Raw genomic sequence first — 57,671 nt, 5'->3', positions numbered from 1 at the left:
CGACGGGCGAGCTGCTGCACGGACGGCTCGCCGCCCTGGTGGACGAGTACGAGCTGCTGCACGAGGTGCGGGGGCGCGGGCTGATGATCGGCATCGAGTTCGGCCGGCCGTCCTCGCTCGGCCTGCGCAGCCGCTGGACGATGCTCCAGGCGGCCCGCAAGGGCCTCTTCGCGCAGATGGTCGTGGTGCCCCTGCTCCAGAAGCACCGGATCCTCACGCAGGTCTCCGGGGACCACCTGGAAGTGATCAAACTGATTCCGCCGCTGGTCCTGGACGAGCAGGACGTCGACCGGTTCGTCGGCGCCTTCCGCGAGGTCATGGACGAGGCGCACGGCGGGTCCGGTCTGATGTGGGACTTCGGCAGGACGCTGGTGAAGCAGGCCGTCGCGGCGCGCTGACCGCCTGCCCCCCGGTCCCGGTCGCCGGTCCCCCGGCCGGCTGATCAGACCAGCAACCGGTCCCGGAGCCGGTCGAGGGTCTCGGGCGTCAGTCCGAGGCCCTCCGCCAGATAGCGGTCCACCCCGCCCCAGACCTCGTCGATGGTGTCGAAGGCGGCGATCAGGTATTCGGCGCGGGCGTCGAAGAGCGGCGCGAGCAGCTCCATCACCTCGGGCGAGCGGGCCTCGGCCGACGCGGAGCTGCGGCGCACCCGGTAGCGGCGGTGCGGGGCGTTGGACTCCAGGTAGTCCGCCACGATCGCCTCGCGCTCGACGCCGACCGCGAGCAGGGTGACGGCGACGGAGAGGCCCGCCCGGTCCTTGCCGGCCGCGCAGTGCAGGAGTGCGGGGACGCTGTCCTCGGCGATGGCGCGGACGACGCGGCCGTGCTCGGTCGTGCGGTCGCGGATGATCCGGCGGTAGGAGAGCGACATCCGGGCCGCCGCCTTGCCGTCGCCCAGGATCGAGCGGAGCTGGTCGAGGTCGCCGTCGCGGACCAGTCGCCAGAACTCCCGGCCGTCCGCGGGGTCCGAGAGCGGGATGTTGACGTTCCGCACGCCGGGCAGTTCGACGTCCGGGCCCTCCAGGGCGTGGTCGGCGCCGTTGCGGAAGTCGAAGATGGTGTGGAGACCGAGCGAGGTGAGAAACTCTGCATCGGTTTCGGTGGCATGTGCCAGATGTCCGCTTCGGAAGAGTCGTCCCGTACCGACCGTTCGTCCATCAGAAGTCGGCAATCCGCCCACATCGCGGAAATTGCGCACCCCGGTCAGCTCCGGCTCCTGTATCTGCTGGGTCAAGGGAACTCCTCCGCCTCTCGCGTGTCCTCTGTCCGAATTGAGCTACTTGGCGCCAACTTGCCATAACCGGAGGCGAGATCGGGCACGTCCCCGTGAGCCAGATCATACGGTGACCGTGAGTGCCTGATCGCCGAAGCCGAATGGCCCGGTGGGGGCGGCTGTTGGCGGAGCGGAATGGACGGAGGGTGACCGGAATTCCGGCGGTCCCTCATGCCTGTGAATCCGTCAGGGAATTCGCGGCTTGTTCGGTGTGCCCGCAAGGGATTACCTTCGCGATCGATCCGGGTGGATCGCCGAATCCTGCCGCCGCCCGGAAACCGCAACCAAACCATTTCGCGCGGCAGGAGCGGGGGAACCAGGTAAGCCGCTGTTTCGGAGATCTTTTCTCCGGTACGGCTCGGGGTGAAGCCGTTCATGTCCCGTACATGTACGGCCGGACATCTCCAGTCCGAACCCGACAGCTCACCTCGTAGGCGCCGGAGAGGAATGCGCCATGCCTGCAAAGGGTAAGCACCGCCGTCCCAAGTCCCTTTCCATTTCCCGCGGATTCGCGGTCGCAGGCACCGGCGGCGCGGCCCTCGCCCTGCCGCTGATGGGTGCCGCCGGCGCCAACGCGGCCGGCGCCCCGGCCGTCGCACCCGCGGTGGCCCCGCAGGCCCCCGCCGCCCTCCAGGCCGCACCCGCCGCTCCCGCGGCCGCCGTGCAGGCCGCGCCGACCGTCTACACGGTCGTCCCGGGCGACTGCCTCTCCGAGATCGCCGCGGAGCGCAACCTCTCCGGCGGCTGGCAGCGGCTGTACGCCGAGAACCGCGAGGCGGTCGGCGCCAACCCGTCGCTGATCCACCCCGGCCTGAAGCTGACCCTCGGCGGCCGCGGCGAGGCCGCCGCTCCGGCCGACGCCGTCCCCGCCCCGCGCACCGCCCCCGAGGCCGCGCCGAAGGCGGCCCCGAAGGCGGCCCCGAAGGCGGCCCCGAAGGCGCCGAAGCCTGCCGGGCGACCCGCCGCCCCGCAGGCGCGGCAGGATTCTGCCCCCGAGGCGCCCGCCGCCCCCGCCGGGGCTCCCGCCGCGCAGCCCGCCGCCGGCGGATTCGTGGCCCCGGTCGGCGGTGGCATCTCCACCCAGTACAAGGTCGCGGGCGCCATGTGGTCTTCCGGCTACCACACCGGCGTCGACTTCATCGCCGCCATGGGCACCAGCGTCAAGGCCGTCGGCGCGGGAACCGTCGTCTCCGCCGGCTGGAGCGGCGCCTACGGCAACGAGGTCGTCATCCGTCACGCGGACGGCAAGTACTCCCAGTACGCCCACCTCTCCCAGCTCTCCGTCTCCTCCGGCCAGAGCGTCACCGCCGGCCAGAGCATCGGCCTCTCCGGCTCCACGGGCAACTCGACCGGCCCTCACCTGCACTTCGAGATCCGCACGAGCCCGTCCTACGGCTCGGACATGGACCCGATCGCCTACCTCCGCTCGAAGGGCGCCAGCCTCTGACGGCACCCGCCGACGGAGCACCGACACGCGTGGGGCCGGGACCCGAGGGGGGCCCCGGCCTCACGTGTACCCGTTCCTTATGCCCGGCGTGGTAGAGATCACGGCCCGTCAACCCCTCATTACGTTGGCGTAGGTTGCGTGCGGGAGTGAAGGATGGGTTCTCGTGGCAGCGACGACGACGAAACTCAAGACCATCGGCTCGTACGCGGCGATCGGGGACAGCTTCACTGAGGGCGTGGGGGACCCGGGGCCTGGGGATTCCTTTCTCGGCTGGGCGGACCGGCTCGCCGTGCTCCTGGCCGATCAGCGCGACGAGTACGACTTCCGGTACGCGAACCTCGCGGTGCGCGGGAAGCTCCTCGACCAGATCGTGGCGGACCAGGTGCCGAGGGCCAAGGCCCTCGCCCCGGACCTGGTCACCTTCTGCGCGGGCGGCAACGACATCATCCGGCCCGGCAGCGACCCGGACGGCGTGGCGGAGCGGTTCGAGGCGGCCGTGGCCGACCTCACCGGAGCCGTCGGCCGCGTCATGATCACCACGGGCTTCGACACCCGGGGGGTGCCCGTCCTCAAGCACCTCCGCGGCAAGGTCGCAACGTACAGCGCGCACGTGCGCGCCATCGCCGACCGCTACGACTGCCCGGTCCTCGACCTCTGGTCGCTGAAGTCCGTACAGGACCGGCGCGCCTGGGACGCGGACCGGCTGCACCTCTCGCCGGAGGGGCACACCCGTGTCGCACTGCGCGCCGCCCAGGTGCTCGGCCTGGAGGTGCCCGCCGACCCCGACCAGCCGTGGCCGCAGTTGCGCCCGCGCGGGTCGGTGGACGTGACCCGCGACAACATCCAGTGGGCCCGCGAGTACTTGGTGCCGTGGATCGGCCGCCGGCTGCGCGGCGAGTCCTCCGGCGATCACGTCGCGGCGAAGCGGCCGGACCTGCTGCCGCTGTAGCCACAGCACACGAGAGCACGGGGACAAGGACACGAGGGGCGGGAGCGGCAAGCGGAATCCTTCGGGGCCGGTGCGCGTTGGGATGGTCGTAGCCATGCGACCGCACCGACCCCACCCCTCCCAGGAGGCGCTTTGACCGGCTCCCGTCCCCTCCGTCCTCGGCTGCGCGCCCTGCGGCCCGAAGCCTTCGGCGCGGACCCGTCCGGCGCCCGGCTGGAGCGGATCCGCCGCTCGCCGAACTTCGCCGACGGCGTCTTCCAGAACCCGGTCGGGGCCCGGAGCAGGCCATCGGGGTCGATGGCGGAGTTCGCGAAGACCTACTTCCACCGCGAGCAGCGGATCCGGCGCAGCCCCGGGGCCGCGATCCCGGTGCACCCCACGACCCTCGCGGACCTGGCGAAGCCGCCGGTCAGCGGACTGCGCCTGACCTGGATGGGGCACTCCAGCGTGCTCGCGGAGATCGACGGGCACCGGGTGCTGTTCGACCCCGTGTGGGGCGATCGCTGCTCCCCCTTCCCCTTCGCCGGCCCCAAGCGGCTGCACCCGGTGCCGGTCCCGCTGGCCGCACTGGGCGAGGTCGACGTCGTGGTCATCTCGCACGACCACTACGACCACCTCGACCTGCCGACGATCAAGGCACTGGCCGGCACGGACACGGTCTTCGCCGTCCCGCTCGGAGTCGGCGCGCACCTCGAGCGGTGGGGCGTGCCGGCCGACCGGCTGCGCGAGCTCGACTGGAACGAGACCACCAAGATCGACGGACTGTCCCTCACGGCGACCCCCGCCCGGCACTTCTGCGGCCGCGGTCTGCGCAACCAGCAGCACACCCTGTGGGCCTCCTGGGTGGTCGCGGGCGACGAGCACCGGATCTACCACAGCGGGGACACCGGCTACTTCTCGGGCTTCGCGGAGATCGGCGCCGAGCACGGCCCCTTCGACGCCACGATGATCCAGATCGGGGCGTATTCGGAGTACTGGCCCGACATCCACATGACTCCCGAGGAGGGCATGCGCGCCCACCTCGACCTCCAGGGCGGCGCCGCGCACGGCACGATGCTGCCGATCCACTGGGGCACCTTCAACCTGGCGCCGCACCCGTGGGACGAGCCCGGCGAGGGCACCCTGGCCGCCGCAGAGGGGGCCGGAGCGGCCCTGGCACTCCCGATCCCGGGCCAGCCGTTCGAACCCGGAACCGAGGGCGCGCCCGCAGAACCGTGGTGGCGTCCGTTCGTGGCCGGGGCGGCTGCGGGCGGACCCGTCGACGGGCCCGCGGCGCTGCCCGCGCACGAGGCCGGCGGGGCAGCGGCGACCGCGGCCCGTGTGGCGTCGTCGGCAGTCGGCGGGCAGGAGGAGCCGGAGTCCGTCGGGTCGTAGCGGGCAGCGGGTACCGGCCGCCCCACTGCACGGGGGCGGCCGACGCCGTTCGGGCGCCGGGAGGGGGCGGCCCGGGGCGTGGGCGGCGCGGGGCGGGGGCGGCGCCGGGCGGCCCCAGCGGCCTGACCGGCGCATTCGGGCTGCTGTGCGAGCGCTCCGTCGGGAGCGGGAAGCAGCCCCGTGAAGTTCGCCAACTGGCATTCCGGGGCGGGACGGTGAGGTCTAGCGTGGGTATTCGGTGATCAACACCGGGCCCCGGGAACGCTGGGGGCCGGGCCCCACGTACCGAGGACGCCGATGTCCGGACTCCGCGCCGCCAGCCACGCCCCGTCGAGACACGCCGTCACCGGTCCCGCCCGGCAGATAAGCCCCCAGCTGGTACGAGCCGCCCTCCTGCCCACGCTCGCCGCCGCCCTCAGCGGCGCCGCCGCGGTGATCTTCACCCTTCAGCTCGGCGGCGGGGCCGGCGACCGCGACGCCCGGCTCTGGCCGGTGCTCACCGGCTGCGCCCTGCTCGTGGTCGGAGCGCTGGCCGCCGCCCTGCTCGGCGCGCAGCGCGCGGCCAAGGCCGTACGGGACCGGTGCGAGGCCCTGCGCCGCTCCAGCGTGCGCGGCCGCCAGGAGCTGCGGACGGCCGCCGAACGGCTGGAGCGGGGCGAGGCCCCGCCGCGGCCGGTCCGGGGCGGGCCGAACGCGCCGCTCACCGGCGGCGACCCGGCCGGCGTGGACGAGTTCTGGCTCCTCTCCCAGGAGCTGCGCGGCGCCCGCGAACAGGCCCACACCGCCCTCGTACGGCTCGCCGGACCGGCCACCCCTTCCGACAGCGAGCGCAAGGTCGAGGTCTTCGTCAACCTCGCGCGCCGGCTGCACTCCCTCGTCCACCGCGAGATCTCGCTGCTGGACGACCTGGAGGACACGGTCGAGGACCCGGACCTGCTCAAGGAGCTCTTCCACGTCGACCACCTCGCCACCCGGATCCGCCGCCACGCCGAGAACCTCGCGGTGCTGGGCGGTGCGGCGTCCCGCCGCCAGTGGACCCGGCCCATCGACCTGAGCGAGGTGCTGCGCTCCTCGGTCGCGGAGGTTGAGCAGTACACCCGGGTCAAGGTCGTGCCGCCGGCGGGCGGCACCGTACGCGGACACGCCGTGGCGGACGTCGTCCACCTGCTGGCCGAACTCGTCGAGAACGCCACGGTGTTCTCCCCTCCCGACACCGACGTGGTGCTGCGCGCCGAGCGGGTCACCGCCGGTATCGCGGTGGAGGTGGAGGACCGGGGGCTGGGCATGCCGCCCGAGGAACAGCACCGGATGAACGCCCTGCTCGGGGACCCCGACCAGGTCGGCGTCCGCAGCCTGCTCGCGGACGGGCGGATCGGCCTGTACGTCGTCTCGGCGCTGGCTCGCCGGCACGGGATCGCCGTCGAGCTCAAATCGAACATCTACGGCGGCGTCCTCGCGGTGCTGGTGCTGCCGCAGGAGCTGCTGGGCGCGGAGGCGGCCCAGGGCTCGCGGCTGACGCCGCCGCTGGAGCCGGCGCGGATGCCGATGCCGATGCCGATGCCGATGCCGCGTCGGGCGGGAGCCCCGCCCACGATCCCCGCCCCCCGCCCCGAGCCCCACGCGGGGCCGGCCGTGACGGGGGCGGACGCCTGGACCGTACCCGGCGGCTCGCCGCAGCCGGACTCCTGGCCCGCCCGGCCCACCGAGCCGCGGACGGCCCCCGCCCCGAGCCCCGATCCCGGGCCGCGGGCGGAGCCGCGCGCCGGGCACCCGACGGCCGGACGGCCCGTCCCCGCGCCGGGACCGTCGGGCGCCCCCGAGGCCGGTCCCGCCACGAGCGGGCCGCCGGCCGGCCCCGGTACCGGGCAGGATGCCCGTCCAGGAGCCGCGGCCGAGCCCAGGACCCGGCAGCAGCCCGAAACCCACCGGCAGGCCGGGCCGGGGCCCGCTTTCGAGGCCGGCCCGCAGGTGACTGCGCCTGCGCCCGGGCAGCCGGCCGGGCAGGGGCCGGCCGCCGAGGCGGCACCGTGGGCCGGACCGGGGGTCCTGCCCCGGACGGCGCCCGCGGCCGAGCCGTCGGCCACACCGGCGCCCGGCCGGCCGGGCGAGTCCGCGGCCGGGCAAGGGCTCGACCCTGCGGCGGACGCCTGGGGCCGGGACACGCGGCGGGGTGAGGGGGCGGGGGACGAGTGCGTCGGCGGCGAGAGGCCGGTGTTGCCGCGGCGTCGGGCCCAGCAGCACCTCGCGCCCCAGCTGCGCGAAGCGCCCGCACCTCGGCCTCCCGCCGACCCCGAGCAACCCGTACACGACCCCGGCCTCATGGCCGCCTTCCGGCGGGGCTTCGGCCTCGCACAGTCGGAGGACCAGGTATGACGAAGGAGCGCATCACCATGGGCGGCGAAGTGGCGACGAAGACCGGCGGCCGGCTCTCGGATCTCGACTGGCTGCTCAGCGGCCTGGTCCAACGGGTGCCGTACACCCGCAGTGCCGTATTGCTCACCGCCGACGGGCTCGTGAGCTGCGTACACGGCCTGGACCCCGACAGCGCCGACCACCTCGCGGCCCTCGCCTCCGGCCTCTACTCCCTCGGCCGCAGCGCCGGCGCCCGCTTCGGCGACGGCGCCGAGGTACGGCAGGTCGTCGTCGAGCTCGACACCGCGCTCGTCTTCGTGTCGGCCGCCGGATCCGGGACCTGCCTGGCCGTCCTCGCCGACCGGGACGCCGACGCCGGCGTGCTCGGCTACGAGATGGCGATGCTGGTCAAGAGCGTCCGGCCGTACCTCTCGGCCGCACCCCGGCGGCCCGCCGCGAACGTGGAGCGATGAGGGCCCGCGGCAGGGGGGCGCACGGGGAGTACGGGGCATACGGACAGGGGCGGGACACACCGTGGCTCGACGGCTCGGCAGGACGGGTTATGCGGCCGTACACCGCCAGCGGCGGCCGGACCAGACCGGGCGTCGCGCTCGACCTGCTGTCGCGGATGACCGCGACCGGGGTGCGCCCGCGCGTCCCGCTCGGCCCCGAGCACACCCTCGCGCTGCGGTTGTGCGCCGGCGCCGCCGCGGTCACCGTCGCCGAGCTGGCGGGGCAGCTGCGGCTCCCCGCCGCGGTGGTGAAGGTGCTGCTGTCCGATCTGATGGAGTACGGGGCCGTCATGGCGCAGGCGCCCCGGTTCCCGGGTGGAGGGTCGTTCGCCGCCGACGACCAGTCCCTCCTGCTGGCGGTGCTCGATGGCCTACGCCGACGACTGTGACGCCCCCGTCACCCTGAGGATGCTGGTCGCGGGGGGCTTCGGGCGGGCAAGACCACCTTCGGCGGCGCGGTGAGCGAGGTCGAGCCGCTGAGCCCTGAGGAACTGCTCAGCGACCTCGGCGCCGGCGCCGACCCGCTGCGTTGTCCGCAGGCGCGCTCGGGGCCGTGGTGATCGCGGACACTCGCCGCCTCGCGGACTGCTTCCCGGCCGTCGACTTCTTCGAGCGGCGCGGGATCGGCTTCATCGCCGCCGTCGACGAGTTCGGCGCATGCCACCGCTACACGCCCGACGAGGTCCGGGACGCGGTGGGCCTGGGGCCCGAGGTGCCCGTCGTACGGTGCGGCACGCGCCTGACCAGCTCCGTGACGGGTGACGCCGGCCGCCCTGGTCCATCACCTGCTGCGCCCTTCGCCAACGTCAACACCATCGTCATCGTCAACGGAGTCGGGGGAAACGTGATGCTCTCCTACGAATCGACCGGACACCTGCTGCTCACGCCCGTGGACCGGGAGGCGCCCGCGCGGGCCGTCCGGCTGCGCGAGCTGGGACTGGGGGAGCGGGCCGACACCGAGCTCGACGCCTTCGCGCGACGCGTGGCGGACGTACTCGGCGCGCCCCACGCGGGGGTGAACTTCGTCGGCGAGGAGCGCCAGGTCTTCGCCGGCCTCCACCGCGCCCCCGACGCCCCGGAGAGCGGCTACCCGGCCCGGGTCCTGGCCCGTGACCGCGGCTACTGCCCGCACGTGGTGGTGCGAAGGCGCCCGCTGGTGCTGGAGGACGTACGGGACTTCGCCCGGTTCGCCGGGGACGCGGTGGTGGACGAGAGCGGGGTCCGGTCCTACCTGGGGGCGCCGCTGACCGACCGGCGCGGGATCGTACTGGGCACGGTGTGCGCGGTGGACGTGGTCCGCGGCGGTGGGGCACGGAGGGACTCGCCACCGCGAAGGGGCTGGCGGCGGAGCTGGTGGCCCTGCTGCACGAGCGCGAGGACCGGCGCGCATGAGCACGCCTGTCGGTGGTGGGGGCTACGGTCGTCGGACGAGGATCCACCGGAGCAGGAGGCTGGAGAGGAGTCCCGGGGATGGCCACCACCGTGCAGGACGTCCGCCTGGTCGCACTGTCCCTCCCGGACAGCAGCGAAAAACCGGCATGGGGCATGCCGACCTTCCGGGTGGGCGGGAAGATCTTCGCCGCGCTCGCCGACGACGACACCTCGATCGGGGTGAAGTGTCCCAAGGAGGACAGGGCCGAGCTGATCGCGGCGGAACCGGAGAAGTTCTTCCTGCGCGCCGGCCACGATGACAACTACGCGTGGATCCGGGTCCGCCTCGCGGCGGTGCGGGACGAGGCCGAACTGCGCTCCATCCTGATCGACTCCTGGCTCCAGGCGGCCCCGAAACGCCTGGTTGCGGCCCACCCGGAGCTGGCCGGGGGCACCGGCTGACCTGACCGCGAACCGATGGCGGAAAGGCGCGCGCGACCACCCACGGAAATGCGGTATCGTTCTCATGCGCGTTCGGCCCGGGGAAACCCCAGGTCAGCGGGCATCGGGACGTGGCGCAGCTTGGTAGCGCACTTGACTGGGGGTCAAGGGGTCGCAGGTTCAAATCCTGTCGTCCCGACTCTGCTTTTTGCAGGTCGGAGGCCGTTCTCTCGTACATGGGAGAACGGCCTTTCGTGTGTCCGGGCCCACGAGGGGCGCAGCGAGGCCCGACCATGTTCGTGAATCGCCGACCGGCCGCCATGACGTGATCCGGGTGTTGCCCCCCGAGGACGCCCACGACACGGCGAACGTCTGCCGTTCCGCTGTGGCACGTCGCAGGCCCCTGAGTGTTGTGCCCGGTGTCGGGCCGTGATGTGGGGGTGTCGGGGATCCAGGAGCCGTGGAGGCCGGCGGCGACGCGGTGCGGGAGGTGGACGGTGGCGGTGCGGTCGGGGCCGGCGGCATCGAGGACGAGGAGTTGGGAGGCCGAGGCCGTTCTCGTCGGGGAAGGCGATGGCGTACTGGTAGCGGTTCTCGGCGCCGAGGTAGTCCTCGTTGAGGGTGGGGAACCCGACGGGGAGGTCGTCGATGATGTGTTCGTCGACGGTGGCGGCGGTGAGGTCGACTGTCCAGCGGCGGGTGCAGGAGCGGGCGGCGGGTTGAGCGCGGCGCTCGCGCCGGGGACCTCGGCGCTGTGGACGAGGGAGCCCTTGGCGTCGGCGACGTGGTAGGTCAGGACCGGCGGTACCGGTGAGGCAGCACCCTGAAAGAGGGAGCTGCCAGGGGCATGCTGGGGTGCCTCTCGAAGGTGACCGTCGGTCGTACCCGTCGGCCGGTGGTCTGCCGTCACTCGTGGCACTGTGGTTCCATGACCATCGAAGTTCGTCCCGCATCGGTCATCGAGGACGTGCGCACCCTGCTCGGCCCGAAGTCCCCCGGGGCCAACGTCTGCTGGTGCCTCAGCTACCGGATCCCGGCCAAGCTCAACAACCAACTGCGCGGCCCGGCGCGGGGCGAGTACGTCGCCGAGCTGTGCCGCAGCGGCATCCCTCCCGGAGTCATCGCCTACGACGGCGACGAGCCGGTCGGCTGGGCGGCCGTGGCCCCGCGCGCGGACACCTCCTTCGCGCGCAGTCGCACGATCCCGCACGTCGACGAGCTGCCGGTCTGGTCGCTGTGGTGCATCCGGGTACGCCCCGGCCACCGCAAGAAGGGCATCTCGCACGCCCTCATCGCCGGCGCGGTCGAGTTCGCCCGCGCCCAGGGCGCACCCGCGATCGAGGCCTACCCCCTCGACAACGGTACGGCCCGTGCCGACCTGACCATGGCGTACGCGGGTCTGCGGAAGAACTTCGAACGCGCCGGCTTCGTGCACGCCGCCGACACCGCCTCGGTGCTGGCCGGTCACCCCCGGGTCCTGATGCGCCTCGACCTGCGCTGAGCCCCACGCCTGCGGGCGCGCACGGGCGGCCCGGCAGCGACCGGCAGCGGCGGGGGGCGACCGGCGGCGGCGGGGGGCGACCGGCGGCGGGGGGCGCGGGCGCCGCCCCCCCGCCTGTACGCACTCCCTAGGGTCGCCGTGCCGGGGCCAGCACGGCGTGCGGGACCCGGTCGGCCGGGGCCTGGACCGCCGGACCCCGGGCGGGCTCCCACTCGCGGCGCGGCCGCGCCGTGGGGGCCGGCAGCCTCGACAGGTTGGCGCTGACCATCGCCGCCGTACGGACCACGGCCTCGCCCAGCGGGGCGATCTGCTTGCCGTCCAGCGCGGTCGCCGCCACCGCGGCCACCACCTGCCCCGCATCGGAGAGCACCGGCGCCGCCACGCACGACAGCGCGCTCACGCACTGCCCGTACTGGAAGGCCATGCCCTGCTCCCTGGCCCGCGCCGCCTCCCGCGACCACGCGGCCCGCGACCACCCCGCAGGCGCGCCCGCCTCGGGAGCGGACGCCGTCAGGACCAGCTCGGCCGCGCTCCCGGGAGGCAGCACGACCCCGGGATGCAGCGCGAGGACGTCGTCCACCTCGCTGCGCGTGCTCCCCACCACGATGGCGTGGCCCCCCTCGGGAACCGACAGGCTGACGGTCAACCTGCCGCTCGCCGAGGCGAGTTCGCGCAAGGGCCGCGCCGACGCGGCCCGCAGCGCCCGCGCCGGGTGCCACGCCTGCCCCAGCCGGAACGTCCTCGGGCCCAGCCGGTAGCGGCCCGAACAGCTCTGTACCGCGCCGAGCGCGACCAGTTGCCCGAGCAGCCGGTGCGCCGTGGCCTTGGGCAGTTCGGCGTCCGCCGCCAGCCTGGTCAGGCCGACCTCGTCGCCGTGCGCGAGCACCTCCATGAGTGCGAACGCGCCCTCCAGTACACCCCGCCCCTCAGTGCCGGATCTGGCCATGAGCGGTACCCCCTTCCGTACGGACGCCATCGGTCGGACGGTGTCCGTAACTCCCCGTTCGTCCCGGCCCATCAGCAAGAACGGTGGTACCGCCCTCCGCTTCCGCCGGTCCGTTGAACGGACCAGATCATTGCCCGCGCATCTCGATCGCGCCAGTGTGTTGTCACCCAGGGACGCACGGACCGGCCCCTCACAGGGCGCGGAACGTCCGTCCGCCAGGAGCGACAAAAGGAGGATCCGATGAGCGCGATCAAGACCAGCGCCAAGCAGTTCAAGTACGTCATGGGTGCCATGACGGCCGTCTTCTTCGGTTCTTGCTCTGCCAGCTGACGCAGATTCGGGGGGTGGGGGCGGCATGTCGCCCCCACCCCTTTTCTTCACGTTCTAGGGAGGCACGCGTGCTGGAGACCGGTGTCCGGCAGGTCCGGGTGGCGATGGCCATGGTGTTCGGCCGGAAGCTGAACGTACGGGCCGTGGAGCGGCTCGTCGCCGACGCCCTCGCCACGCTCGAGGAGTTCGGCTCACTCGGCGACGACGTCGACGAACTGGCCGACGGACCGTTCGCCGACCCGGACGAGCGCCGTGACCTGCAGAACCGCGCGCTCCAGCGGACCGTGCGCCGGCTCGCCAAGCGTTCGCCCTTCTACCGGGAGCGGCTCGCCGGCATCGACCTCGACGGACTGACCACGCAGACGCTCACCCGGATCCCGGTCACCCGCAAGGCCGACCTGATCGAGCGGCCCGCCGACTTCCTGTGCAGCACCCCCTACCTCGCGACCCAGACGACCGGCACCACCGGCCGACCCGTCCAGATGTGGCTCTCCCGCTACGAGATGGAGCTCTGGCCGGCGCTGATCGCGCTGTCCGTCGTGCTGCGCGGCGACATCCGCCCCGGCGACCGGATGCAGATCAACCTCAGCTCCCGGGCGACGGCAGCCGTGCAGGAGGACGTGGAGGTCTGTCGCCTTGTCAACGCCTCCTGCCACGTCGTCGGCCAGGTCCCGCCCGAGGAGTCCGTCGAGCACCTCCTCGGCGGCAACGGCACCCGCCCCACCCTGCTCACCGGCAACCCCAGTTACCTGGCCCGGATGCTCACCGCGGCGCGTCGCCGCGGCTACGGACCGGACGACTTCGGCCTCCGGTCGATCTACGCCGGCGGCGAGATCGTGTCGCCGGCCCTCGTACGAGCCCTGCGCGAGACCTTCGGCGCCGAGACCGTCGGCGACAACTTCGGCATGACCGAACTGCTGCCCGTCGGCGGCCGCACCTGCAGCCACCACCACCTCCACATCGACCCCAACATGGGGTACACCGAGGTGCTCGGCCTCGACACGGGCGAGCCCGTCGCCCCCGGACAGCTCGGGGAGCTGACCGTCACGCCGTACTACCCCTACCGGGAGTGCATGCCGGTCCTGCGGTACAACACCGGCGACGTCGTACGCACCCTGGAGGGCGAACCGGACTGCGAACTGGCCGCCGTGCCCGCCGTCTCGCAGATCCTCGGCAAGGCGGGCACGCTGCTGCGGACCGCCGACGCGGTCGTGACGCCGCGCGACGTCGTGGAGGCCCTGGACGGCACCCCGGGCATGCCGTGGCCGCTGCGCCACCGGGCGCAGGTCGGGCCCGACGGCCGCCTCCACGTGGAGGTCGCCTCGCGGACCGCGACCCCGGCCGAGGTGACCGGGCGGCTGCTGGCCCGGGGCATCGACGCGCGCGTCACCGTCCTGGCGCTGGACGACGAGGAGGCCGCGCGCCGCTTCCCCCTTCGCTGTGACCTGTTGGAGCACACCTTCACCCGGAGCCACGCATGACGGTCTTCTTCCAGCTCGCGGTCACCGCGGCCCTGGCCCTCGCGGTCGTCGTCGCCACCATCGCCTACTTCCGCGCCGTCCGTACGGCGAGGCCGCCCGTCGGCGTCTTCAACGGCCGGGACATCTTCATGATGATGGGCTTCGTGCTGGCGCTGCCGTACGTCTACCTCGCACTGCCGGGCGCCGTCCTCCCGGTCGTGCTCGCCCTGGTCTTCGCGGGCGGACTGTCCGTGGGCTACCAGCCCCTCATCGGCAACGGCCGGCTGCGCTGGGCGCTGATCACCGTGCTGATCGCGAGCGTCCTCGTCACGCACCTGGCCTTCGGCGAGACCGCGCCGCCGTACTGGGTGGCGAACAGCTGCGTCGTCGGCCTGGTCGTCGTCTCCGCCACGAACCTCAACGTCCAGGGCGGCATGCGGCTGAGGAACGTGGCGTGGTTCCTGCTCGCCCTCGCCGCCTACGACGCCTTCTTCGCCTGGGTCGTCCCGCTGACTCAGGAGCTCGCCGACGCCGTCCAGGGCTATCCGTACGCACCGGCCGCGGGCCTGCGCATCGGTGAGGACCTCGGCGCCGTCGTCGGCATGGGCGACCTGCTGGCCTACGCCCTCTTCACGACCACCGCCTACAAGGCGTACGGGAAGCCGGGGCTGCGGACCGGAATCACCCTGGTGGTGCTCTTCGGGGCCGTGGCGCCCGTGGCGGCCCTGCACCTGATCTCGGCGGCCACCGGCGACGCCCCCGGCATCATCCCCGCCCAGGTGTTCTTCGGCCCGGCCGCCTTCGTCGCCTACCAGGTCCTGCGCCGCCGGGGGCCGGAGCGCCGCATGGCCGACATCGTCTTCCGCCGCGACCGCGCGGACGCTCCCCGGCGGACCCCGGTACGCGCCGAGGCCCGGCCGGTGGCCTGAACGGGCACGACGACCGGGGGCCGGGACGCTACCCGCGCCAGATCTTCTCGTACGCCTCCTGGTACCCCCGGAGGTCCCAGGAGGCGGCCCCGCCGCTGTTGTCGGCCGTGACCACGTGGACGGGGGCGACGTAGCCGCTCGCGGGCCGGCCGGCGAAGGCACGGTTGAACTCGTCGACGATCTGCCAGCCCTGCTGCGAGAGCGGCTCGGGAACGGTGGCGGCCTGGTACTGCCCGCTGTTGATGCGCTGGAAGGCGGACGGATCGCCGTCGCCGGCACCGATGTTGGACGGCGGACCGCCGCCCGGCCTGCCGGCGGCGCGCAGGGCCGGGGCGGCGTCGGCGAAGTAGAGGTCGTTGATGGCGACCGAGTGGGTCCACTTCTTCCCGAAGCGGGACAGCAGGGAGGAGACCTCCTGCGGGGTGCGCCGGCTCGCGTCCGGGATCGGGATGTTCTCGTACGCCAGCAGTTCCACGCCGGGGCAGTCGGCGAGGCGCCGCTTGATCAGGTCGGCCTTCGTCCTGGCGAAGGGGATCGAGTCGTCGGTGAACAGGACGACGCCCGCCCCGCCGTCGGACCGGGCGATGACCCAGTCCGCACTGATCCTCGCCACGTCCTGCACCTTCGTGGTGATGTTGGTGAAGAGCGGCGGGTCCGTGCTCGGGCCGGGGGCGTCGACCGCGTGCCAGCCGATGAGCGGGATGTCCGCGGCACGGGCCCGGGCCACCTGCTGCGAGGTCAGGCGCGGGTCGAATCCGCCGATGACGATGCCCGACGGCCTGAGCGTGACGGCCTGGCTCAGCGCCGCCTGGATCCCGGCCGGGCTGCCCTCCCCGTCGATCACCCGGACCTGCCAGCCGATGGCCTTCGCGGCTTGCTGGAGACCCTGCGCGACTCCCGCGACGCCCGGGTTGGTCATGGTCTGCGCGACGTAGACGATGCTCTTGCCGGGGACCGCGGCGGGCCCGGTCGTGGGGCCGGTCCACCTGCTGTCGGTGCTCTCGGCCTTCCCGACGTCCGCCCGCGCCTCCTGGAGGACGGCCGGGCAGCCGGCCGCCGAAGGCCCGGTGGTGCCGGCCGTGCCGCCGCCGCATCCGGCGGCGGCCGCCGTGAGCAGGGCTGCGGCCGCGAGAAGGGTCATGCGGTTGGGGTACACGGTGCTCCTGACGCTCTGTGCGCTGCCGGGTGGTCTCAAGGGGCGTCCTGCCGGCCGTGCCGGGCGCGTGCGGGCCCTCCGGTCGCGGTGGCGCCGGCGCGCAGCCGGCGGCGGGCGGAGTAGCCGGCCAGGCCGACGGCGATGAGCAGGGTGGCGCCGTTGAACAGCGGGGTCGCCCAGAACTGCGCGCCGAGCTGCCCGATCCCGGCGAGTCCCACGGCGAGGACGGTCACGGCGACGAGGGTGCCCAGGGCGTTGGCACGGCCCGGTTTGATCGCGGTGGAACCGAGCAGGGCGCCGACGAACGCGGGCAGCAGGTAGTCCAGGCCGACGCTCGGGTTGCCGATCTGCTGCTGCGCCGCGAGGAGGACCCCGGCGAAACCGACGATCAGGCCCGACGCGGCGAAGGCGACGACGGAGTAGCGGTGGGTGGGAATGCCGAGCATCGCCGCGGCCCGGGGATTGGAGCCGATGACGTACAGGTACCGGCCGAGCGGCAGCCGTTCCAGCAGTACCCAGAGGACCGCGACGAGGGCGAGCACGTAGAAGGCGGGGAGGGGCAGGCCGAGGAACCTGGAGTCGTACAGGCCGGTGAAGGCGGCCGGGAGGCCTGCGGGACCGGGGACGATCCGGCTGCCGTCGGTGATCCAGCCGGTCGCCGCGTACATGATGCTGCCGGTGCCCAGCGTGGCGATGAGGGAGTCGATGCGCGCGAACTCGACGATGATGCCGTTGACGACGCCGGCCAGCGCCCCGCCGGCGACCACCGTGAGGCAGGCCGACTGCCAGGGCCAGTGCTCGTCGACGATGAGGTGCATCACCATGACGTGCGCCAGGCCCAGGCCGTAGCCGATGGACAGGTCGAACCGGCCGGCCGCGACGGGGACCGTCACGCCGAGCGCGAGAATGGCGGGGATCGACTGGTTGGACAGGATTGAGGAGACGTTGTCCATCGTCGGGAAGGTGTCCGGCAGGACGAGGGAGAAGACCAGGAAGAGCAGGAGCGTCAGGGTCAGCAGGCCGTAGGTGCCGACGAAGTGGGCGCGCCGGCGAATCACCGGCCCGTACCGTTTCCGGTGATCGCGGGCAGGGCCGAGGCGGCGCGCGTGAGCTCGGTGGCGTTCAGGGTCCCGCCCGCCAGCTCGGCCACCACGGCGCCGCGGCCGAAGACCAGCGCCCGGTGGCAGAGGTCGGCGACCTCCCCGAAGTCGGTGGAGACGAGCAGGACGGCGAGGCCCGCCGCCACGGCTTCGTCGAGGATGCGGTGGATCGCCGCCTTGGCGCCGACGTCCACGCTGGCGGTCGGCTCCTCCAGGATCAGCAGGCGCAGGTTCCCCCGCAGCCACCGGCCGACGACCACCTTCTGCTGATTGCCGCCGGAGAGGGTGGCGATGGGCACCTCGCCGTCCCGGGGGTGCACCGAGAACCGCTCGATCAGGGCGCGGGCTTCGGCGCGTTCGCGCCGCGGACCGGTCCAGCGCCAGTCGGGCACACCGGCGGCCCGCGGATTGGCGAGGAAGTTCTCCCGCACGGTCAGATCGGCGGCGCAGCCCTCCTCCTGGCGGTTGCCGGCGACGAAGCCGACGCCGAAGCGCAGGGCCTCGGCGACCGTGTGCGGACGGTACGGGCGGCCGTCCAGCAGTGCCCGGCCCCCGAGGAGCGGCAGCGCGCCGGCGAGGGCGCGGCCCAGGTGCGTGTGGCCGGCGCCGGTCAGGCCCACCATGCCGAGGATCTCGCCCTCGCGCAGGTCCAGGGCGACGGGCCCGGTGCGGGCGGTCGACACACCGTCGAGGCTCAGGACGGCGGGGCGCTCCGCGGCCGTGGAGCCGGAGGCGGCAACGGATGCGGCTGCGGGGCCGGGCGCGTGCTCGGGCCGGCGGCGGGCCGGTTCGTGGCCCACGATGTCCCGTACCAGGCGGGCGGGGGAGTACGGGGCGAGCGGCCCGTGGCTGACGAGGCGGCCGTCGCGCAGGACGGCGAAGGTGTCGGCGACCTCGTACACCTCGTCGAGCCGGTGGCTGACGTAGAGGATGCCGTGCCCCCGGTCGCGCAGGGAGTGCAGGACGCCGAAGAGCCGGGCGCAGTCGGCGGCGGGGAGGGTGGCGGTCGGCTCGTCGAGGACGAGGACCCGGGCGCTGCGCGCCAGCGCGCGGGCGATGGCGACCAGGGACCGCTCGGCGGGGGCGAGGTCGGCGATGCGCGCGTCGGCGTCCAGGTGCCCGGCGACGGTTCGCAGGGCCCCGTCGCAGCGCTCCCGGGTCCGCCGCCATGAGATCAGGCCGCGGTGCAGCGGGTAGCCGGCGCCCAGGGCGATGTTCTCGGCGACCGTCATCCACTCGACGAGACCGAGGTCCTGGTGGATGAAGGACATGTGGCGCGAGGCGGCCTCTGAGGGCAGCGGGTGGCCGGCCACGGTCACCTCGCCCGCGTCGGCGTGGTGCACCCCCGCGAGCACCTTGATCAGGGTGGACTTGCCGGCCCCGTTGGGTCCCAGGAGGGCGAGGACGCTGCCGCCGTGGATGTCGAGGCCGACCGAGTCCAGAGCGAGGGTGCCGCCGAACCGCTTGCTGAGACCGCGTATCCGGACGAGGGGTTCCCCGTCGGAGCGCGGGGGCGGGCTCGTCGAGGTGACGGGAGTGTCATGCACGGACTTCTCCGGGGCCGCCTGGGGGAGGTGATGCTGCGTTACGGAACACTCAGGATGCTACTTGGAGTTATCGCCGCATGCCGGACATTGCGGGTCATGCCGCGTTCAGGGCGCATTCGGCCCAGATGACCTTGCCCTGGGGGGTGTACCGGGCGCCCCAGGCCTGGGAGAGCTGCGCGACGAGGAACAGGCCGCGGCCGCCCTCGTCCGTCGTGGCGGCCCGCCGCAGGTGGGGGGCGGTGCTGCTGCCGTCGGAGACCTCGCAGATCAGGGTCCGGTCGTGGATCAGCCGCACCTGGATGGGCTCGCTGCCGTAGCGGACCGCGTTCGTGACCAGCTCGCTGAGCATCAGCTCGGCGGCGAAGGCGAGTTCGTCCAGCCCCCAGTCGGCGAGCCGCCGGGTGGCGGCTCCTCGGACGTCGGAGACGAGGGACGGGTCCGGGGCCAGGTCCCACGTGGCGATCCGGTCGGCGGGCACGGTACGGGTGCGGGCGACGAGCAGCGCGACGTCGTCGCCCGGATGCTCGGGCGCCACGGCCTCGATGACGGCCCGGCAGGTGTCCTGCGCCGTCCGGTCCGGGTGGGCCAGCGCGTGGCGCAGCTGGTCGAGCGCCACGTCGATGTCGCGGTGGCGGCCGCCCACGAGGCCGTCGGTGTAGAGGACCAGCGTGCTGTGCTCGGGGAGCCGGATCTCGGCCGTCTCGAAGGGCAGCCCGCCCAGGCCCAGGGGCGGTCCGGCGGGCAGGTCGGGGAAGGTGACGCTGCCGTCGGGGGCGACCAGGGCGGGCGGGGGGTGGCCGGCGCGGGCCATCGTGCACACCTGCGAGGTGGGGTCGTAGACGGCGTACAGGCAGGTGGCGCCGACGATGCCGTTGCTGCCGGTGGCGCTCGCGTCGTCCTCCTCGCGGTCCAGGCGCACCAGGAGGTTGTCCAGGTGCGTGAGCAGCTCGTCGGGGGCCAGTTCCAGCTCGGCGAAGTTGCGTGCCGCGATGCGCAGCCGGCCCATCGTGGCGGCGGCGTGCAGTCCGTGCCCGACGACATCGCCCACCAGCAGGGCGACGCGGGTGCCGGAGAGGGGGATGACGTCGAACCAGTCCCCGCCCACCCCGGACTCGGCGGGCAGGTAGTGGTGGGCGACCTCCACGGCGCCCTGCTCGGGGAGGCCGCGCGGGAGCAGGCTGCGCTGCAGGGCCAGGGCGAGGGTGTGCTCGCGGGTGTAGCGGCGGGCGTTGTCGATGCAGAGGGCGGCGCGGGCGGCCAGTTCCCGGGCCAGCCGGGTGTCGTCGTCCCCGAAAGGGGCCGGGTCCTGCGAGCGGTAGAAGGCGGCGATGCCGAGCAGTACGCCGCGGGCGAGCAGGGGGACGCAGATCATGGAGTGCACCTGGTGGGCCAGGATCCCCCGGGCGTGCTCGATGCCCGGCAGCATCCAGGCCGGAGTGGTGGCCTGGAGGTCGGTTTCCAGCACGGCCGGCTCGCCCTGCAGGCAGCGCATGTGGGGGGTGCCGGGGTCCAGCCGCACCTGGTGGCCGACGGGGTGGAACGGGCAGTCGTCGCGGATGCCGTGGACCACCGTGCGGTGCAGCTCGGCCTGCGGGTCGGCGGATTCCTCGCCGCGCAGCACGGCCCCGGCCAGGTCGACCGTGACGTAGTCGGCCAGGCGCGGCACGGCCGTCTCGGCGAGTTCCCGGGCGGTGCGGCTCACGTCCAGGGTGGTGCCGATCCGGGTGCTGGCCTCGGCCAGCAGTTCCAGGCGGCGGCGCGCGGCGACGGCGTACTTGCCCACCTCGGGCTCGCCCACCAGTACCAGGCCCCGGACGGCGCCGGAGGCCTCGGTCGCCTCGTCCCCGGCGGTGGTCTGGCCGGTGGCCGGGCCGGCCGGCGCGCTGCCCGGAGCGGAGGCCTCTGCGAGGTGCCAGGGCAGCGACTCGGCCCGTTCCGTGGCGGCCAGGGCCAGCGAGGCGAGGGCGGAGGCGGTCGGCTTCGAGGCGGCGAGGTGGTGCGCCGGCGGTGAGTCCCCGGTGAGGACCGCCTCGACGACGACGCCCTCCACCCCGGCCGTGCTCGTGACCGGGCTGCTCAGGAGGGTGACCCCGCGCCCGTGGGACAGGGACACCTCGACGGCGGCCCGCTGGGGGGAGCAGATGAGCTCGGTGGCCTTCGCCTTGAGGACCATCTGGTCCTGCCGGTCCAGCCCGCCGTCGGTGAGTTCGTCCAGTCCGATCAGCTGGCCGTCGTCGGCGGCCTCCCCGCCGCGGGCGCGGAGCCGGGCGTCGAGGTAGGTCCGCAGGAGGGCGCGCTCACGCGCCGAGCTCTGCTCCATGAGCCGCCGCTCGATGGACTCCGCCGCCCGGCGGACCAGGACGGGCAGGGCCGGGTCCTCGTAGCTGCGCGGGTACCCGAAGCACAGGACGCCGACGATGTGGCCGCTGAACTGGTCGCGGATCGGCGTCGCGGAGCAGGCGTTCGACTGGGACCGCTCGGCGAAGTGCTCGGCGCCGTACACCTGGCACAGCCGCCTCTCGGCGAGCGCGAGACCGATGCCGTTGGTGCCCGCGTAGCGCTCGGCGAAGACGAAGCCGGGCACGCTCTGGATCGGCGGCAGCCGGCCGGCCAGGGCGGGCTCCCCGAACCGGCGCTGCAGTACGGTCCCGTTCCCGTCGGCGAGGGAGACGTTCATCTGGCTGCCCGAGAACCTGGACTGGAGCTGGTCGAGGACCGGTTCGGCGGCCCGGACGAGCCGGCTGTCGGGGTCGAAGTCGTCCGTGTACGGGAGGTCCGTCTGCTCCGGTGAGAGCCCCAGCATCCGGCTGCGCATCCACGAGTTCAGGATGGGGCCGCGGACGCTGCCCTCGACCGACTCGCCCAGCAGGAACCGCTCACGGGAGCGTACGGGGCTGATCTGGCCTCCCGTGACCCCCATCTGCACCACTTCCCCTTGCCGTGCCGCCTGCCCGCACCGGGACGTTCGCACCGAGCGAGTGCTGTTGAGTATATTCCTCCCCTTTTGAATGAATATGGTCGAAAGATCCGTTCTTGCAGTGTTGCCCCTTCATCACAGGACCGCGACCGGATTGACCGGCGAACCCGTCCCGCCGGGCACTCGGAGCGGCGATACGACGATCATGAATTCGTGCCGCCGCGCCTCGGCGCAGGCCGCCGAGAGGGCCTCCAGGTCCAGGTTGTCCAGCAGCGGCACCCCCATGGCGGCGACCGCCAGCGCGTGGACGGGGGAGTGCACGCCCTCGACCGGCGAGGGGCGTACGTCGCTGTCCCCGTCGCCGCCGAGCAGGGCGATCGCGCGCTCGGCCAGCAGCGGCACGGCGTCCACGTGGAAGCCCGCGCAGGCCGCGCCGGCGTCCCAGGGACCGAGTTCCCGCCGCCGCCGGAAGCGGCCGGAGCGCAGCAGCACCGCGCAGCCCTCGTCGATCGACACCCCGAGCGCCCGCTCAGCGGCGAGCACGTCGCGCGCGCGGACCGCGTGGCCCGGCTCCAGCCAGTCCGTCCCGAGGACGGCCGGCAGGTCGAGGAGCACGCCTTTGGTGACGAGCGGGCCGAGGGCCTCCACCGAACCGAATCGGGCGCCCCCGGCGTCGACGGCCTCCCGCGCCGGACGGCCGCCGTAGAGCCGGCCCCGGTAGGCGACGTGGGACAGCGCGTCGAGGTGGCTCACGCCCTTGCCGTGGTAGTCGGCGGCGAGGAAGTCCTTGTACGTGGCGGGCTCCGCGGGCTCCACGTCGCCGAGGTCGGACATGTAGTGCAGGGCCGGTCTGCCGTTGTCCGGTCCGGCGCGGGTGTTCCACGGCAGGCCCAGCGGCACCGTCGTGCCGGACCGCACCAGGGCGGCGGCCCGCAGCACGTGATCCCCGGTGATCCGGTTCCAGGCGCCGCGGTCGGCCGGGGACCACCGGTCCCATGTGCTGACCGAGGCGAAGAGGGAGTCGAACTCCGCGCGCGACACCCCGGGCCCGCGGCCGACGGGGTCCGGCGGGGCGGCGCGGCCGTCCTCCGGACTGCTGCTCACCTGCTGCTCACCTGCTGCTCACCTGCTGCTCCTCCACTGCGCGTGCGGCTGCGGTGCTCCACGGCCGGGACGCGTTCCCCGGTGTGCGCACGCAAGCACATGCCCGCCGGTCCCTGGCTCTACGCCGGGGACGCCGCAAGCTCGGCCGTACGGAGGTGCGGACCGGCCCCGGCCCCCGGCGTCGCGGCGAGTGGCGGGGACGAGCCCCTACGGCGCAGGCTGTATGCATGCGGGTGCCCATCCGCTCCTCTCCCCGACCGGGAGGCGGCGGTCACCACCAGGTCCTCTTCGTCCTCGCGGAGTGCGTGCCCTTCGTGATCGCGCTCCTGGTGCTGGTCATGGAGTTCACGCCCGCACACGTCCTGTACACCGGGCCCTTCCTGGTGGCCACCCCGGCGCTGGCGGCGGTGACCATGGGCCCCAGGGGCACCGTCGCCGCGGCGGCCCTGGCCGTGGCGGTCAGCATCGCCACGGCCACGTACAACCAGGCGTGGGGCAACCAGCAGGTCTACAGCAACTTCCTCGCCCTCTTCCTGGTGTCGCTGGCCAGCGTGACGACCAGCCGCATGGCCCGCGCACGCAGCGCGACCGAGCTGAACCAGGTCCGGCGGATCGCGGTCGCGGCGCAGAAGGTCCTGCTGCGGCCCGTACCCGAGCGGCTGGGCCCCCTGCGCGCGGCCAGCCTCTACGTGGCGGCCGAGAAGGGCGCCCAGATCGGCGGGGACCTCTACGAGGCCATGGAGACCCGGTACGGGATCCGGATGATCGTCGGAGACGTACGGGGCAAGGGCCTGCCCGCCGTACGGACGGCCGCGGCCGTCCTGGGCGCCTTCCGGGAGGCGGTGTACTACGAGGACGACCTGGTGGACGTCATCCGGCACTGCGAGGCGGCGATGCGCCGGGACGCCGCCGTGCCGGGGGCGGTGGACGAGGAGGCGCTCGTGGAGGGCTTCGTCACCGCGGTGGTGGCCCAGGTGCCCGACGCGCACGTGGTCGAGGTGGTCAATCGCGGCCATCCGCCGCCGCTGCTGCTGCGCGACGGCAAGGTGCAGGCCCTGATGCCCAGTACCCCGCTGCCGCCGCTCGGCCTGGGCGAGTTCATCGCCGGCCCGCCCGGCACCCGGGACAGCTATGCCTTCCTGCCCGGCGACCGCCTGCTGCTCCACACCGACGGAGTCAACGAGGCCCGCGACCGGGGCAACGCCTTCTTCGCCCTGCCGGAGGCCATGGAGGCGCTGCCCGACCGCGGGCCCCGGGAGTTCCTGGACCGGCTGTGCCGGGCACTGGTGCGCCACACCGAGGACCGGCTGGCGGACGACGTGGCGATGATCCTCGTCGACCGGCGGGACGAACGCGGAGGCCCGGCCCGATGACCCGTGTGCAGTGGCTCCTGGTGCGCGGCGAACGCGGCAACCCCGCGACCCGCCTGGACGACCGGCGCGCGGACGGCGCCGCCTGGTCCTGGGGCAACGAGGCGCGGCCGCTGGTCCACGGCGCCTCGTACTTCGCCGAGCTCCTGGCGGCCGTCGAGGCGATGAGCGAGGGCGACCTGCTCCTGTTCACCGACTGGCGCGGCGACCCCGACGAGCGGCTCGACGGGCCCGGCACCGAGATCGGCGCGGTCCTGTGCCGGGCGGCCGAGCGCGGCGTCATGGTCAAAGGACTGCTGTGGCGCTCACACCTGGACAGCCTCCACTTCAGCGAGCAGGAGAACCTCCACTTCGGCCGGGAGATCGCGCGGGCCGGCGGCGAATGCCTGCTCGACATGCGGGTCCGGCCCGGCGGCTCCCACCACCAGAAGCTGGTGGTGCTGCGCCACCGCGCCCACCCCGAGCGGGACGTCGCGTACGTCGGCGGCATCGACCTGTGCCACAACCGCAACGACGACGCCGAGCACCGCGGCGACCGCCAGGCGCTGCCCCTGGCCGCCCCTTACGGGCCGCACCCGCCGTGGCACGACGTCCAGCTCGCCCTGCGCGGGCCGGTCGTCGGTGACGTCGAGGCCGTCTTCCGTGAACGCTGGGACGACCCGGCGCCGCTCAGCCGCAGCCCCCTCACCCGTCTGCGGGAGCGGATGCACCGCGAGGACATCAACGCGGACCGGCTGCCGCCCCAGACCGCAGATCCGGCGCCCTGCGGCACCCACACCGTCCAGCTGCTGCGGACCTACCCGAACCGGCTGCTGCACGGCTACCCCTTCGCCCCCGACGGCGAGCGCAGCATCGCCCGCGGCTACCTCAAGTCGCTGCGACGGGCGCAGGCGCTGATCTACCTGGAGGACCAGTACCTGTGGTCGCCCCGCGTGGTGGCCGGCTTCGCGGAGGCGCTGCGCCGGAATCCGGAGCTGCGGATGATCGGCGTCGTCCCCACCTATCCCGACCAGGACGGACCGCTCACCCTGCCGATGAACCTGATCGGGCGGATCAACGCGCTGGCCGAGCTGCGCCGCGCCGGCGGCGACCGGGTCGCGGTGTACGGCCTGGAGAACCATGCCGGGACCCCCGTCTACGTCCACGCCAAGGTGTGCGTGATCGACGACGTGTGGGCCTCGGTCGGGTCCGACAACATCAACCTCCGTTCGTGGACCCACGACTCCGAACTCGGCTGCGTCGTCCTCGACGAGAGCCTCGACCCGCGCAGTCCGCGGGACCCGGGCGGCCTGGGGGACGGCGCCCGCGTCTTCGCCCGTGAGCTGCGCCTGGAGCTCATGCGCGAGCACTTGGACCTTCCGGGCGGAGACGGGAACGGGGACGGCGACGGAGAGGGAGACGGCGACGGGGACGGCGACGGCGCCGACGGTGAGGGGCACGGCGGCTCGCTGTGCGATCCCGTCGCCGCCTTCGAGGCCTTCCGGGCGGCGGCCGCGGCGCTCGACGCCTGGTACGAGGACGGCCGCCGCGGCCCCCGCCCGGCCGGGCGGTTGCGCCGCTACGGTCCTCCGGCCCTGCCCGCGGGGCGAAAACTGCTGGCCCGCCCGCTGCACCGGGTCCTGGTCGACCCCGACGGCCGCCCGATGGGGCTGAGGTTGCGCAAGCGGTTCTGATCGGGGACGCGTACCGGGGTGAACACCGACAAACCGGGGCGCCGTCCCCGTGGGCGGGTACCCCTTAAGCGGCCAATGAGTGGTGGGGTTAGCATATGAGCGCCGCCTAGCTCGAAAGATAAAGCCTGTGACTGTCAACGAGGACTCGTTCACCAACTGGAACCACCGCGAGGAGATCGCGGAGGCGATGATCCCGATCATCGGGAAGCTGCACCGGGAGCGGGACGTCAACATCCTGCTCCACAGCCGCTCCCTGGTGAACAAATCGGTGGTCAGCATCCTCAAGACCCACCGCTTCGCCCGGCAGATCGACGGCGAGGAGCTGTCGGTCACCGAGACCATGCCGTTCCTGCAGGCGCTCACCGCGCTCGACCTCGGTCCCTCGCAGATCGACCTCGGCATGCTCGCCGCCACGTACAAGGCCGACGACCACGGCCTGTCGGTGGAGGAGTTCACCGCCCAGGCCGTCGCCGGCGCCACGGGCGAGAACAAGCTGGAGCGCAGCGGCGGCCGCGACGTCGTCCTGTACGGCTTCGGCCGCATCGGCCGCCTGGTCGCCCGCCTGCTCATCGAGAAGGCCGGCTCCGGCAAGGGCCTGCGACTGAGGGCCATCGTCGTCCGCGGCGGCGGCGACCAGGACCTGGTCAAGCGCGCCTCGCTGCTGCGCCGCGACTCGATCCACGGCCAGTTCCAGGGCACGATCACCGTGGACGAGGCCAACAGCACCATCGTCGCCAACGGCAACGCGATCAAGGTGATCTACGCCAACGACCCCTCCGAGGTCGACTACACGGCGTACGGCATCAAGGACGCCATCCTCATCGACAACACGGGCAAGTGGCGCGACCGCGAGGGACTGTCCAAGCACCTGCGTCCCGGCATCGACAAGGTCGTCCTGACCGCCCCGGGCAAGGGCGACGTCCCGAACATCGTGCACGGCGTCAACCACGACACCGTCAAGCCGGACGAGCGGGTCCTGTCCTGCGCGTCCTGCACCACCAACGCGATCGTCCCGCCGCTGAAGGCCATGGACGACGAGTACGGCGTCCTGCGCGGCCACGTCGAGACCGTCCACTCGTTCACGAACGACCAGAACCTGCTGGACAACTACCACAAGGCCGACCGCCGCGGCCGCTCCGCGCCGCTGAACATGGTCATCACCGAGACCGGCGCCGCCTCCGCCGTCGCGAAGGCGCTGCCCGACCTCAAGGCGCCGATCACCGGCAGCTCGATCCGCGTCCCCGTCCCGGACGTCTCGATCGCCATCCTCAGCCTGCGCCTGGGCCGCGAGACCACCCGCGAGGAAGTCCTCGACTACCTGCGCGACGTCTCGCTGAACTCCCCGCTCAAGCGCCAGATCGACTTCACCACCGCTCCCGACGCCGTCTCCATGGACTTCGTCGGCTCGCGCCACGCGTCCATCGTCGACGCCGGCGCGACCAAGGTCGACGGCGACAACGCGATCCTCTACCTCTGGTACGACAACGAGTTCGGCTACTCGTGCCAGGTCATCCGCGTCGTCCAGCACGTCTCAGGCGTGGAGTACCCGACCTACCCGGTTCCGGCGGTCTGATCCCGCCCGACCCGCGTACGCACCGCCGCCCCGCCGCTCCCGCGCCGCGGGGCGGCGGTGTTCGTCGCCCCCGGTCCCCTCGGTCCCCCGCCGGTCCTCCCGCCTGCCTGCCCGCTCAGGCGTCCGCGGGCACCGGCCGCCGCAGCAGGTAGACGGCGGCGGCCCCGACCAGGGCGGCCATGCAGACGATGAACACCAGTCCGGCGCCCTCCAGGCCGATCGGGTCCACGAGCAGTCCGACGCCGATCACGGGTACGGAAATGCCCGCGTAGGCCACGACGAACAGCGTCGAGACCACCGCCGCGCGCCGGTCCGGCGGCGAGGCCGCGGCCACCGCCGACAGCGCCCCGCGGAACGCCAGCCCCTGCCCGACCCCGCCGACCAGCGCGCTCGCCACCACCAGCGCCAGCAGGTCCCACACCAGAGCGCCCGCGAGCAGCGCCAGCCCGGCGAGCAGCCCCGCGCAGCCCAGCGGCAGCGACCGCCCCACCCCGACCCGGCCCACGGCCAGCTGTCCGGCCGTCGAGGCGAAGAAGGCCAGCGCGACGACCAGCCCGCTCACGGCGTGATCGGTCACGTCGAGGGACTGCGCGAGGAAGGCCGGACTGACCGAGGTGAACACCCCGAACAGCGCGAAGCCCGCGAACGCGGCGATCGCCGCGGGCCCGAACACCGACCGCACCTGTGGGGGCACGCCGGGCCGCTGCGGCCGTACGGTGCTCAGCGGACGCCGCTCCCGTACGGTCTCGTCCAGCCCCAGCACGACGGCGGCGGAGACGGCGACCAGGAGCAGGTGCACGGCGAACGGCAGGTACAGCGGCCAGGGGGCGTACTGCGCGAGCACACCGGCGAGGAGGGGCCCGCAGCCCAGCCCGCCCATGTTGGCGGCCGTCGCCACGAACGTGGCCCGGGAGGCCCCGCCGGGCGGCGCGAGTTCCATCACGTAGACCGTGGCGGCTCCGGTGAACAGTCCGGCGGACAGTCCCGACAGCAGCCGTCCGGCGTACAGCCAGCCCATGGCGGTGGCGCACAGGAAACAGACGGCACTGGCCGCGGAGAACCCCAGGCCGGCCAGGAGCACCGGCCGACGGCCGACGGCGTCCGAGGCGTTGCCCGCCAGCAGGAGCACGCCGATCACCCCGAAGGCGTACACGGCGTACACGACGGTCACCACCAGCTCGGAGAACCCGAACTTCTCCTGGTAGAGGCCGTAGAGCGGGGTCGGCAGCGTGGTGCCGGCCATGCACACGGCGAACACCGCCCCGCTGAGCAAGCACTGGCGCCACCCTCCGCGATCACCGTCCATGCCGCCGACGGTAACCCGGGCTCCGCGGCCCCGCAGGGCGGGTCAGGGGCGGCCCGCGTGGAGTTCCAGCGGGCCGGCGCCGCTCGCCCGGGCGTCGAGGCAGGCGGTGATCTGGCGCCGGAGGGCGCCCTTGACCAGGGCGGGGAGTTCCTCGCGCGGGACGGTGCGCCACCGGAGGAGCTCGGTGGGGTCCAGCCGGATCCGGGCGAGGGTCGGGGCGTCGAGGACGCCGCCGTCGTAGAGGAAGCGGATGCGGGCCGGACGGCCGGGCTTGTGCGACCAGTTCACGGCGAGCAGGCGGCCGGGGGCCAGGTCGAGGCCGAGCTCCTCGCGGACCTCCCGCCGGGCGGCGGCCCGCGGGATCTCGCCGAGGTCGCTGTCGATGCCGCCGCCCGGCAGGTTCCAGCGGTCGGTGCGGCCGTACGCGGGCTGCACCAGCAGGATCCCGCCGTCGGCGGCGGTGAACAGCACGCTCGCCGCGGTCAGGGCTTTCGGCCTGTTGGCCCGGTGGCTGGCCGCGTCGAGTTCGCCCGCGTGCTCCAGGGCCGCCCGCCGGGCCGGATCCAGACCGGCGGGCGAGCCCGGCTGGGGCACACCGTCGACCAGGTGGGCGAAGGAACCGGTGTGCAGGGCGGCCAGTCCGGCGCGCAGCCGGGGCGCGACCCGGGCGGGCAGGACCGCGCAGGCCTCCTCCGGGCGCAGCCAGCGCGCCCCCATGAGGGCCGCGGCCTCCTGGGACGCGAGCGGTCCCACGAGGTGGACGTGCACGATCAGGGAGCGGCCGGGCGGGCCGGGCGGGCCGGGCGGCCGCGAGTCCACCGCCAGCAGCCGGCCGACCGGCACGGCGAGACCCAGCCCCTCCCGCAGGCCGCGGGCCAGCCCCTGCTCCGGCGTCTCGGTCACCTCGACCGTGCCGCCCGGCAGGTCCTCCGTGAGGGACGGGGCGGTCACTACGAGGACCCGCCCGCGGGTGTCCAGGACGATCCCGGTGGCGGCCACGAGCGGCGCGGGCCGGGCGGGGGAGGGGCGTTCGGGCACGGCGGGCTCCTGGGACTCGGTCGTCGGCAGGAGCACTATGCCGCTTCGCCCGCCCGCCCCCACCGCCGACATGCGAAGCCCGCCGGCCGGCCACCGACACACCCCGTCCCTGTCGACCTGCGGCCCGGCGGCCTGGCGACTCGCCGTTCTTGTCTGCTCCCCCCCGGGAGGGGCTACGCGCGGGACAGGAGGAGGCCGCCCATGGTGACCATCGTCGCCGCGACGAGGCCGTCCATGATCCGCCAGGCCGAGGGGCGGGCGAGCAGGCCGCTCAGCAGCCGGGCCCCGTAGCCCAGGCCGGCGAACCAGGCCAGGCTGGCCAGGCCGGCCCCGACGCCGAAGGCCCAGCGCAGGTCGCCGCGGTCGGCGGCGAGGGATCCGACGAGCAGTACGGTGTCGAGGTAGACGTGCGGGTTGAGCCAGGTCATGGCCAGGCAGGTCAGTACGGCCCGGCGGGCGGATGGGGAGGCCGCTCCCTCCGCGGTGAGGGCGGCGCCGGGGACGGGCCGCAGCACCCGGCGCGCGGCGAGTACCCCGTAGCAGACGAGGAAGGCGCCCCCCGCCAGCCCCACGACGGTCAGAGCGGCGGGCCAGGCGGTCACGAACGCCCCGACACCGGCCACGCCGAGGGTGATGAGGAGCGCGTCGGAGACGGCGCAGATGGCGACCACGGCGAGGACCGCGTGACGGCGTACGCCCTGCCGGAGGACGAAGGCGTTCTGCGCGCCGATGGCGACGATGAGGGAGAGTCCGGTGCCGAAGCCCGCCAGGGCGGCGGTGGTGATGCCGTGTGTCATGGCTCCGACCGTAGGCAGCCAGGAGCTTTCAGTACAGCTAAAGATTTTTACGTACCATTAGCGCTTGTGATGGACGAGCTCCCCCTGGACCAGGTACGCACCCTCCTCGCCGTGGTCGACGAGGGCACGTTCGACGCGGCGGCGGCCGCCCTGCACGTGACGCCGTCGGCGGTCAGCCAGCGCGTCAAGGCCCTCGAACAGCGCACCGGCCGGGTGCTCCTGATGCGGACGAAGCCGGTGCGGGCGACGGAATCCGGCGAGGTGGTGGTCCGCTTCGCCCGGCAGCTGGCCAGGCTGGAGCGGGACGCGCGCGCCGAGCTGGGCATGGCCGACGAGCGGGGCCCCGTGCGGCTGCCGATCGCGGTGAACGCCGACTCCCTCGCGACGTGGTTCCTGCCGGCGCTGACGAGGGTCCCCCAGGACCCGCCGATCTGCATCGAGCTGCACCGCGAGGACGAGTCGCACACGACCACGCTGCTGCGCGAGGGGCAGGCGATGGCCGCGGTGACCTCCTCCCCGGACCCCGTGGCCGGGTGCAGCGTACGGATGCTGGGACTGGCCCGGTATCTGCCGACGGCCAGCCCCGCCTTCGCCGCCCGGTACCTGACGGGAGCGCCGGAGCGGGACCTGCGGGAGGCGCCGACGATCGTCTTCGACCGCAAGGACGACCTCCAGGACGCCTTCGTCCGCTCGCTGACCGGCGACGGGGCGGCCGGGGCGGGGCGGGTGCGGCACCACGTGCCGACGTCGGAGGGCTTCCGCGACGCGGTCGTCGCCGGGCTCGGGTGGGGGCTGGTGCCCGAGCAGCAGGCCGGCCCGCTGGTGCGGGCGGGGGAACTGGTGCTGGTGGTGCCCCGGCGGCCGCTGGACGTACCGCTGTACTGGCAGCAGTGGAAGCTGGACTCACCGGCCCTGTCGCTGGTGGCCGAGACGGTTGCGCAGGCGGCCGCGGAGGCACTGCGCAGCCCTTCGACGTGATCGCCCGGACCGGCGCATAGGCTTGCCGACCATGGAGTCCTACACGATCGGCCAGGCCGCCCGGCTGCTCGGCGTCAGCATCGACACCGCCCGGCGCTGGGCGGACGCCGAACGCTTCCCCACCCGCCGCGAGGGCACCCGCAGGATGGTGGACGGGCCGGACCTGGCCGCGTTCTGCGTCGAGGCCGCGCAGGAGGGTGCCGAAGGCGAGGAGGCCGCCCACACCTCGGCGCGCAACGCCTTCCCGGGGATCGTCACCGGTGTGAAGCTGGGCACCGTCGACGCGCAGGTGGAGATCCAGGCCGGCCCGCACCGCATCGTGTCGCTGCTGACCCGGGAGGCGGTGGAGGAGCTCGGCCTGGAGGTGGGCGCGCGGGCCACGGCGCGGGTGAAGTCGACCAGCGTGTTCATCGACCGCGTCTGAGGCCCCGCCCCGGAGCTGCCGGGCGGTGCGCCGGGGGCCGGGCCGTGAGCCCGGGCACGGGCGGTCCGGCCGGCGATGGCAGACTGGCCGCTGATCCGCCGAAGGGGAGTACGCGTTGTCCATGTTCAGCAACCTGCGCCGGGCCGTGCGCCGCGGCTACCGGCGGGCCGTCGACCTCAGCCACCCCGCCCGCTCCCCGCTCGGCAGCGCGGTGGTCAACTGCCTGGTCTACCGCGACGGCGTACGGCAGGAGGACTGCGCCGAGGCCGAGGAGGCGCTGCGCCGGGTCCGCAAGACGGGCGACGGCTTCGTCTGGATCGGCCTGCACGAGCCGGCGCAGTCCGAGCTCGCCGGGCTCGCGGAGCTGTTCGGCCTGCACCCCCTCGCCGTCGAGGACGCCGTGAACGCGCACCAGCGCCCCAAGGTGGAGCGCTACGGCGACACCCTCTTCTCCGTCTTCAAGACCGTGCGCTACGTCGAGCACGAGGAACTGACCGCGACCAGTGAGGTCGTGGAGACCGGCGAGCTGATGGCCTTCACCGGCCATGACTTCGTCATCACCATCCGGCACGGCGGCCGAGGCACCCTCGGGCCGGTGCGCGAGGAGCTGGAGGCCGCCCCCGACCAGTTGCTCAGGGGGCCCGCGGCGGTCCTGCACGCGATCGCCGACCACGTGGTCGACGACTACGTGGCCGTCACGGACGCCGTGCAGAACGACATAGACGCCGTCGAGACCGCGGTGTTCAGCGAAAACGGCGGCCGCGGCGACGCCGGCCGGATCTACCAGCTCAAGCGCGAACTCCTGGAGCTGCGGCGGGCGGTGGCCCCGCTGAGCCGCCCGCTCCAACAGCTGGCCACGCAGCCGATACCGGTCATCCCGCCGGAGATCCGCGCGTACTTCAGGGACGTGGCGGACCACGTGACCAGGGCCACCGAGCAGATCGGCGCCTACGACAACCTCCTGGACTCCATCCTCCAGGCCCACCTCGCGCAGGTGACGGTCGCCCAGAACGAGGACATGCGCAAGATCACGGCGTGGGCGGCGATCGTGGCCGTCCCCACCATGGTCTGCGGGGTCTACGGCATGAACTTCGACCACATGCCGGAACTGCACTGGACCTACGGCTACCCGCTCGTCCTCGGCGTCATGACGCTCGCCTGTTTCGTCATCCACCGGGGCTTCCGCCGTAACGGCTGGCTCTGATCCCGGAAAACCCGGCGAGGAGGGGAGCACCCCCCGAGTAGGGTCCGCCTGTCATTCGGAGATCGACAGAGCGGACGGCACACGCCCATGGAACGCGAACTGCTCGGTGAGAAGGTACGGCTGGAGCCGCTGGCGCACCGGCACCACGACGGACTGTGCGATGCGGTGCGGGACGGGAACCTGTGGGAGCTCCCGGTGACGATCGTCCCGCACCCGGACGGCATACGGGCCTTCATCGAGGACGCGCTGGCGGCGCGCGAGGCCGGCACCCAGATCCCGTACGCGACCGTGGACCTCGCGACCGGCGCGATAGTCGGCTCCACGCGGCTGATGGCGATCAGCACCCCGTTCCGGCGGCTGGAGATCGGCTTCACCTTCCTCGGGGCGTCCCGGCAGGGGACCGGGCTGAACACCGAGGCCAAACTCCTCATGCTCACCCACGCGTTCGAGGAAATGGGCATGAACCGGGTCGAGCTCCTCACCGATGTGCGCAACGCCAGGTCGCGGGCGGCGATCGCCGGACTCGGCGCCACCCAGGAGGGAGTACTGCGCCATCACATGGTGATGCGCGACGGCCACATCAGGGACACCGCCGTCTACAGCATCACGCGGCCCGAATGGCCGTCTGCCAAACGTAAGTTGACGAACCGTCTGCTGTGGCGGGGCTGAGCGGGAGGGGCGGTTTCCGGGAGCGGCACGGGTCTTGAGTCACCGTCAGCTCTGGTAGTAAAGTTTCCTAACGAAGCCGGGACGCCTCAACTCCCCCCACATGGAGGCCTTGTGTTCACCCCCCACCGCAAAATGCTGGCGGTCGGAGCCCTGCTCGGCAGTGCGCTCCTCGCCGTACCCGTCGCCGCCCATGCCACCGCCGCACCGCCCGCCCCCGCCCACACGGCGGCTGCCGCGGGGCTCGACGATCCGGCGAAGAAGGAGATCGCCATGAAGATCGTCTCCAGTGCGGAGAACTCCTCGCTGGACTGGAAGGCGCAGTACAAGTACATCGAGGACATAGGTGACGGCCGCGGCTACACCGCCGGCATCATCGGCTTCTGCTCCGGCACCGGTGACATGCTCGACCTCGTCGAGTACTACACGAAGGTCAAGCCGGGCAACGTCCTCGCCAAGTACCTGCCGGCCCTGCGCGAGGTCGACGGCAGCGACTCGCACGCCGGACTCGACCCGAACTTCACCAGGGACTGGGTGAAGGCCGCCCAGGACGCCGAGTTCAAGAAGGCCCAGGATCGCGAGCGCGACCGGGTCTACTTCAACCCCTCCGTCAAGCAGGGCAAGTCGGACGGGGTCGGTGTCCTGGGCCAGTTCATCTATTACGACGCCATCGTGATGCACGGCGACGGCACCGACTCCACCAGCTTCCGCAACATCCGGGGGCGCGCCCTGTCCAAGGCCAAGCCCCCGTCCCAGGGCGGCAGCGAGACCACCTGGCTGCACGCCTTCCTCGACGCCCGGGTCTGGGCGATGAAGCAGGAGGAGGCGCACAGCGACACCAGCCGGGTCGACACCGCGCAGCGGGTCTTCCTCAGGAAGGGCAACCTGAACCTCGACACGCCGCTCGACTGGAAGGTCTACGGCGACTCCTTCCACATCGGCTGACGGCATAGGCCGGCGGGCGACCGGCGGGCGGCCGGCGGTGTCGCGACGCGGTAACGATGTGAATAACGATCCGGGTGGTGCCCGGGGTGTCAAGTAGGCCTCTCGTGCGGACGATTCGGACGTCCGGGGACATGGCGCCGCGGTCGTGTCCCGAACGCGTAACTCCAGTGCCGGAAATCGGGCGGTCCGGCCGATTTGGCTTCCCCGTAAGTGGCTTGACCCCGACGTAAGGGGGGCATAAGTTCTGCCCCGGCTTGCTCCAGCAGGACGGGCCGAACCAACCGTCCTCTGGGGGGACCCGTGAACTACTACCTCGACGTTCTGAAGAAGTACGCCGACTTCTCCGGCCGCGCGCGCCGCCAGGAGTACTGGATGTTCGTACTCTTCCAGATCGCCGCGATCATCATCGTCTCGATCCTGGACGCCGTCCTCGGTACGGCCCCGTGGCTGTACGCGCTCTACGCGCTCGGCACCCTCCTCCCGAACCTGGCCGTGGCCGTGCGTCGCCTGCACGACCTGGGCAAGTCCGGCTGGTGGCTGCTCATCTCCCTCGTGCCCATCGTCGGCGGCATCTGGCTGCTGGTCCTGCTGGCCTCGGCCGGCCAGCAGCAGCCGAACCAGTACGGCCCGGACCCGAAGGTCCTCGCCGCCTGATCAGGCGTGCGGGCCTGAATCAAGGCCTGACTGCCAGAGCGTCGCCCCGGCTGGAAACAGCCGTGGGCGGCGCTCTCGCCGTTTCCGGGGGCCGCCGGAGCCCGCGTGACGTGCGTCTCGCCGACTGGCGGCCGGGGGCTGTGCTGACCGCCCCGATCACGAGATATCTTGATGTCGAGCAATGTTGCAGACGAGAGACGCAGACTGTGGAGCGGAGCATCCGGTGACTGACTCGACCATCATCTACACGCACACTGACGAGGCCCCGGCCCTCGCGACGTATTCCTTCCTGCCTGTGATCCAGGCCTACGCGTCGACGGCCGGTGTGAATGTCGAGACCCGTGACATCTCCCTGGCCGGTCGGATCATCGCCCTGTTCCCCGAGTACCTCGAGGAGAGCCAGCGGATCGCCGACGCCCTCGCCGAGCTCGGCGAGCTGGCGAAGACCCCGGAAGCCAACATCATCAAGCTTCCGAACATCTCGGCTTCGATCCCGCAGCTGAAGGCCGCGATCGCCGAGCTCCAGGGCCAGGGCTACGCCCTCCCCAACTACCCGGACGACCCGAAGACCGACGAGGAGCGCGACGTCCGCGCCCGCTACGACAAGGTCAAGGGCAGCGCCGTCAACCCGGTCCTGCGCGAGGGCAACTCCGACCGCCGCGCCCCCGGCTCGGTCAAGAACTACGCCAAGACGCACCCGCACCGCATGGGCGCTTGGGTCCCCGAGTCGAAGACGAACGTCGCCACCATGGGCGAGAACGACTTCCGCTCCACCGAGAAGTCCGCCGTCATGGCCGAGGCCGGCACCCTGCGCATCGAGCACGTCGCCGCCGACGGCGCCGTCACCGTGCTGCGCGAGTCCGTACCGGTCCTGGCCGGCGAGGTCGTCGACGCGTCCGTCATGCACGTGGACGCGCTGCGCACCTTCCTCAACGACCAGATCGAGCGTGCCAAGGCCGAGGACGTCCTGTTCTCCGTGCACCTCAAGGCCACGATGATGAAGGTCTCCGACCCGATCATCTTCGGTCACGTGGTCCGCGCCTTCCTCCCGAAGACCTTCGCCCGCTACGGCGAGACCCTCGCCGCCGCCGGCCTGTCGCCCAACGACGGCCTCGGCGCCATCCTGAACGGCCTGGGCGCCCTGCCCGACGGCGACGCGATCAAGGCCTCCATCGACGCCGAGATCGCCGAGGGCCCGGCCCTCGCCATGGTCGACTCCGACAAGGGCATCACCAACCTGCACGTGCCGTCCGACGTCATCGTCGACGCCTCCATGCCGGCCATGATCCGCACCTCGGGCCACATGTGGGGCCCCGACGGCAACGAGGCCGACACCCTCGCCGTCCTCCCGGACAGCAGCTACGCCGGTGTCTACCAGGTCGTCGTCGACGACTGCCGCGCCAACGGCGCCTTCGACCCCTCCACCATGGGCTCGGTGCCGAACGTCGGCCTGATGGCCCAGAAGGCCGAGGAGTACGGCAGCCACGACAAGACCTTCGAGATCGCCGCCGCGGGCACCGTCCGCGTCGTCGACGCCGAGGGCAACACGGTCCTGGAGCAGGAGGTCGCCGCCGGCGACATCTTCCGCGCCTGCCAGACCAAGGACCTGCCGATCCAGGACTGGGTCAAGCTCGCCGTCACCCGCGCCCGCGCCACGGGCGCCCCGGCCGTCTTCTGGCTGGACGAGAACCGCTCGCACGACGCGCAGCTGATCGCCAAGGTCAAGACGTACCTGGCCGACCACGACACCGAGGGTCTGACCATCAAGATCCTCTCCCCGGTCGAGGCCACCGCCTTCTCCCTGGAGCGCATCCGCCGCGGCGAGGACACCATCTCGGTGACCGGCAACGTGCTGCGCGACTACCTGACCGACCTCTTCCCGATCCTGGAGCTGGGCACCAGCGCCAAGATGCTGTCGGTCGTCCCGCTCATGAACGGCGGCGGCCTCTTCGAGACGGGCGCCGGCGGCTCCGCCCCGAAGCACGTCCAGCAGCTGGTCAAGGAGAACTACCTGCGCTGGGACAGCCTGGGCGAGTTCTTCGCGCTGGCCGCCAGCTTCGAGCACCTCGCGGTCACCACCGGCAACGCCCGCGCCCAGGTGCTGGCCGACACCCTGGACCGCGCGACCGGCACCTTCCTCAACGAGGACAAGTCGCCGAGCCGCAAGCTGGGCGGCATCGACAACCGTGGCAGCCACTTCTACCTCGCCCTGTACTGGGCGCAGGAGCTGTCCCGGCAGATCGACGACCCGAAGCTGGCCGCGGCCTTCGAGCCGCTCGCCAAGACCCTCGCCGAGCGCGAGCAGGCCATCGTCGCCGAGCTCATCGCGGTGCAGGGCTCCCCGGCCGAGATCGGCGGGTACTACCGGCCCGACGCCACGAAGGCCGCGGCGATCATGCGCCCGTCCGCGACCCTCAACGAGGCGCTCGGCCTCCTCGGCTGACACCCGTTGACGCGCTCCGCCCCGGCCGGCCCCGTGCCCGGCCGGGGCGGACCCGTCTGGGGCCCGCCGCCCCGCGCCCGCACGTGCGGAAAGCGGATGGCGTCACGGACACCGGTCGGAGCGGCATCGGCCTGAGCGGCATCGTCCTGCGCGGCATCGTCCTGAGCGGCGCTCAGATACGGTGGATGCGTTCCTGGTCGAACGCCAGCGGGGACCGGCCGGCCGCCAGGATCCGCAGCCCGGGCGCCACGGCCAGCAGCTTGCGCAGCCAGGCCACGGCATCCTGGCCGAGCTGCTCGGTGCCGTCCAGGACGAGCAGCATGTCCCGCTCGGCCAGCCACGACGCGGCGTACGTCGTCGTCCCGCAGGGCGGTGCGGGCACGCCGGGCACGGAGCCCAGTTCGGCCGTCAGTTCGCGGACTCCGTAGCCGCCCTCGAGCGGGTCGAGGTCGACGACCGCCACCCCGTCGTAGAAGTTGGACGCGAGCCGTCGCGCGATCTCGCGCACCAGCAGGCTCCGCGGCTCGCGGAAACCGCCCGCCACGGTCAGCACCCGCCCCCGCCGGACGGCGGTGAGCAGCCGGGACATCTCGGCGGACGTGGCCGGGAGCCGTCCGGTCGACCCCGATTCCCTCATCGGCACGATGCCCCCCATCGCATGCGTGACCCAGCGCGGCCGTGGCTGCAGGGATCTTTCGGCCGTGTGACGCTGATTATGCGCCACTTGCGCCGTATCGCTAGGGGAATGTCGCATTCCGATCAGGGGGTCCGCCGCCGCCCAGGTCAGGCCCACGCGGCGGCATCCCGGAGCCGCCGTCGGCGGTCGAACTACGGTGTGCGCGTACGGGCCGGGCCGCACGGGGACCGTACCCGCGGTCCCCCGCTCGGCCTGTCGGCCCCTACGACGGCCCGATGAGCCGTTTCGAGTGGCAACCGCGCCCGGGCGTGGGTGCCTCGCACACACGGGGGGAGTCCGAGCTCCTCGGCAGACGGGAGCCCGGCCTCCCGCACCACGCCGACCCCGGGCAGCGCACCTGGATGAGCCGCCTCGCGTACCGCAAGGCCACCGTCGCCTTCCTCCGGGCGCGCCGGAGGCGGCGCACCGGTCCCGCACACGGTGGAGTGCCACGGCACGTCCGACCCCGGCCCCTGGGAACGGTTGTCCGGAAGCCGGTAATGGGCTCTACTGCTGTCCAGCCCCACCGGGGCATATTCGCGGGAGGGGCCAGAATGACAGCGGACCGGCGCACGGACCGGCGAGCACGACGAAGAACGCGCGGAGCCGAGCGGGCGGCGCGACCCGTGTCGCACCGGCGCCGGCCGGCCGTGCGCGGCGGCCGGCCGCTGCTGGCCCTGCTGCTGTCCGCCTTCCTCCTCGTCGGCGTCTGCGCTGCCACCGGCATCGCCTGGGACCCGCTCGGCGGCACCCCCGCACAGAACGCCACCGCCCACGGCCCCGCAGCCCCGCAGGCCGCCGGGCCCGGCTCAGCGTCCGGCGACACCGGCCCGGCCGCCTCCGCGCAGCCGGAGCAGAGCCCGCCGCCCGCCAACGGCGCGGCGGGCAAGGGCAATCCCAAGGGCGCGGTGGACTCCGGGGCCGGGCGCCCCGCCGGGGCCCTGCCCTTCGACATGCCGCCGCCGGCCGCCCTCCGCGCCGGCGAAGCCGGCAAGAAGCTGGTGTTCGCCCACTACTTCACCCCGTACCCGCTCTCCCTCGACAACGCGAGCGCGGACAACGACTACTACACCCGCAACTACCTCGACCCCGACGGGGAGAGCGGCAAACACGGCCGGTACGGCGGCCTGCTGCGCGACCGCCCGCTGCCCGTGGCACCCAAGACCGGCGACTGGGAATACGCCAACCTCCAGCAGGAGGTGCGCACCGCCCGGGCCGCCGGCATCGACGGCTTCACCCTCGACCTGCTCTCCCTCTCCGGCAAGAACTGGGACCGCTCGAACCTGCTGATGGCAGCGGCCCGTTCGGTGGACCCGGCCTTCAAGATCATGCTGATGCCGGACATGACCTCGCTGAAGACCGACGACCCGCGCGTCCTCGCCGAGGCGATCGCCACGCTCGCCGACGCCTCCGCCGCGCACCGGCTCCCCGACGGCCGCCTCGTCGTCTCCCCCTTCAAGGCGGAGGCGAAGAACGTGGCCTGGTGGACCGAGGTCATCCGCGTCCTCAAGGCCGACCACGGCATCCGCACCGCCTTCGTACCGCTCTTCCTCGACTTCGGCGCACACGGCGGCGATTTCGCCCCGATCAGCTACGGCTTCTCCGAATGGGGCAGCCGCAGCTACGTCGGCCAGGAGAGCTCCACGCGCGACGTCCAACGGGCCCACGGCATGGGCAAGATCTGGATGCAGCCCGTCTCGGTCCAGGACGCCCGCCCCAACCAGGGCATCTACGACGAGGCCGGCAACACCGCCACCCTGCGCGCCACATGGACGCGGGCCATCGAGGACGACGCCGACTGGGTCCAGCTCACCACCTGGAACGACTACTCCGAGGGCAGCCAGTTCGCGCCGTCCCTGCACAACGGCCACGCCTACCTCGACCTGACCTCGTACTACCTGACCCGGTTCAAGACGGGTGGCTGGCCGGAGATCGTCCGGGACACGCTGTACCTCAGCGCACGCACGCAGTTCGCGGACGCCGACCCGACCGGCGACCAGTCGCTGGTGATGTCGCTGCGCAAGGGGAGCGCCCCGTCCCGGGACACGGTGGAGGTGCTCAGCTTCCTCACCGGACCGGCGGTCGTGCGCACGACGGTCGGCACGGCCCGAGGCAGTCACGACGCCCCCGCCGGGATCCATTCCAAACTGCTGCCGCTGAAGGCGGGCACCAGCTCGGCCCACGTCGCGCGGGACGGAAAGGCGTCGGCGGAGGTCGACCTCCCGTACCGGGTGGATCCCAAGGTGGAGGTCCAGGACCTGCAGTACTACGCGGCGACCAGCGGCCGCGAACCGTAGCCCCGGGGCGGCGTCGTACGGTTGCGGCCGGGGTGCGTGGAGGCGGTGTTCCCAGGGCCGGAGGCGGCGGGGGATGATCCGGGCGACAGCCGCGCCGCACCCCGGAGGTCCCGTGACCGAGACGACACGCCCCGCAGACCGCCCCGCCGAGCCGCCCGCGGGGCAACCGGTGGGGGAGGGGCCCGGCGAGTTCCCCGGCGGACCCGCCCTGTTCTGCCTGGACCCGGGCGTCGCCCACCTCAACCACGGCTCCTTCGGCGCGGTCCCCGTGCCCGTCCAGGAGGCCCAGGCCGCGCTGCGCGCCGAGGTGCACGCCGATCCCGACGCGTTCTTCATCGCCGTACCGGACCGCCTCGAACAGGCCCGCGCCCGGATCGCCGCGCACCTCGCCACAGACCCCGACGGCCTCGCCTTCATCGCCAACGCCACCGAGGGCGCCAACCTCGCCCTCGACGCCGTCCCGCTCGCCGACGGTGACGAGATCCTGGTCACCGACCACGGCTACGGCACCGTCACCGCGGCCGCCGCCCGCCGCGCCCCGGTCACCACCGTCGCCCTGGACCCGGCCCTGCCCGACGAGGACGCCGTACGGGAGGCCGTGCTGGCCGCGCTGACGCCCCGGACCCGGGTCGCCGTCCTCGACCACGTCAGCTCGCCCACCGCCCGGATCATCGCCTCGCCCCGGCTCCTCGCCGCACTGCGCGAGCGCGGCGTCACCACCGTCGTCGACGGTGCCCACGCCCCGGGCATGCTCGCCGACCCGCTCGCCGGCGGCGCCGACTTCTGGTTCGGCAACCTGCACAAGTGGGGCTACGCCCCGTCCGGTACCGCCCTGCTCGCGGTCGCCCCGCAGCACCGCCACCGGATTCGGGCGCTCGTACCCTCCTGGGAGGACGGGCACGGATTCCCGCGCTCCGTCGAGAACCGCGCCACCGCCGACTACACCGGCTGGCTCGCCGCCCCCGAGGGACTCGACCTCATCGAAACCCTCGACGCGGCCAAGCTCCGGGCCCACAACAGCGCCCTCGCCGCGCACGGCGCCGCGCTGCTCGCCCGGATCCCCGGGCTCACGCAGCTCCCGCACACCGCCGGCCTCGCCATGCGCACCCTGCGCCTGCCGCCCGGCGTCGCCGAGACCCCGGACGACGCCCGCGCGCTGCGCGAGGAGATCGCGGCGCGCGAGCGCATCCGGGTGCTGATCTGGCCCTGGCCGGGCGGCGGCGGCATCCGGATCTGCGGGCAGATCTACAACCGGCCCGAGGAGTACGAACGCCTCGCCGCCGCCCTCCCGGCGTACCTCAGTCGCGCCTGAGCAGGTAGGTGTCCATGATCCAGCCCTTGCGGGCCCGGGCCTCCGTCCGGAGCTCCTCGATCCGCCCCGCGACCTCCGCCAGCCTGCCCTGCACCAGGATCTCGTCCGGGGTGCCCACGTAGGCCCCCCAGTAGATGTACAGGTCCTGGTCCAGGTGGGCGGTGAAGGCGTGCCGGGCGTCCAGCATCACCACCACGTCGTCCACGTCGGCCGGCCACCCCTCGGCCAGCCGGCGCCCGGTGGTGATCTGGACCGGCCGCCCGACCCGGTTCAGGTTGGTCCGGTGGCGTGCCAGCAGCGCGGAGATGCTGCTGATGCCGGGGACGACCTCGTGCTCGAAGGCCACCCGGCCGCGCTCCACCACCTCGTCGAGGATCGCGAGCGTGGAGTCGTAGAGCGACGGGTCGCCCCACACCAGGAACGCCCCGGTCTCGCCGTCCGCCAGGTCCTCCGCGATGAACCGCTCGAAGAGCTCGGCCCGCGCGCTGCGCCAGCCGTCCACCGTCGGGGTGTAGTCGGCGGGCGTCCGGTCCCGGTCCGGGTCGCGGCCCTCCACGAGCCGGTGGCCGGGGCGGGCGTGCGCGTCGAGCATCGCGCGCCGCAGCCCGGTCAGATCCGCCTTCTCCTCGCCCTTCTCCAGAATGAGGAATGCGTCCGCCGCGCCGATCGCCCTGGCCGCCTGGAGGGTCAGATGGTCCGGGTCGCCCGCGCCTATGCCGATCACTGAGAACTTCTTCACCCGGCTATTGTGCCCACCATGCGTGTCGCCCTGTTCGTCACCTGCGTCAACGACGCGCTGTACCCGCGGACCGGCATCGCCGTCGTACGCCTCCTGGAGCGCCTCGGCGTCCACGTGGACTTCCCCGCGGGCCAGAGCTGCTGCGGGCAGCCGCAGTACAACACGGGCTACCGGCACGAGACGGAACCGCTGCTGCGGCGCACCGCGGCGGCCTTCGCCGGCTACGAGTACGTGGTCACCCCCTCCGGCTCCTGCGCCGCGATGCTCCGTGAGCACTACCCGCGGATCGGCCGGAAGGCGGAACGGGAGGGGCGGGGCGCCGACCTGGCGGAGGCGGCACGCTCGCTGGCGCCGCGCGTGTACGAGCTCACCGAGTTCCTCATCGACGTACTCGGCGTGACCGACGTGGGCGCGTACTTCCCGCACACCGTCACCTATCACCCCTCCTGCCACGGCCTGCGCGGCCTGGGACTGGGGGACCGGCCCCGGCGGCTGCTCGCCGCCGTCAGGGGCCTGCGGCTGGTCGAGCTGCCGGGCGCCGAGGAGTGCTGCGGATTCGGATGCACCTTCGCCGTCAAGAACCCGGACGTCTCCGCCGCCATGGGCGCCGACAAGATCGCCTCCGCGGCCGCCACCGGAGCCGAGGGTGCTGTGCGGCGCCGACAACTCCTGCCTCGCCCACCCGGACCGGGTGGAAGGCGTACCCGGCCCCCGCACCCTGGAGGTCGTCCTCGTCGGCACACAATGAGGGCATGCCATCCCACATCGCCCTGACCGCCCTCGTGGTGCACGACTACGACGAGGCCATCGACTTCTACACGCGGGCCCTCGGCTTCGACCTGGCCGAGGACACGGCCCGCCCGGACGGCTCCCGCTGGGTGGTCGTCCGCCCGCCCGGCGCCACCGAATCAGCCCTGCTGCTGGCCCGCGCCAAGGACGACGCCCAGCGCTCCCGCGTCGGCGACCAGACCGGCGGCCGCGTCGGCTTCTTCCTGTACACCGACGACTTCGCCCGTGACCACGCCCGGATGACCGCGGAGGGCGTCCGCTTCCTGGAGACCCCGCGCCACGAGCCGTACGGCTCCGTAGCCGTCTTCGAAGACCTGTACGGCAACCGCTGGGACCTCCTCCAGCCCGCCCTTCCGTAGAACCTCCAGGCCGTCTCCTTCGGATCTTGTCGGCCGGACCCGGCAAGATCCGAAAGAGACGGCCTACGGGGCGCCGCCCAGGCGCGGGGCCTCCCGTGCGGCGTCGACGGCCCGGCCGTCCCCCTCCACCCGGCCCGCCAGTTCCCGGGCCCAACGGACCAGGCCCGCTACGTCGATCCCGTAAGGGGCTCCGGCCAGCCCCTCGATCGCGTCGGCCCCGCGCCGCAGCAGCCGCGCCCCGCCCACGGCATTGCCCCGGGCGGCGTGCGTCAGCCCGACCGCGAGCTGCGCGAGCCCCCGCCACAGGGGGGCCGAGGCCTGCGGCCCCGACTTCCACGCGTCCTCGAACACCTCGTGCGCATGGAACGGCATTCCGGCGTCCAGCAGCCGCTGCGCCTCCCGCACCGTCTCCGCGGGCGAGCGCACGACCCCCTCGGGCTGCCGCTCCACTCCGGGCGCGCCGTAGTCGAGCGGCCGCCCCAGCCCATCCCTCGGCCGGGCGTTCCTCGCCCGCCCCTCAACGTCCCGATCCCGTGCGTTCACCACCCCATCCTCCCCCTCGCCGATTACCCGTGCATGTACACCCCTCGGCGTGGGGTAATGTTCTGCATGTGCCGCCGAGCACGGGGAAACCCGCAGGTCGAAGGTACATCGGGACGTGGCGCAGCTTGGTAGCGCACTTGACTGGGGGTCAAGGGGTCGCAGGTTCAAATCCTGTCGTCCCGACTTTTCGAAGTCGCAGATCAGGGATCGCTTCAGAGCAATCTGAAGCGATCCCTTGATCGTTTTCGGGGTCATGGTGTCGGGTGCAGGCCGCGCCGGGGGCGTCCGGGGAACCGTGTCCGGCGTTCCTGCGACGCGGTCGGCGGCCGGGTCCTCCGCCCGAGGCGGCCCGTCGGAGTTCGTGCCGTACCGTCTGGTGGCGGTCCGCCTGTCATGTTTTACGATCCGTCCCATGACTGACGGTACGGATCGCCCGAGCACAGCCCAGCCGGACCCCGCCGGGGGGCAGGCGGGCTATGGCTATCCCCAAGGGACGCCCGGCGGTTACGGTTTTCCGCAGGCTTGGCAGCCCAATCCGTACCAGCAGCCACTGTCCCAGCCGGGCACTGCCGGAGAGGCGCCGCACCACCCCCAGGCACCCCAGACCCAGCAGCCGCACCTGCAGCCCCAACCGGAGCCGCAGTTGGCCGGGTTCACGCCTCCGCCTCAGCCCGACTGGCAGGCGATGGCGGACCGTTCGGAGTCGCAGCAGCGCAGGCGCAAGCGGATGTGGATGGCCGCGATCACGGTTGCGGCGTGCACCCTCGGCGTCGGTGCCGGCCTCTTCATACTGGACAGGGGCGACAAGGAGGGGAAGGCCCCGGGCCCCGGCGACGCCTCGCGGTCGGCGACCGCCGCGCCCGGCCAGGACACCAACGCGCCCACCGTCCCCGGCGAGCCGAACCTGTTGCGCGACCGTTCCGGCCAGGTCAACATCGCGCTCAGCCCCGACGCGGTTCTCGGCAAGGTGGACAACGGCAACGTGCTGCGCCTGCGCAGCAACGGCAACTCGTACGCGCAGGCCGCCGAGCCGGTCGTCGACGCGTCCAAGAGCTTCACCGTCTCCGCCTGGGTCTACAACGAGGCCGACGGCGGTTCGCGGTTCGCCATCAGCCAGGGCGACGGCACCTCGTACTCATTCGAGTTGGGCCGCGAGGACAGCAATGGCAAGAAGTCCTGGGTGTTCCGGATGCAGACCGACGAGAAGGGTGCGGCCTCCACCGCCGTGGCCGCCACCTCGGACGGTCTCAACACGGTCCGCGCCTGGGCCCTGCTGACCGGGGTGTACGACGCCCAGGGCAAGACGTTGACGCTGTACGTCGACGGCAAGGAGGCCGGCCGTGCCCCGGTGGCGGCCGCCTGGTCGGGCCAGGGGCCGCTGCAGCTGGGCCGCTCCCGCCACCACGGGATCTGGAGCGGGCCCTGGGCCGGCGTCATCGGACACGTGCTGGTGTGGGACAAGCCGCTGACTGCCGATCAGGTTCTCGCACTGAAGGGCGGCAAGCTCGACAAGGAGATCAAGCCTGTCGGTTCATGGCTGGTCGGTTAACCCCTTTCGGACCGAATTCGCTGAAATTCGATCAGTACGGGTGGGTCACCCTGGTGGATCTGTGTCTCACGCGTCGGATAGGGTCACCGCTGGCCCGGATGCCGGGTTGACGTCCGCAGCAGAAGCACCCAGCAGACCGCCCGGCTCGACGTGTGCGGCCGAGACTCCACGATGTGAAGGCCCTCAGTTGCCGCGGCGCTCGCACGGCCGCCGTTCTGGTCCGGTACCGGGGGATGAATTGAATACGCTTTCCGTCGTGATTCCCGCGCTCAACGAAGCGCCCAACCTGCCCACCGTGGTCAACTCGGTGCCCACGGGCGCGCTCCACGCTCTGGGCTGGGAGACCGAGGTCATCGTCGTCGACAACGCTTCCACCGACGACACCGCCGCGGTGGCCGCCGCGCTCGGCGCCACCGTCGTCTCCCAGCCGGAGCGGGGGTACGGCAACGCTTACCACGCCGGGTTCCGCGCGGCGAAGGGCGACGTCATAGCGACCGGCGACGCCGACTGCACCTACCCGTTCGACTCGCTGCCCGAGCTGCTGGGCACCTTGACCGAGGCGGACGTCGAGTTCATGACGACCAACCGGCTCCGCCGCGAGAACCGCTCGGCGATGAAGCGGTCCCACACCGTCGCCAACTACGCGCTGAGCGCCCTGAGCCGGGCCCTGTTCCGCAACGGACTGCGCGACTCGCAGTCCGGCATGTGGGTCTTCCGGCGCTACGTCTGGGACGGCGTGGAGGTGACGTCGACCGGCATGGCCTTCTCCCAGGAGATCAAGAACGCCGCGACCCAGGCCGGCTACCGGTACCTCGAAGTGCCCATCGAGTACCGCAACCGCCAGGGCGAGGTGAAGCTCAACGCGCTGCCCGACGGGATGGCCAACCTGCGCCAGCTCTTCGAGCACCGCTTCCGCCGGTCCGGCGGGGAGCGCCCCGCGCGCTACGAACGGCGGCACACCCCCGCATGAGGAAGCGTCTGATCCGAGCGGCCCTGGTATTCGCGGTGGCGGCCGTCCTGTGCGCGGGCGCCTGGTCGCTGCCGCCCGTGCGGACGGTCCTGCTGGACTCGTTCACCCGCCGGCAAGCCGCCTACATCGAGCTCTACTTCACCGAGGACCCGCGCTTCGACGGAGCGAGCGTCCTCGTTCCCTTCGCAGTGAACGACCACGGCTCCGGAGCCCGGTCGCTGGTCGCGACGCTCACCGTGGAGGCCGCGAACGGCAAGGTGCTGGCGACCGAGACCTACCCCGTCGAACCCCACCAGGGCGCCGCGGTCCCGGTCACGGCGCGGATCCGCGCCAAGGGGACCGACGTCGCCCTGGTCCGGGTCTCGCTCACCGGGCATCCCCAGACCCTTCACTTCCGCTTCGGCCGGCCCCCGGAACTCTGATGCGCACCGTTGTCCAGATCACCCCGTACTACCCCCCGCACCTCGGCGGCCTCGAGCGCGTCGTGCTGCACCTGTCGCGCCGCCTCGCCCAACGCCACGACGTCCGCGTCGTCACCACCACGCTCGGTTCCGGCGGCGCACCGCGGCGGGCCCGGGAGGACGGCGTCACCGTGCGCAGGCACCGCGCCGCCGAGTTCGCCCACACCGCGATCGCGCCCGGGCTCCTCGGCTCGCTCCTGGCAGCACCGCGCGGCGCCGTGCTGCACGCGCACTGCGCGCACGCGCTGCTGCCGGAGACCGTGGCACTCGCCGCCCGGCTGCGCCGACAGCCGTTCGTACTCCACTTCCACCTCGACGTGGACGCCAGCGGGCGCCTCGGCGGACTCCTGCCCGCCTACAAGAAGCACGTCTTCGGACGCGTCGCCCGCGCCGCCGCGGCGGTCATCGTGCTGACCGAGCAGCAGGCCCGCTTCGTCGAGGAGGCCTACCGGGTGCCGCCCGCGCGCGTGCACGTGGTGCCCAACGGAGTCGGCCCGGAGTTCTTCCGTCCCGCTCCCGCTCCTGCCACCGCCCCTGTCGGCGCGGCCACCACGACCGCCGTCCCCCGGCCCCTGCGGCTGCTCTACGTCGGCCGCCTCAGCGCCCAGAAGAACATCGTGCGCCTGCTCGACGCGATCAGCCTGGCCCAGTCCCCGCTCAGGCTCCGCGTCGTCGGCGGCGGCGAGCTCGACGCCGACCTGCGGGCCCGCGCCGCCGGACTCGGCCTCGGCGAGCGCGTCGAGTTCACCGGGCCCCTGCACGACGGGGACCTCCTCGCCGCCTACGCGGACGCCGACGTCTTCGTCCTGCCCTCCGACCGCGAGGGCATGCCCCTCGCCGCGCTGGAAGCCATGGCTGCTTCCCTGCCCGTCCTGGCCACCGATGTCCCCGGCAACGCGGAACTGCTGCGCGGCGTCGGCCTGCTGGCCGCACCGGACCCGGCCTCGCTCGCCGCCGCCGTGGACCGCCTCGCGTCCGACCCCGGCCTGCGCGACCGGCTGGCCGGCCGCAGCGCCGAGCGGGCCCGCCGCCACACCTGGGAGGAAGTCACCCGGCAGGTGGAGCTCGTGTACCGGAAGGCAGGCATATGAAACCGCCCACCTGGGTGCGCGGACGGCTCGGCGTCCTGCTCAGCCTCGGTCCCGCCTGCGCCGTCGAGACGCTGCCCGGCGTCCCCGCCCTCCTGCTCGCGCCGGTCGGCCTGTGGCTGCTCTTCGCCGCGCCTGCCCTGCTGCTGCGCGGCGTCACCGACAAAGTGGTCTCCACCCGCAGCGGCTCCCTCCTGCTGGCGGCCGGCCTCGCCGTGCTCCTCGACATCCTCGTGGCGCTGGGCGTCAACACCGTGCTTCCGCTGCTCGGCGCGGAACGGCCCCTGACCCGGCTGGTGCTGGCCTCGGCGACGACCCTGGTGCTCCTCGTCCTCGGCATCCTCGCCCCCCAGTCACCACGGCCCCTCCTGCGCGGCGCACCCCTGAGCGGCGCCCGCCCTGTGGCCTGGGCGGCCGGAGTCGCGCTGCTGCTCTCCGTGGCCGGTCCGATCAGGCTCAACAACGGCCTGGGCGGCGCCGTCAGCACGGCTGCTCTGGTCGTCGTCACGGCGCTGATCGTTCTGCTGCTCCTTCGCCACGCACGCTGCTCCCCGATCGTCCTGGAGGCCGGTATCTACGCCGCTTCCGCCACCCTGCTGCTGCTCACCTCCCTGCGCGGCTGGTACATCACCGGGCACGACATCCAGCGCGAGTACCTCTACTTCCGGCTCACCCTCGGCGGCGGTTTCTGGGACATCTCCGCCTACACCGACCCGTACAACGCGTGCCTGAGCATCACCCTGCTCCCGGTGAGCGTCTTCCGACTCACGGGCATCGAGGACATCTACGTCTTCAAGGCCGTCCTGCCGCTGCTTTTCGCCCTGACCCCGGTGCTCGTCCATCGCGCGGTGCGCAATGTGGCGCCACCGCTCGTGGCGCTGCTCTCCGCCGTGTTCTTCATGGCGTTCCCGACCTTCTTCACCGACATGCCGTTCCTGGGCCGGCAGGCCATCGCCTTCCTGCTCCTGGCCTGCGCGATGCTCGTCCTGACGGATTCCCGGCGCCCGCTGCCCCTGCGGCGCGCGGTGTTCACCGTGCTGCTCGCCGGAGTGGTCCTGTCCCACTACTCGACGATCTACGTGATCGTCGGCACCCTGGCGAGCGCGTTCGCCGTGGACAAGGTGTGGCGGGCGGCCTCCAGGCCGGGCCGTGCCCGCCCGCAACGCACCGGCGGCCAAGGCCGGATGCGGACGTTCCTCACCTGGTGGACCGTGGCCGTACCGGCCGTTCTCGCCCTGCTATGGGCCGGTCCCCTCACCCACACCGGTGGCCAGCTCGAAAGCACGTTGCGCGTCGTCGCGAGCGACCTGTTCGGGTCCGGCGACGCCCGCAAAGGCTCCTCCGACACCCGCTACAGCCTCCTCGGCGGCGCCGGAGCCACCCCCGAGGAGCGGCTCGCCGAATACCGCGAGGACACCATCGGCCACACCCGGGCCGACCGGGCCGACGGCAAGTACCTGCCGCTGGAGGCCCTCGCGAAGTACCCCACGCCCGTGGCCGAGAAGGAGAACCTGCCGCTCACCCCCGTCGGCCGGGCGCTGGACACCGTCGGCTTGAGCGTGCCCGCGCTCAACGGGGTGCTCCGGCAGGCCGCCGCCCTGCTGCTCCAGGTCCTGGTCCTGGTCGGGTTCGTGATCGCCCTGCGTGGCCGCAGCAGCCCGTTCACGCCCGTCCGCGACCAGATCACCCTGACCGTGGGCGCCCTCGCGATGATGGGCCTGTTCACCCTGGTGCCGCAGCTGTCGGTCGACTACAGCGTGCTCCGCGCTTTCCAGCAGGGCCTGTTGTTCTTCGCCCCGTTCATCGCCGTCGGCGCCCTGTGGGCGGTGCGCCGGGCCGGCCGCCGCGCCGTCCCCTTGCTGTGCGTCCTCGTCGCCGGGCTGCTGCTCGACCTGACCGGGGCCGTCCCCAAGGCACTCGGCGGCTACCCCGCGCAGCTCGCGCTCAGCAATTCCGGTCCCGCCTACGACATCTACTACCCGCACGCCGAGGACCGCCGGGCCGCCATGTGGCTCAACCATCGGGCTGCGGGCGACGACCTCGTTGTACAGACCGACCGGTACTCCTTCAGCCGTCTCCAGACCCTCTTCACCGTCCGCACGCAGGACAGCGTCCACCCCGCGCTGCTGCGGTCGCAGTCCTACGTACTGCTGGGGTCCACGCCGACCCGCAAGGACGAGGTCACCATATTCTTCCGGGGCGACCTCGTGACGTACCGGTATCCGCGCGATCTCCTCGACACCACACGCAACCTGATCTACAGCAACGAAGGGGCGGTGGTCTACCGATGAACCACGTCCGGCGCCGGCCCCGGGTCCTGCTCGTCAGCCACTACTACCCGCCGCATCTGGGCGGCATCGAGAACGTCGTCCGCAACGAAGCGCTCCACCTCGCCCGGCACGGCGCCGAGGTCACCGTCCTCACCAGTGGCGACCACGCCGGGATCCACCACGAGGACGGCGTCCGCGTCGTACGCGTCGCCGCGTCCAACGTGGTGGAGCGCCGGTCGGGCGTCCCCTTCCCGCTGTTCTCGCCGGCCCTGCTGCCCGCAGCCCTGCGCTGGGCCCGCCAGGCCGACGTCGTCCACGTCCACGACTGCCTCTACGCCTCCTCCTGGGCAGCCGGACTCGCCGCGGCCGCCACCCGCACCCCCACCGTGGTGACCCAGCACGTCGGCCTGGTGGCGCACCCCTCGGCCCTCGTACGCGCCGTCCAGCGGGCCGTCTACGCCGTTGCGGGCCGGCCCCAGCTCCGCCGCGCCCGCCGGGTGCTCACCGTCAACGCCGACGTCGCCGCGTTCGTCCGGAAGCTCGGCGCCCGCGCCGAGGCCCGCCACCACCTCGCCAACGGCGTGGACACCGGCCTGTTCCGGCCGCCCGCCGACCCCGCGGAGCGCGCCGCGGCTCGCGCGCGGCTCGGTCTGCCGACCGGACGCACCCTGGTGCTCTTCGCGGGCCGGCTCGTCCCCAAGAAGGGGTACGACCTCCTTCTCGACGCCCACGCCGGCGACGCCACATACGACCTCGTGTTCGCCGGTGACGGGGACGCCGCGGCCCTCGCCGGACGCTCCGGCGTCCACCACCTCGGCTCCCTGTCCGCCGACGACCTCGCCGACGCCTACCGCGCGTGCGACGTGTTCGCCCTGCCCTCCACCGCCGAGGGCTTCCCGCTGACCGTCCAGGAGGCCATGGCCTCGGGCCTGCCCGTCGTCACGACCGACGACCCCGGATACGCCCCGTACGGCCTGGACCGCGGCGTCGCCCTGCTCGTGCCCCGTACCGTCCCCGCGCTGCGCGCCGCGCTCGACGGCCTGGTCGCGGACCCTGCCGGGCGGGCGGCGACGGGAGCCGCCGCCCGCGCGTTCGCCGAGGCGTCCTTCGGCTGGGACCGGCACGTGACGGCGCTGCTCGGGCACTACGGGGACGCCGGCCGTGGGTAAGCACGCCCGGCCCGCGGACCAGATGTTCCGGAGCTCGTTCTTCCTGCTGGCGTCCACCGTCACGACGGCCGGCCTGAGCTTCCTCTTCTGGGTGGTCGTGGCCCGCTTCTACCCGCCCGAGCAGGTCGGGCTGGCCACCTCGCTGATCTCCGCGACCGCGTTGCTCTCCTACCTCAGCATGTTCGGCCTCAACAGCACCCTGATCCGCTTCCCCGCCGAGGGCAGGGCCCGCAACGGCCAGATCACCCATTCCACCGTGCTGGTGCTGCTGGTCTCCTGCGTCGCCGCCGGGATCTATCTGCTGGGGCTGCCCTGGTACGGGCACAAGCTGCTGTTCGTCCGCGACCACGCGCACCTCGCCGCCCTCTTCGTCCTGTCCTGCGCCTGTGCCGCGCTGAACCTCCTGGTCAAGTCGGTCTTCATCAGCGCCCGCATGGCGCAGTACAACGTGCTGCTCGACGGGATCCTCCAAGGCCTCGCCAAACTCGCCGCGCCCGTCGCCCTGGTCGGGTTCGGCGCGGCCGGAATCCTCGGCTCGGCGGCCATCGGCTACGCGGTCGCCGGCGCCGCGGCCCTGCTGCTGCTCCGGCGCCGCCTCGGCTTCCGCTTCGACTTCCGCACCCGCGGCACCCGACTGCGCGAGCAACTGCGCTTCTCCGTCGCCAGTTACATCTCCAGCCTGATCAACCTGGCGCCCGTCCTGGTCACTCCGCTGATCGTGCTCCAGAAGCTGGGCGCCGCCGAAGCCGGCTACTACTTCGTCGCCTTCCAGATCGCCGCCCTCCTGAACTCCGTCTCCACCGCCGTGGGCGAGGCCGTCTTCGCCGAGGTCTCTTCCGACCCGTCCCGGTTCGGCGAGCTCCTGCGCCGCTCCGCGAAGATCATCGCCGCGGTGCAGGTCCCCGCCGTCGCCGTCGTCGCGCTCGGCAGCGGGCTGCTCCTGCTGGTGTTCGGCGGCGGCTACACCGCGGCCGCGAGCGGGCTGCTCAGGGTGCTCGCCGTCGCCGCCCTCGCCGTCGCCCTCAACACCTGGGCGTGTTTCGGGCTCAAGCTGGCCCAGCGGATGAAGCAGCTCATCACCGCCAACGCCGTCCTTGCGTGCACCACCATCGGCCTGTCCGCGTGGTGGGCGCCGCACGGGCTGGTCTGGGTCGGCTGCGCCTGGGGCCTCGGCAACCTGGCAGCCGGACTGTTCGCCACCGTCGCCCTGCTGCGCGGCCGGCCCTCCGCGCCCCGCCGGCCGGAACCGGACCTCGACCCCGGACCGGGCTGGTCCCCCGTCGACACCCTCCAACTGCGCGCCGTGCGCCTGCCCGGGCAGACGGCCCCGGATCCGCCCTCCGCCGCCGCGCCGTCCGCCGCACCACCTGCCGAGAGGTACCGCCCGTGAAGATCGTGGTGATCAACGCCTACGTCCGGGAGAACGCGGGCGACGCCGCGCTGCTCTCCGTCTGCCTGCGACAGGTCCGCGAGGCGTTCCCCGGCGCCTGCGTCCGCGTCGCCGGCATGGAGGACCCCGCCGTCCACCCCGCATTCGAGGACGCCCCGAACCTCGGATCGATCCGCCGCCACGTCGCCGACGGCACCGCTTCGCGTTCCCGCCGGATCCTGCGGAAGGTGTACGTCGGCGCGGCCTCCGCCGGCCTCCTCCTGCTGCCCCGGTCCGCGGCCGGTGTCCTGCGCAGGGTCCTGCCCGCCGAGGCCCGGCGCGAGGCGGACGCCCTGGCCGGCGCCGACCTGGTGGTGTCCACCGGAGGCGGGTACGTCCTGGCCCGCCCGGGGCTCGACGGCCACCAGAACGTCTTCTTCGTCCTGTTGCCGGTGCTGCTCGCCCAGCGTGCCGGCGTACCCGTCGTCTTCGCCCCGCAGTCCTACGGCCCGTTCCCCTCGTCCCTCCAGCGGCGCCTGGTCGCCCGCGCCCTCGGCCGGTCCCCGCTCGTCCTGGCCCGCGAGGACGTCAGCGTGGCCCAGCTGCGCGGCTGCGGCCTGCCCGACGCGGTCGTCACACGGGGCGTCGACTCGGGCTTCGCGTTCGACCCGCCGCCGTCCTCCGACTGGCGGACCCGGCTCGGCATCGCACCCGAGCAGCGTCTGGTCGGGGTCACGGCCAGGCGCTGGCTGGCCCCGGCCGCCCAGGACGCGTACGAACGGGCCCTGGCCGCGACGATCGACGCCGTCCAGGCCACCGGAGCGCGTGTCGTGCTGATCCCGCAGGTCAGTACCGATTACCTGAGCGACGACGACCGCATCGTGGAGCGCCGGATCGCCGCCCACTGCACTGCGGCGCCCCTGGTGATCGAGGACCGGGTGGACTACCGCGATCTGAAGGGTGTCTACCGCGAGTGCGCCCTGCTGATCGGCACCCGCTTCCATTCGGTGATCTTCTCCCTGACCAGCGGCGTGCCGTGCGTGGCCATCGAGTACGAGCACAAGACCCGCGGCATCATGGCCGACCTCGGCCTCGGCGCCCACGTGCTGGCCATCGAGGACGTCACCCATCCCCGGCTGTGGGCGCTGGTCGCACCGCTGCTCCGGGACGACTCCGGCTACCGCGAGCAGCTGCGGCGCCGCCTGCCCGGCTACGTCGCCGAGGCGGAGGGCTTCCCCGGCCTGCTGCGGGCCGCCCTGTGAACCCCCGCACGGTGGCCGTCGTCACCCCCTTTTACCCGCCGCACGTCGGGGGCGTCGAGCAGTATGCGGCCCGGGTCGCCCGGGCCGTGCACGAAGCGCCCGGCCTCGACGCCGTCGTCCTCACCAGCGGGCCCGGGCTGCGCACCCGTACCTGCCTGGAGGACGGCGTGCGGGTCGTCCGACTCGGCTCCTGGTTCCGGCTTTCCAACACCCCCCTGAGCCCCCTGTGGCCGTTTCAGCTGCGGTACTGGCTGCGCCGTACGGGCGCCGACGTGGTCCACGTCCACGCCCCGGTACCGGGACTCGGCGACATCGCCGTGGCCGTGGCGGGCCACCGGCCGGCCGTGCTCACCTACCACGCCGGCTCGATGCTCAAGGGTGGCCCCGGCACCGGCGCCGCGGACCGCCTCATCGGCCTCTACGAACGCCGGGTTCTGCCCCGGGTGTTCGGCCGGGCCCGCGCCCTCGTCGCCGTGTCCCCCGTCTCCCTGGCCGCCGGATGGCCCGGAGCCCTGGAGATCAACCCCGGCGTCGACACCGGCCGTTTCACGCCGGGCCCGCCGCCCTCCACCCGCCCGCCGACGCTCCTCTACGTCGGCCGGATCGACCGGTCCTCGGCGTGGAAGGGGGTCGATGTCCTCGTCCGCTCCCTGGCCGAAGTACCCGGTGCCCGGCTGCGCCTGGTCGGCGGCGGCGACGCGGTCGCGGACCAGCTCGCCCTGGCCGCGTCCCTCGGGCTCGCGGACCGGGTCACCGCGTCCGGCGAACTCACCGGGCCCGCCCTCGTCCGGGCGGTCCGCGAGGCGGCGGTGCTGGTCCTGCCCTCCGTCACCGAGGCCGAGTCGTTCGGCATGGTGCTCGTCGAGGCGATGGCCTGCGGCACCCCGGTGGTGGGCTCGCGGGTCGGCGGCATCCCGTACGTCGTCGAGGACGGGCGGACAGGTCTGCTGGTGCCGCCCGGCGACCCCGGCGCCCTGGCGGGCGCCTGCCGGCGCCTCCTGGAGGACGGTGCGCTGGCGGACCGGCTGGGAGAGGCGGGGCTGCGCACCGCGCGCGAGCGGTACGCCTGGGACGGCGTCCTGGCCCGGTACGTGGACCTGTTCCGCTCGCTGTGACCGCCGGCCGGCCTAGCGGGGCTGCTTCTTCGCGTACTCCTCGATGGCAGCCCGGAGCGCGGCGAACGCGGGCTTCGCGGAACCGTCGTAGCGGCGCAGTCCGTAGTACTTGGAATGGCTCTTGTCGTTGCCGGTGGCCGTGTCCTGGTGGGCGAACCAGAACGCGGCGGCCACGTATTTGTCCTTCACGGCGGTCGGCACGGTGTCGGTGGCGATCCGCGCCTGGAACTCCTCGCTGACGTGCGTGATGTTCTCCGTCCGGGACTTCTCGTCGGCGGCGGGGTTGCCCGGACCGTTGGTCGGCGCGCCCGTCTCCGTCAGCCACACCGGCATGCCGGGTGTCCCGTGCCGCTCGGCCACGCCGACCAGGTTCTCCCCGGCGCTGCTGACCTCCTGGAACACCTTGCCGTCGTGCGGGAGCTGGGGCCAGGCGTAGGGGTGGTAGCTGAGCGCGTCCACCATCTTGTTGCCGCCGAGCCGGCAGACCTGTTCCAGGAAGTCCAGGTGGGAGACGTACTTGATGGATTCCCAGGTGCCGACGGCGGCCAGACCGCCCATCAGTACGTAGGCCGTCGGGTCGGCTTCGCGCAGCGAGGCGGCGGTGGAGTTGAGCAGGGCGGTGTACGCCTTCGCGTCGGGCTTGGGGTACCAGAACTGGGGGAGGTTGGGCTCGTTCCAGACCTCCCACGTGTGCACGCCCTGGGGCGCGTAGCGCAGGGCGGCGAGTTTCGCGAACGCGGCGAATTTCTTGGGGTCGGCAGGCGGACACGTGGGACGGTGCCCCGTGCAGGACTCGGCCCTTGCCCATGCGGGGGTGTAGGCGACGGTGGCGAGGACGTCGAGGTTGCGTTCGCGGGCCGCTTTCACGATCCGGTCGAAGCGCTGCCACTGGTAGGTGCGCGGGCTGTCCGGCTGGATGTTGTTCCAGGACAGGTCCACCCGGATCCAGGTGGTGCCCAGACCGACCGCGTCGTTGAGGGCGGCGGCCAGGCCGTCGTCGGACTTCCAGGTGAGGGTGTCACCGTAGGAGAGGCCGAGTCGCAGATCGTGCTGCTTGGGCGGCTCGGGCGGCCGCTGGAACCCGCCGACGGGCCGCGCGTCGGCGTCCGACGCGGGACCTGTCGACGAAGCCGCCGCCACGACCGTCGCGGCGGTCGCCAGGACGAAGGAGACGAAGGCGACGACGAGCCGCTGTCGTGTACTCGAATGCCCCACCATGGGGTCACCCTAAGGCAAGCGTGCGGCGACTCCTTTCCCGACCGAGCCCTCCTCGAGCGTTCCGGAACGGCCGGCTGCTGCACATCGAGGGCCCCCGCCGGCGCCCACAGGGGCCACGGCTGCGGTGTCAGTGCGCCGGGCCCCGGATCGGACGGCGGCCCGCCGTCGTGCTGCGGCAGCCGTACTGGGGGAGATCCTGCTGACGGTGCGCAGGCGCCGTTGAAGTGGCGGACAGGGGCAGCGGACCCGTGATCGGTTCGGGGTGCTCGCGGATCAACCGGGCCGACCGCGTGGGTGGGTGGTGATCCCGTGTTGATCGGTCGTAGAGCCGGGGCGGCGACCATCGGCGACAAGGGGAGCACGGCTCGGGGTCACCACCGGTCGCAGCCGCCCTCGGTGGGCCGTACGGCCGCCGGGCCCCTCGGTCCCCGGTACTTGGCCAACCCACGGAAGGTGGACTAGGCATGCACGGTGTTACGTCTCTGCAGTCGGCGACGGGCTTCGGCGAGCTGCTCAGGGTCCGGCGCGAACGTGTCGGGCTGACCCAGCAGGTGCTCGCCGATCACGCGACCCTGAGCGTGCGGGCGATCCGCGACATGGAGAGCGGGCGGGTGCAGCGCCCCCGGCAGGAGACGGTCCGCCTGCTGGCCGACGCGCTGCGGCTGGAGGGCCACCACCGGTCGCGTTTCGAGGCGGCCGCACGCC

At 73.0% G+C, this 57,671-nt stretch carries 48 protein-coding genes, 2 tRNA genes, 3 pseudogenes and 1 riboswitch (2 of these 54 only partly in view); of the genes and pseudogenes, 39 read left to right on the top strand and 14 right to left on the bottom strand.

The features are described from left to right. Positions 1-398: the end of an aspartate aminotransferase family protein gene (locus AB0F82_RS03110; protein WP_362623237.1), read on the top strand. Its footprint begins 1,009 nt before the window's first position; 398 of the gene's 1,407 nt are visible here — the last part of the coding sequence; its start codon lies off the left edge, out of view; it ends in the stop codon at positions 396-398. Positions 399-442: 44 nt separating this feature from the next. Here AB0F82_RS03110 and AB0F82_RS03105 read toward each other — a convergent pair whose 3' ends face one another. Beyond that, a complete protein-coding gene (locus AB0F82_RS03105) occupies positions 443-1,234 on the bottom strand; it encodes a tyrosine-protein phosphatase (RefSeq protein ID WP_362623234.1) in 792 nt (263 codons plus the stop codon). A 308-nt stretch (positions 1,235-1,542) separates the two neighbouring features. Continuing rightward, positions 1,543-1,725, top strand: a riboswitch (cyclic di-AMP (ydaO/yuaA leader). Between the two features lie 2 nt (positions 1,726-1,727). On the opposite strand from AB0F82_RS03105, the gene AB0F82_RS03100 reads away from it, so the two are divergent. The 11 genes and pseudogenes from AB0F82_RS03100 (at position 1,728) to AB0F82_RS03050 (ending at position 11,220) form a co-directional block, all read left to right on the top strand. Then, positions 1,728-2,720, top strand: coding sequence for a M23 family metallopeptidase (locus AB0F82_RS03100; protein ID WP_362623229.1), 993 nt, complete (start codon positions 1,728-1,730; stop codon positions 2,718-2,720). A 163-nt stretch (positions 2,721-2,883) separates the two neighbouring features. Then, positions 2,884-3,669 carry an SGNH/GDSL hydrolase family protein gene (locus AB0F82_RS03095; protein ID WP_362623224.1) on the top strand — a complete coding sequence of 262 codons (786 nt, stop codon included), beginning with the start codon at positions 2,884-2,886 and terminating at the stop codon, positions 3,667-3,669. 132 nt (positions 3,670-3,801) lie between these two features. Next, a complete protein-coding gene (locus tag AB0F82_RS03090; protein ID WP_362623219.1) occupies positions 3,802-5,043 on the top strand; it encodes an MBL fold metallo-hydrolase in 1,242 nt (413 codons plus the stop codon). Positions 5,044-5,340: 297 nt separating this feature from the next. Further along, positions 5,341-7,416: an ATP-binding protein gene (locus AB0F82_RS03085; RefSeq protein ID WP_362623215.1), complete on the top strand. Its 2,076-nt coding sequence runs from the start codon at positions 5,341-5,343 to the stop codon at positions 7,414-7,416. Positions 7,417-7,433: 17 nt separating this feature from the next. Beyond that, complete coding sequence (locus AB0F82_RS03080) at positions 7,434-7,868, top strand: roadblock/LC7 domain-containing protein (RefSeq protein ID WP_362623439.1); 435 nt, start codon at positions 7,434-7,436, stop codon at positions 7,866-7,868. An 89-nt stretch (positions 7,869-7,957) separates the two neighbouring features. Then, positions 7,958-8,296, top strand: coding sequence for a DUF742 domain-containing protein (locus tag AB0F82_RS03075; protein WP_362623211.1), 339 nt, complete (start codon positions 7,958-7,960; stop codon positions 8,294-8,296). After that, a pseudogene (locus AB0F82_RS03070) lies at positions 8,274-8,755 on the top strand (ATP-binding protein). Before AB0F82_RS03075 ends, AB0F82_RS03070 begins: the two are co-directional and overlap by 23 nt. Next, positions 8,755-9,299: pseudogene (locus tag AB0F82_RS03065) on the top strand (GAF domain-containing protein). The pseudogenes AB0F82_RS03070 and AB0F82_RS03065 overlap by 1 nt, the downstream one beginning before the upstream one ends. A gap of 78 nt (positions 9,300-9,377) precedes the next feature. Then, entirely contained in the window at positions 9,378-9,740 is a 363-nt protein-coding gene (locus tag AB0F82_RS03060; RefSeq protein ID WP_362623204.1) for an MmcQ/YjbR family DNA-binding protein, read from the top strand. Positions 9,741-9,844: 104 nt separating this feature from the next. Beyond that, positions 9,845-9,918: transfer RNA gene (locus AB0F82_RS03055), tRNA-Pro, on the top strand. Between the two features lie 729 nt (positions 9,919-10,647). Next, positions 10,648-11,220, top strand: a complete 573-nt coding sequence (locus AB0F82_RS03050) for a GNAT family N-acetyltransferase (protein ID WP_362623202.1) — start codon at positions 10,648-10,650, stop codon at positions 11,218-11,220. 127 nt (positions 11,221-11,347) lie between these two features. Here AB0F82_RS03050 and AB0F82_RS03045 read toward each other — a convergent pair whose 3' ends face one another. Beyond that, positions 11,348-12,166 carry an IclR family transcriptional regulator gene (locus AB0F82_RS03045; RefSeq protein WP_362623200.1) on the bottom strand — a complete coding sequence of 273 codons (819 nt, stop codon included), beginning with the start codon at positions 12,164-12,166 and terminating at the stop codon, positions 11,348-11,350. 398 nt (positions 12,167-12,564) lie between these two features. On the opposite strand from AB0F82_RS03045, the gene AB0F82_RS03040 reads away from it, so the two are divergent. Beyond that, positions 12,565-13,977, top strand: a complete 1,413-nt coding sequence (locus AB0F82_RS03040) for a phenylacetate--CoA ligase family protein (protein ID WP_362623198.1) — start codon at positions 12,565-12,567, stop codon at positions 13,975-13,977. Then, complete coding sequence (locus AB0F82_RS03035; protein ID WP_362623195.1) at positions 13,974-14,885, top strand: hypothetical protein; 912 nt, start codon at positions 13,974-13,976, stop codon at positions 14,883-14,885. Before AB0F82_RS03040 ends, AB0F82_RS03035 begins: the two co-directional genes overlap by 4 nt. Before the next feature lie 28 nt (positions 14,886-14,913). Here AB0F82_RS03035 and AB0F82_RS03030 read toward each other — a convergent pair whose 3' ends face one another. The 5 genes from AB0F82_RS03030 to AB0F82_RS03010 form a co-directional block, all read right to left on the bottom strand. After that, positions 14,914-16,026, bottom strand: a complete 1,113-nt coding sequence (locus tag AB0F82_RS03030; RefSeq protein ID WP_362623192.1) for a substrate-binding domain-containing protein — start codon at positions 16,024-16,026, stop codon at positions 14,914-14,916. A 50-nt stretch (positions 16,027-16,076) separates the two neighbouring features. Further along, a complete protein-coding gene (locus tag AB0F82_RS03025) occupies positions 16,077-17,099 on the bottom strand; it encodes an ABC transporter permease (RefSeq protein ID WP_362623190.1) in 1,023 nt (340 codons plus the stop codon). Then, positions 17,096-18,688, bottom strand: coding sequence for a sugar ABC transporter ATP-binding protein (locus tag AB0F82_RS03020; RefSeq protein WP_362623187.1), 1,593 nt, complete (start codon positions 18,686-18,688; stop codon positions 17,096-17,098). The genes AB0F82_RS03025 and AB0F82_RS03020 overlap by 4 nt, the downstream gene beginning before the upstream one ends. Before the next feature lie 94 nt (positions 18,689-18,782). Beyond that, on the bottom strand, positions 18,783-21,608 hold the full coding sequence (locus AB0F82_RS03015; protein ID WP_362623185.1) for a SpoIIE family protein phosphatase: 2,826 nt from the start codon (positions 21,606-21,608) through the stop codon (positions 18,783-18,785). Between the two features lie 132 nt (positions 21,609-21,740). Next, entirely contained in the window at positions 21,741-22,709 is a 969-nt protein-coding gene (locus tag AB0F82_RS03010) for a cyclase family protein (RefSeq protein ID WP_362623183.1), read from the bottom strand. A 227-nt stretch (positions 22,710-22,936) separates the two neighbouring features. Here AB0F82_RS03010 and AB0F82_RS03005 point away from each other — a divergent pair, with 227 nt between their 5' ends. The 3 genes from AB0F82_RS03005 to AB0F82_RS02995 all read left to right on the top strand — a co-directional run bounded on the left by AB0F82_RS03005 (position 22,937) and on the right by AB0F82_RS02995 (position 27,325). Then, positions 22,937-24,082, top strand: coding sequence for a PP2C family protein-serine/threonine phosphatase (locus AB0F82_RS03005; RefSeq protein WP_362623181.1), 1,146 nt, complete (start codon positions 22,937-22,939; stop codon positions 24,080-24,082). Continuing rightward, entirely contained in the window at positions 24,079-25,752 is a 1,674-nt protein-coding gene (locus AB0F82_RS03000; protein WP_362623178.1) for a phospholipase D family protein, read from the top strand. Before AB0F82_RS03005 ends, AB0F82_RS03000 begins: the two co-directional genes overlap by 4 nt. 127 nt (positions 25,753-25,879) lie before the next feature. Next, positions 25,880-27,325, top strand: a complete 1,446-nt coding sequence (locus AB0F82_RS02995; protein WP_356809922.1) for a glyceraldehyde-3-phosphate dehydrogenase — start codon at positions 25,880-25,882, stop codon at positions 27,323-27,325. Between the two features lie 115 nt (positions 27,326-27,440). Here AB0F82_RS02995 and AB0F82_RS02990 read toward each other — a convergent pair whose 3' ends face one another. The 3 genes from AB0F82_RS02990 to AB0F82_RS02980 all read right to left on the bottom strand — a co-directional run bounded on the left by AB0F82_RS02990 (position 27,441) and on the right by AB0F82_RS02980 (position 30,466). Further along, positions 27,441-28,631, bottom strand: a complete 1,191-nt coding sequence (locus AB0F82_RS02990; protein ID WP_356809920.1) for an MFS transporter — start codon at positions 28,629-28,631, stop codon at positions 27,441-27,443. 42 nt (positions 28,632-28,673) lie between these two features. Further along, positions 28,674-29,669, bottom strand: coding sequence for an NUDIX hydrolase (locus AB0F82_RS02985; protein ID WP_362623174.1), 996 nt, complete (start codon positions 29,667-29,669; stop codon positions 28,674-28,676). Between the two features lie 173 nt (positions 29,670-29,842). Further along, on the bottom strand, positions 29,843-30,466 hold the full coding sequence (locus tag AB0F82_RS02980) for a LysE/ArgO family amino acid transporter (RefSeq protein ID WP_362623172.1): 624 nt from the start codon (positions 30,464-30,466) through the stop codon (positions 29,843-29,845). Positions 30,467-30,535: 69 nt separating this feature from the next. Here AB0F82_RS02980 and AB0F82_RS02975 point away from each other — a divergent pair, with 69 nt between their 5' ends. From AB0F82_RS02975 to AB0F82_RS02945, 7 genes are all read left to right on the top strand, one after another. Further along, a complete protein-coding gene (locus AB0F82_RS02975; RefSeq protein WP_362623170.1) occupies positions 30,536-31,444 on the top strand; it encodes a LysR family transcriptional regulator ArgP in 909 nt (302 codons plus the stop codon). A gap of 31 nt (positions 31,445-31,475) precedes the next feature. Beyond that, positions 31,476-31,868, top strand: coding sequence for a TOBE domain-containing protein (locus tag AB0F82_RS02970; protein WP_030652486.1), 393 nt, complete (start codon positions 31,476-31,478; stop codon positions 31,866-31,868). Between the two features lie 121 nt (positions 31,869-31,989). Beyond that, a complete protein-coding gene (corA, locus tag AB0F82_RS02965) occupies positions 31,990-33,072 on the top strand; it encodes a magnesium/cobalt transporter CorA (RefSeq protein WP_362623166.1) in 1,083 nt (360 codons plus the stop codon). Positions 33,073-33,159: 87 nt separating this feature from the next. Further along, complete coding sequence (locus AB0F82_RS02960) at positions 33,160-33,741, top strand: GNAT family N-acetyltransferase (RefSeq protein WP_362623163.1); 582 nt, start codon at positions 33,160-33,162, stop codon at positions 33,739-33,741. Positions 33,742-33,873: 132 nt separating this feature from the next. Then, on the top strand, positions 33,874-34,683 hold the full coding sequence (locus AB0F82_RS02955; RefSeq protein ID WP_362623437.1) for a chitosanase: 810 nt from the start codon (positions 33,874-33,876) through the stop codon (positions 34,681-34,683). Between the two features lie 300 nt (positions 34,684-34,983). Continuing rightward, complete coding sequence (locus AB0F82_RS02950; protein WP_362623161.1) at positions 34,984-35,337, top strand: DUF805 domain-containing protein; 354 nt, start codon at positions 34,984-34,986, stop codon at positions 35,335-35,337. 223 nt (positions 35,338-35,560) lie between these two features. Further along, positions 35,561-37,780 (top strand): NADP-dependent isocitrate dehydrogenase, encoded by a 2,220-nt coding sequence (locus AB0F82_RS02945; protein ID WP_356809904.1) that lies wholly within the window; start codon positions 35,561-35,563, stop codon positions 37,778-37,780. A 172-nt stretch (positions 37,781-37,952) separates the two neighbouring features. Here the strand turns inward: AB0F82_RS02945 and AB0F82_RS02940 are convergent, their stop codons facing one another. Beyond that, positions 37,953-38,417, bottom strand: a complete 465-nt coding sequence (locus AB0F82_RS02940; protein ID WP_362623158.1) for a hypothetical protein — start codon at positions 38,415-38,417, stop codon at positions 37,953-37,955. Positions 38,418-39,082: 665 nt separating this feature from the next. On the opposite strand from AB0F82_RS02940, the gene AB0F82_RS02935 reads away from it, so the two are divergent. Together AB0F82_RS02935 and AB0F82_RS02930 are read left to right on the top strand one after the other, a co-directional pair. Next, a complete protein-coding gene (locus AB0F82_RS02935) occupies positions 39,083-40,753 on the top strand; it encodes a glycoside hydrolase family 71 protein (protein ID WP_362623155.1) in 1,671 nt (556 codons plus the stop codon). Positions 40,754-40,865: 112 nt separating this feature from the next. Beyond that, positions 40,866-42,065, top strand: coding sequence for an aminotransferase class V-fold PLP-dependent enzyme (locus tag AB0F82_RS02930; RefSeq protein WP_362623153.1), 1,200 nt, complete (start codon positions 40,866-40,868; stop codon positions 42,063-42,065). Here the strand turns inward: AB0F82_RS02930 and cobF are convergent. Then, entirely contained in the window at positions 42,052-42,804 is a 753-nt protein-coding gene (gene cobF, locus AB0F82_RS02925) for a precorrin-6A synthase (deacetylating) (RefSeq protein ID WP_362623150.1), read from the bottom strand. The genes AB0F82_RS02930 and cobF overlap by 14 nt on opposite strands. An 18-nt stretch (positions 42,805-42,822) precedes the next feature. On the opposite strand from cobF, the pseudogene AB0F82_RS02920 reads away from it, so the two are divergent. Together AB0F82_RS02920 and AB0F82_RS02915 are read left to right on the top strand one after the other, a co-directional pair. Further along, positions 42,823-43,552: pseudogene (locus tag AB0F82_RS02920) on the top strand ((Fe-S)-binding protein). A gap of 4 nt (positions 43,553-43,556) precedes the next feature. Next, entirely contained in the window at positions 43,557-43,952 is a 396-nt protein-coding gene (locus AB0F82_RS02915) for a VOC family protein (protein ID WP_362623148.1), read from the top strand. A 63-nt stretch (positions 43,953-44,015) separates the two neighbouring features. On the opposite strand, the gene AB0F82_RS02910 is transcribed toward AB0F82_RS02915, so the two are convergent. Continuing rightward, the gene (locus tag AB0F82_RS02910) at positions 44,016-44,495 is read right to left on the bottom strand and encodes a DUF309 domain-containing protein (RefSeq protein WP_362623145.1); all 480 of its coding nucleotides are present in this window, start codon (positions 44,493-44,495) and stop codon (positions 44,016-44,018) included. A 109-nt stretch (positions 44,496-44,604) separates the two neighbouring features. On the opposite strand from AB0F82_RS02910, the gene AB0F82_RS02905 reads away from it, so the two are divergent. From AB0F82_RS02905 to AB0F82_RS02860, 10 genes are all read left to right on the top strand, one after another. Then, positions 44,605-44,678 (top strand) — tRNA-Pro (locus AB0F82_RS02905). 502 nt (positions 44,679-45,180) lie between these two features. After that, a complete protein-coding gene (locus AB0F82_RS02900; protein WP_356809888.1) occupies positions 45,181-46,044 on the top strand; it encodes a LamG domain-containing protein in 864 nt (287 codons plus the stop codon). 256 nt (positions 46,045-46,300) lie between these two features. Continuing rightward, positions 46,301-47,014, top strand: coding sequence for a glycosyltransferase family 2 protein (locus AB0F82_RS02895; protein ID WP_362623143.1), 714 nt, complete (start codon positions 46,301-46,303; stop codon positions 47,012-47,014). Then, positions 47,011-47,436, top strand: coding sequence for a hypothetical protein (locus AB0F82_RS02890; protein ID WP_362623140.1), 426 nt, complete (start codon positions 47,011-47,013; stop codon positions 47,434-47,436). The genes AB0F82_RS02895 and AB0F82_RS02890 overlap by 4 nt, the downstream gene beginning before the upstream one ends. After that, positions 47,436-48,566: a glycosyltransferase family 4 protein gene (locus tag AB0F82_RS02885; RefSeq protein ID WP_362623138.1), complete on the top strand. Its 1,131-nt coding sequence runs from the start codon at positions 47,436-47,438 to the stop codon at positions 48,564-48,566. The genes AB0F82_RS02890 and AB0F82_RS02885 overlap by 1 nt, the downstream gene beginning before the upstream one ends. Continuing rightward, positions 48,563-50,854, top strand: coding sequence for a DUF2206 domain-containing protein (locus AB0F82_RS02880; RefSeq protein ID WP_362623135.1), 2,292 nt, complete (start codon positions 48,563-48,565; stop codon positions 50,852-50,854). The genes AB0F82_RS02885 and AB0F82_RS02880 overlap by 4 nt, the downstream gene beginning before the upstream one ends. Further along, positions 50,851-52,002 carry a glycosyltransferase family 4 protein gene (locus AB0F82_RS02875; RefSeq protein ID WP_362623132.1) on the top strand — a complete coding sequence of 384 codons (1,152 nt, stop codon included), beginning with the start codon at positions 50,851-50,853 and terminating at the stop codon, positions 52,000-52,002. Before AB0F82_RS02880 ends, AB0F82_RS02875 begins: the two co-directional genes overlap by 4 nt. After that, positions 51,995-53,392: a lipopolysaccharide biosynthesis protein gene (locus AB0F82_RS02870; protein WP_362623130.1), complete on the top strand. Its 1,398-nt coding sequence runs from the start codon at positions 51,995-51,997 to the stop codon at positions 53,390-53,392. The genes AB0F82_RS02875 and AB0F82_RS02870 overlap by 8 nt, the downstream gene beginning before the upstream one ends. Continuing rightward, on the top strand, positions 53,389-54,633 hold the full coding sequence (locus tag AB0F82_RS02865) for a polysaccharide pyruvyl transferase family protein (RefSeq protein WP_362623127.1): 1,245 nt from the start codon (positions 53,389-53,391) through the stop codon (positions 54,631-54,633). Before AB0F82_RS02870 ends, AB0F82_RS02865 begins: the two co-directional genes overlap by 4 nt. Beyond that, positions 54,630-55,748 carry a glycosyltransferase family 4 protein gene (locus tag AB0F82_RS02860; RefSeq protein WP_362623124.1) on the top strand — a complete coding sequence of 373 codons (1,119 nt, stop codon included), beginning with the start codon at positions 54,630-54,632 and terminating at the stop codon, positions 55,746-55,748. The genes AB0F82_RS02865 and AB0F82_RS02860 overlap by 4 nt, the downstream gene beginning before the upstream one ends. Positions 55,749-55,760: 12 nt before the next feature. On the opposite strand, the gene AB0F82_RS02855 is transcribed toward AB0F82_RS02860, so the two are convergent. Beyond that, positions 55,761-56,966, bottom strand: coding sequence for a cellulase family glycosylhydrolase (locus AB0F82_RS02855; protein WP_362623121.1), 1,206 nt, complete (start codon positions 56,964-56,966; stop codon positions 55,761-55,763). 464 nt (positions 56,967-57,430) lie between these two features. Here AB0F82_RS02855 and AB0F82_RS02850 point away from each other — a divergent pair, with 464 nt between their 5' ends. Then, positions 57,431-57,671, top strand: partial view of a helix-turn-helix domain-containing protein gene (locus AB0F82_RS02850; RefSeq protein ID WP_362623118.1) — the start only. Its footprint extends 1,016 nt past the window's final position; 241 of the gene's 1,257 nt are visible here — the first part of the coding sequence; the start codon lies at positions 57,431-57,433; the stop codon falls past the right edge of the window.

This window comes from Streptomyces virginiae (assembly GCF_040638905.1).
In the GTDB taxonomy this organism is placed as follows: Bacteria; Actinomycetota; Actinomycetes; order Streptomycetales; family Streptomycetaceae; genus Streptomyces; species Streptomyces virginiae_B.
Note: the sequence above shows the minus strand (reverse complement) of the source record. Positions and strands in the feature narration are given on the sequence as shown.

What these genes read in the sequence shown, in the direction of transcription:
- AB0F82_RS03100 (WP_362623229.1), top strand. Translation starts at nt 1,728, where the DNA reads ATGCCTGCAAAGGGTAAGCACCGCCGTCCCAAGTCCCTTTCCATTTCC.
- AB0F82_RS03085 (WP_362623215.1), top strand. Translation starts at nt 5,341, where the DNA reads ATGTCCGGACTCCGCGCCGCCAGCCACGCCCCGTCGAGACACGCCGTC.
- AB0F82_RS03080 (WP_362623439.1), top strand. Translation starts at nt 7,434, where the DNA reads ATGGGCGGCGAAGTGGCGACGAAGACCGGCGGCCGGCTCTCGGATCTC.
- AB0F82_RS03075 (WP_362623211.1), top strand. Translation starts at nt 7,958, where the DNA reads ATGCGGCCGTACACCGCCAGCGGCGGCCGGACCAGACCGGGCGTCGCG.
- AB0F82_RS03060 (WP_362623204.1), top strand. Translation starts at nt 9,378, where the DNA reads ATGGCCACCACCGTGCAGGACGTCCGCCTGGTCGCACTGTCCCTCCCG.
- AB0F82_RS03050 (WP_362623202.1), top strand. Translation starts at nt 10,648, where the DNA reads ATGACCATCGAAGTTCGTCCCGCATCGGTCATCGAGGACGTGCGCACC.
- AB0F82_RS03045 (WP_362623200.1), bottom strand. Translation starts at nt 12,166, where the DNA reads ATGGCCAGATCCGGCACTGAGGGGCGGGGTGTACTGGAGGGCGCGTTC.
- AB0F82_RS03035 (WP_362623195.1), top strand. Translation starts at nt 13,974, where the DNA reads ATGACGGTCTTCTTCCAGCTCGCGGTCACCGCGGCCCTGGCCCTCGCG.
- AB0F82_RS03030 (WP_362623192.1), bottom strand. Translation starts at nt 16,026, where the DNA reads ATGACCCTTCTCGCGGCCGCAGCCCTGCTCACGGCGGCCGCCGCCGGA.
- AB0F82_RS03015 (WP_362623185.1), bottom strand. Translation starts at nt 21,608, where the DNA reads ATGGGGGTCACGGGAGGCCAGATCAGCCCCGTACGCTCCCGTGAGCGG.
- AB0F82_RS03005 (WP_362623181.1), top strand. Translation starts at nt 22,937, where the DNA reads ATGCGGGTGCCCATCCGCTCCTCTCCCCGACCGGGAGGCGGCGGTCAC.
- AB0F82_RS03000 (WP_362623178.1), top strand. Translation starts at nt 24,079, where the DNA reads ATGACCCGTGTGCAGTGGCTCCTGGTGCGCGGCGAACGCGGCAACCCC.
- AB0F82_RS02990 (WP_356809920.1), bottom strand. Translation starts at nt 28,631, where the DNA reads ATGGACGGTGATCGCGGAGGGTGGCGCCAGTGCTTGCTCAGCGGGGCG.
- AB0F82_RS02980 (WP_362623172.1), bottom strand. Translation starts at nt 30,466, where the DNA reads ATGACACACGGCATCACCACCGCCGCCCTGGCGGGCTTCGGCACCGGA.
- AB0F82_RS02975 (WP_362623170.1), top strand. Translation starts at nt 30,536, where the DNA reads ATGGACGAGCTCCCCCTGGACCAGGTACGCACCCTCCTCGCCGTGGTC.
- AB0F82_RS02970 (WP_030652486.1), top strand. Translation starts at nt 31,476, where the DNA reads ATGGAGTCCTACACGATCGGCCAGGCCGCCCGGCTGCTCGGCGTCAGC.
- corA (WP_362623166.1), top strand. Translation starts at nt 31,990, where the DNA reads ATGTTCAGCAACCTGCGCCGGGCCGTGCGCCGCGGCTACCGGCGGGCC.
- AB0F82_RS02960 (WP_362623163.1), top strand. Translation starts at nt 33,160, where the DNA reads ATGGAACGCGAACTGCTCGGTGAGAAGGTACGGCTGGAGCCGCTGGCG.
- AB0F82_RS02955 (WP_362623437.1), top strand. Translation starts at nt 33,874, where the DNA reads ATGCTGGCGGTCGGAGCCCTGCTCGGCAGTGCGCTCCTCGCCGTACCC.
- AB0F82_RS02940 (WP_362623158.1), bottom strand. Translation starts at nt 38,417, where the DNA reads ATGAGGGAATCGGGGTCGACCGGACGGCTCCCGGCCACGTCCGCCGAG.
- AB0F82_RS02915 (WP_362623148.1), top strand. Translation starts at nt 43,557, where the DNA reads ATGCCATCCCACATCGCCCTGACCGCCCTCGTGGTGCACGACTACGAC.
- AB0F82_RS02900 (WP_356809888.1), top strand. Translation starts at nt 45,181, where the DNA reads ATGGCGGACCGTTCGGAGTCGCAGCAGCGCAGGCGCAAGCGGATGTGG.
- AB0F82_RS02890 (WP_362623140.1), top strand. Translation starts at nt 47,011, where the DNA reads ATGAGGAAGCGTCTGATCCGAGCGGCCCTGGTATTCGCGGTGGCGGCC.
- AB0F82_RS02885 (WP_362623138.1), top strand. Translation starts at nt 47,436, where the DNA reads ATGCGCACCGTTGTCCAGATCACCCCGTACTACCCCCCGCACCTCGGC.
- AB0F82_RS02880 (WP_362623135.1), top strand. Translation starts at nt 48,563, where the DNA reads ATGAAACCGCCCACCTGGGTGCGCGGACGGCTCGGCGTCCTGCTCAGC.
- AB0F82_RS02875 (WP_362623132.1), top strand. Translation starts at nt 50,851, where the DNA reads ATGAACCACGTCCGGCGCCGGCCCCGGGTCCTGCTCGTCAGCCACTAC.
- AB0F82_RS02855 (WP_362623121.1), bottom strand. Translation starts at nt 56,966, where the DNA reads ATGGTGGGGCATTCGAGTACACGACAGCGGCTCGTCGTCGCCTTCGTC.